This window comes from Candidatus Kaelpia aquatica (genome assembly GCA_030765335.1).
GTDB classification, from domain to species: Bacteria; Omnitrophota; Gorgyraeia; order Kaelpiales; family Kaelpiaceae; genus Kaelpia; species Kaelpia aquatica.
Map to the genome: position 1 here is coordinate 1 of JAVCCU010000030.1, position 57671 is coordinate 57671.

Consider the following 57671-nt stretch of genomic DNA (forward strand, 5'->3'; position numbering starts at 1 on the left):
TAAAAATAGTAAATGCCGAGACCCAGAATCGAACTGGGGACGCCAGGATTTTCAGTCCTGCGCTCTACCTACTGAGCTATCTCGGCATGAAACAAAATTATAACATAAATGTAAGATTGGTCAATTTGAAACTACTCTAGTGTCAAGTCAAAGTTAAAATATCACTTTTTACTAATAAACCAACAGTGATTATTTTCTTTTTACTATTTTTGTTAATAAACATGCTTTCGTGAATAATTAATATATTTTATTCTGACAATTTTGGACTGCACCCTTACAACTGGACAAAAAGTAAGTTATAATAGCTGACGATATACTCAAGTTGAAGAGCTATAAGCAATTACATCCGGATTTAGCTCTAAGATAGATTGAAAAGGATTCTGACTATTTAATTCGCAGAGATAAGTCTTATGGTTATATTTTTTTGCAATGGCTGAGAGAAAAGACAAACCTCTTGGAGCAATAAAATTCTCACTTTTAAATAAAAATAATATTTTCAATCGTAAATATCAATACTTACAATATTAACTCAATATCTCTTCTCTATCCAAGATATCAGGGCTAGGAGAACTCAAAATTCTTTTAGCCTCATCAGCTCCTTTTATCCCAGAATAAAGCATAGCTCCAAATGTAGGACCCATTCTGGGAACACCGTAGACTGTAGCTACAGCCATACCTGCAACAATCAAACCCGGATGAACCTCGCCAGTCTGTTCAACAATTAAATCCTCAGATTTCTCAACCCACATAGCTCCTTCACCTTTTATCTCTAATAATCCAAGTTTTGCTAATTTGCTTGCTACGCATGCATCATGACCGGTAGAATCTATTACCAACCTAGACTCTATTGCAATAGGATCTACACAACGCACCTGCTTAGGTAAACTTCCTACTGCGGCCCAGTTAATGACTATTCCACCAACTTTATTATTCTTTCTCAGTACAAGATCATCAAACTTGACAAGATTTAATATTTTTAATCCAGCGTCACAAGCGCTGGCAATTAAGCGTGAACAGACATGTGGACCATCTACTGTAAATAGGCCAGGCTCTGCCTCTTTATAAGGAACTCCTATCTCTTTTAAAATTCTCTGAGAAGGATCGCGAAAAGTGACAGTATTCATAAAAAACCCACCCATCCAAAATCCTCCACCAAGATAATTGTTAGCTTCTATTAGAAGAGTTTTAAAACCTTCTTCTGCTAACCTCTTGCCAGCCATTAAACCAGATGGACCACCGCCCACTATAATTACGTCTGACTCTATATAATTAGATAGAAATTCGTTGAATTCCTTGACTATAGCTCGACTTATTTTTGCCTCAGATATACTACTAAACTTAACCATTAATTTCATCTCCTAAACTACATGCTAGCAGTAGTAAGTCATACTTGCCATATAAGAAATGGCGGAGGCGAGAGGATTTGAACCCCTGGTCCCGTAAAGGACAACGGTTTTCAAGACCGCCGCATTAGTCCGCTCTGCCACGCCTCCATATTAACGAACTATTGTTAAATTGTAATAGAAATGAGGAAATATGCAACGGAAAAGATATTCATATTATAAGATGTAAAATAGTTTATGTCCAAATAGCGCCCAGAATAGAGGGTAGTATAAAGAATTGATGGTAATACAGGTAAGTCGCTAAATGGTTTGTTTTAAAGGGGAAAATATGGGAGGAATAAAACTTATCATTTAATCTGGATGAGGTAAACCAAATAATGATAGATTACCATGATTTGCTATAGAATAATCAAACAACATCTGATAATATTCTGAATCTATAACATCTTTTTCGTATCCTAACTGTGAAGGTCTCGCCCAATCAGGAACAAACCCCAGGCCTGCAATTACTTCAATATCCTTAACAGAAATATCTTCAGATTCACCAAAATGATTCATTATGTTATCTTCATGTTGGAGACTTGCCATTAAATAGGCTATTAACTCATTAAGTATACCTAAGTCATTTCCTTCTAAATGACTATAGAGTTTTCTTTTAACAATATTTTGAAAAAATTTACTATGTTGTGTCTTGAAATATTCTATAGCCCCTTCTAATTTATCTTTCGCCTTCTCATATAAAGCTGCAAATCTTGAGTGTGTAATTTCATGAAGTAAGATGCTTCGATTTTCATATTCCGACAATCTATAAGCACCATCAGCAACATGATTAGTATCAGGATGGTAACTAGCACCAGCTTCCCCGCTAGATAGGGAATATGTATCTAACCCACGCAACAGTGCTAAATTTAACTCCTGAAATACTAAAAATACAAGAAAAGGATTTTCGAAACTCACTATCTGGTCCATAACATTTTCAAAATCTTCAAAACTTAAATTACTAGCTAGTTTACGTTCTAATTCGGGATGTAATAGAAGTCTTAATTCAAATTCAAATTTCAAGGTTTCAAGAGAATCAGAATCAATATCACTATTAATCAATGACTGCACTTCCACTTCAAGGTCACCAGCTAAATCTGAATCATCTGAATCAAGAGAATTGACATCGACATAAGAACTATCGGCATACCCCATGTACTCTGGAGTAACTTCGGATACCAACACTCTATCAACCTGATATCCCCCATCAGAGTTTCTGTATTTAACTAACATTTGGAGGTTCCAAGATACGCCATGATCATATCTTATTCTTAGATAATCCTCACCATTTATCTTGATATACTCTACTGTTATTCTTTCAGAATCTTCCGTTATATTCCGCCTATTAAACTGGCCTATGTGCCTAGTTAACGTTCTAATAAAACTTGCTTCTCTACTTTCAGCTTCTGATTTTAATCTTGAAATTAATTCTTCAAACCAATCTACACGTTGGTCTTCCTTTTTTACAGCATTAGTTATATTTTCAATGTCAGCATTGAAGTTTCTGGTAAGCTCTTCCACAGATGAAGATTCTGAAATACTTTTTGGAAACAGATATCTAAAAGCTACATTTAAACCAGCAGTTACAACATCCTTGCTATGACTTAATTCGCTTTGAACAGTTCTTAATCTTGATTTTAAATCACAGTATTTGTCTTTAAGCGTCTCAAATGCTGCTTGAATATTTAAAGATGTACCTACTGCCATATTCAGAGAAGCATTTTCGACTAAAGCAGGAATAGTATATCTTAAAAATCCATATATACGGCCAAATCCAGGTATTAATAAAAGTCTATCTATATTTATATTGAATAATTCATAGCCTGGTTCATCTATTTCTAATTCAAGTTCAAAAGAAAACGGATTAAAATTATTATCTGCTGTAGTAACCCCAAAACCACCACCTGTTTCTTCTGCTACATCTTCAAAAATTTCGCATGCAAAAGCCATAACCTCATCTCTTATTTCTTCAGGAACTTCTTGTTCAACTAAATTAGTGATTGCTCTAGCTGCTTCTTCGCCGACTAGCTCTTCTAGGCGCTGAGAATTATTTTCAAAAGATTCATTTGTTCTCATTCTACGTAAAGATAAATTATAATTTATACTAGAGGTTGCACTGCTTGCCTCATTAGAAAACATAAGAATAAAACAGATAATTGCAACTAGACTATTGATTAAAGATATAACCCTTAATTTAATCTTCTTTACCTTCATTAGAATATTCTTTTTAAAAGTATACCATAAGTATACCACGCCCCTTACCGCTTGTCAAACACTGCTCTTTTTTGTGTCCATATTGTGACTAGAATACAGCGCAATACAGGGTAATACTCGGAATTGGTGGTAATACAGGTAAGTCAATAATTGTTGATTTTACAAGGGGATTTATGTAACTACCTATCTTTCAAGATGTTGGGAATTTTGACCTGTTCGGTTTTCAAGACCGCCGCATTAGTCCGCTCTGCCACGCCTCCGAATTAATTAATAAACAATAAGACTTAAGCAACGAAATATAGTTTATAAGTAATGATATGAGAATACAAGTAGAATTTAGTTAAGAGTTGCATACTAAAAACTAAAGAAAATTTTGAGCAAGGGAATTTTAATAATCAAGAAAATAGAGATGTATCAATATTCAAAATTGCTTTAAAAAACATATAGGGACAATTAAAAAGAAAAAAAATCACTTCCGTATAAACATTTTACCCGAAACTATATCTTCTAAAATTGAATTATAATTTTTTATCAAATCTCGATATTTATCTTCATCGACAATGCTTACCACCCTTTTAGCTATATCATTACAAAAATTACAATTTTTACAAGACATCAGGTCACATCTTTTATTAAAAAAATGCTCTAAAAAACCATCTAAAGACTGATTATTGATATAAACAGGAACCTTAGTAAGTATATTTTTAAATTTATAAAGTTTCGATATATTAACTTGCTGAGGACGAAAAAGATATTTAATAATCTTTATCCATTTAGAGAGAGATTTTTGATTTGAATTACTACCTCCTGTTGCAGAAGAAAAACTTCCCAAAATATCTAAAAGATTACCATTATACGATTTCTTAATATAAGCATCCGTAATTAAAGCTAATCTTTCTGTAGGCATTTCTCTGTCCACTAATTTAAACTCGTTATATCCAATATCTTCATAGTAATGTATATCTTCAGGTCGAATCCAATCGTTTTTTATAAAATATTCTGGCTCACAAAGTTGTTTTGCCCGGCAATATAAAGAACAATAATCTACAAAGAAACCTCGCAATGAATGTTTAGATTGCGAAGCATGGGAGAGTAAAACTGTATGATAAATATAAAACGGACAATTATATATGCATCCATTATTCACAATCAACTGTAAGCTACAGGCAACATTTTTTCTTATTGCTTTCAGCAATTCGAAATTACGGTTAACATCCTGATGAGCCAAAGTGATACGATTTGCCCCTAAATCTTCCCACAGCCTTGCTCTTTCTACAGAATTAACCTGCGCCATGGTGGAAACATATACTTTCAGTTTTGGATATTTTTTTTTAATCAACTGCAGAAGATAAGGAACAGTAACTGTCACAGAATCAACATTTATTTTTACAAGCCAATCTAAAATTTTTCGAATTTGTTTTTGCCCTTCTCTTGTAAACTCTTTATTATCTAAACATACGGCATTTAAAAGATAATTGAACTCTGATCCGCCTTTTCTTATTTCTTTAATATGTTCTTCAGCCTTTTTTACTGCAACTTCAGGGATAGCCAACAACGATCTCCCTCCTCCTACAAAATCTTTTGTTAATTTTCCATACACTTCTTTTACTTGAGGCCTAATAATTTCAGGTAATATTTTTTTTTGCCAATTGGTAGGAACAGATAAATTCATTTTAAGAGACTAGATTAGTTATTCACCCTATAGGTACCTGAAGGTTAATACTATTATATCGTATAAACAGCAAAAATATTACTTTGCCATGCAGCAAGTGTAATAGAGGTCATAGCTAGTGAATTTAAATCAACCGCAGGAAGTTTTACTTCATCAATCATTATATGTAGACCAGGTCTTCTATAAGAAATATCCTCAATAGATCCTGGATTAATTATTGCTTGCCACACAAACAACCATAGATTATAACGGAAAACATATTTTAGTAACCCAAAATATTGTTTTTTCTCAAAACAATAATTTATCTTTTTTAAATCTTCAACGGAAATAAGTTCCTTAAAACTCTTTTGTTCCACGTTTAAATACACAGAATTTCTGTACAATGGAAAATTATTACCAATTTTATTTAAAACTAAATTTAAATTATATCTTAATAAATTAAATTCATAAAAATATCTATGTTCAAGAACACCGTTGGTTAATTTGTTTAATATGCTTATTAAATCAGCAGAATTCAACTGAGCAGAAGTGGGAAGTTGATACCAACCGACAGACATACAGGGGGTAAATATAAACCCTTTTATAAAATTGTTATGCTCCAAAGCAAAATCTAATAAGCTTTTAACTTCTTCTTCATTGATATTACGAGCAACAGTGACTGAAAGCCACACTTTAATCTTGCCAGATCTTTTCAAATTATTTAAGGCTTCAAGTTTTGAATAATGACAAGTAGAATCCCCTCTTAAGCGTGTAGCAATATTCTCATTAAGGCTATCGATAGACAAAAATATTTTTTTAACACCAGCTTTAATAAGCTTATCTACATAATTTTCATCAGCAAGCTTAATTCCATTTGTATACAAAATAGGTACATTCCCAGACAACTTAATCACTTTAATTATATCAAATAGATCATCCCTTAAAGTCGGTTCTCCTCCTAAAAGAAGAATTTTTTTATTTTTCCCAATCCGAGATAAAATCTGTCGTATGGTTTCAAGGCTCATTTCATCAAAGCTAAAACCCCCTTCTTCATTCTGAGCATAACAAACTTTACAAAACATATTACACCGATTAGTTATGGCTAAAGCAACATTTGAACTTCGTTTTTTAATATTTCTCCAGTTATTTTCATTTATAGGAATCCTTAAATCTTCATAATCAAGTATGCTAGTATCTAGCTTCGCATAGTTATTACAAATTTTCATCTGCATTTCTCACCTCCTAATTGACTTTATCACTCAATTATAGTTTATCTCCATTTTCCATACAAATTCAATCAAATTCGTAAATAAATAAACCTGCTTGATTTTATATAAAATTTATCACTTTGCTTTAACAGGACATTGTTTACACATAAACACATCTCTTCCCTGAGGAGTAATTAAATATTTAATTATTCTACCGACATTACTCCAATTACTTTTCTTTAATTTACACCACATCTCTTCAATACTCTCGTTATTTATATTCCCCATAAAAGTATTTTCTTGTTTTAGGCAACAAAAATGAATATCGCCGCTTGGAAAAGCAGTTAGCATAAAACAATTATGCTTTAAAATAAACTTTTTAATTTTTTCCAAAATAATGCTTGGACTTAAAAATTGATTTTGGCTTAAAAACAAACTTTTTATTTCAATAATATCTTCAACAGAAATCATTTCACTTATCTCCAAATCTTCTGCATTCCCTACAGGCATAACTAACTTAAACGAAACCTTGGGATTAAATTCACGTATTATTGTAAGTAAATCTGGAAAATATTTTTTCAACCCTTTGCTGTACCGAATAGCCAAATGAAACTTCATGTCTAAATCTTTTAGAACCTTAAAACAGTTATAATAATTGCTAATTGGTATATGTTCCAAATGAAATGCATCAAAACTGATAAATATTTTTCTTATCCCATATTTGTTTTTTAATATATTCAATTTCTCATATGTCTCTTTATTATCCTGAGCCCAGAGACATGAAGTAATAATTGAAATTCTATTAGAGGAATAGTATTTTTTAAGTTCTCTAACCGCATATAATAATTTATTAAAAACAGTAAATGGCTCACCACCTGAAATTCTGACATTTCTTACACCAATATTTTTAAACGATTTTGACAAAACTGTTATATTTTCTTTAGACATATCGCATTTATCCAACTTCCCATAAACACAAAAAGAGCAATTTGCAGCACATCTTGTTGTAATAAGCAAGTCTCCAAATATAAAAGGAAATAATTTATAATAAAATATACTTGAATAATGCAATACTTTCTGTATTTTAGATGTGCTCATTCTAATATCAAAATTAATCACTCAATTCACTCCTTTTCTTATATGTAACAAGTACAATTAGTTAGATTTACTTGTAGTATCAAACAAGCTTACTATAACACCATCAAACTCTTGCTCTTGAATTTTTGGGTATCGCTGTTCAAACCAGCTTTTAACCGCTAACGATTCAGGATCTAGCTCTCCCTTTCTATCCCAGGAAGACGAAATAACCCAAACTCTGTCAGGGGATGGTGACAAAAATTCTTTTGATAAATTTATTATAGTCTTATTCCAGCTTTTCTGCGGCTCTATTAATTCTTTTAACACGTATACATCCTGAGAAGATGGTATATAAAAAAAGTAGAAAATATTTTCCTCACCCCAGTAATAAGGAATAGAGCAATTCACGCTCATGCTAGAAAAACCAACTGCATCGAACTTTTGCAAATTATTTTTGATATAATTTACAATCGGCTTAAAAGGCTCTTTTATATAGTTCCCATATCCAGCAGAAGTAACTGTAGGAGCTGGGGCATAATTCTTATAATAATTTAAAATAGAAGAACCACACAAAAAAAGATATAACAAAACAAGAATTTTTCCTACGTTCTTTTTTCTAAATAAAATAAATCCATAACTAAGCATAGATAAATAAAATGGTAAAAATATTATCATTTTTCTTATTAGGTATACCGATCTAATTTGAGAGACTAAAAATATTAAAAAAATTGGAATAAAAAATAGAATAAAAAAATTTAGCACTGCATTTATTTTTTTTCTATCATGGATAAAACAACTCAAAATTAGAAAGGGTGTAATGATTCGCGCAGCTAAGTAACTTATATTGTAACTATTATATCCTACATTAATAACATCCCAGGTGCAAATCAAAGTTTTTAATGAAGGTTTATTTATCCAGAAATTATCTTTTCTAAGCACATTTATTCCTTCTTGCATAATCATTAACAACCAAGGTAAAAAAAATAAAAGGCTCACCATCCAGCACATTATTACTTTAGGAACTAAACTCCATTTTTTCTCTAAAAAAAGAATGATTAATTCAGGAATAATAAGCAGAACTATAAAATAGCTGGAATACAACCCTAAAGTCGTACTAATGATAAATAAAATCCACAAATGAATTTTGTATTCCTTTTTTAGCAAAGAAATAAAAAAATAAATACTACAAATAGAAAAGAATGTTGCTAGCGCTCCTCCTCTGGCTTCCTGAGAATACCATATATGCATAGGAGAAAAACTTAAAAGAACAGCAGAAATTAAACCTATATGTTTGTCAAAAAGAAGAGTTGTGAGTTTATAGATCCCAAAAATGCTTAATAACCCAAAAAACATTGCTGTAAATCTGAAAATAAATTCCGACTTTTGGAAAGCAAAAAGCAATACTGATGTGACTAATGAATAAAGCGGCGTCGAATCATCGCCGCTTATAGATTCGCTACCGATAGCTATATGCGCAGTCAAAGCCTCATCATACCAGAGGTCATTAAATCCCAAATGATATAATCTTAGAGTTAAAGCTACAGTTAATATGAGTAATAACGGTAGGTACTTTTTTATGATTCGATACATATTATAAAAATATAGAAATAAACCATACTGTTCCAGAGAATAACCCAAACATGCGAAATCTAAACCTTGTTTTAAAAGTTATACCTTTAAAAAATATTTCTCCAAGCATGTACAATTGGAATATAGATAATGCCATAAAAGCAACCATATTAATTATTCTAAACGTACATAGATATACGCTAACCCCAATACCCAAAATACTAAAAATCATGCAAACATAATTAATTATTTTTTTACCATAAAAAACAGCACTGGTATTAATACCCGCAGAGACATCTTCATCTATGTCTCTTACCTCATGTACAAGCTGCATAATTCCAAGTAACAAAGTGAGTAACAAAAAAATTGAAAAAGATCTTAAATCAAAATTGTCAACTTCAAAATACCCTATTAAAAAGATCTGCGGAAAAGCCAACATACAACATAAGGTTCCGATTATAGGAATCTTTTTAAAACGAAAAGGTTTTACAGAATATATTATTTGTAGTGCCAAGAACAGAGCAAGAGGTACCCATTGCTTGGATGAGATAAGATGTCCACATATTATTAACAAAACTAATGGATATATAAACAATATAGATTTTTTTTCATGGTCAGTAAAATCATTCAAAGCATAAATAAAAGCTAGAGCAAAAGAACAAATTAATAAAGTAAAGACCCCAATACCAGCTGTTTTATCGGCTATTAAAGTACCTAGAATAATAAATCCTAAGTGATAAAGCCAATCATGAATACGATATACATCTATTTTGTCAATTTTCCTATTAATTGAAAATATTCTTTCCATTTTTGATAAATATTAACAAATTAAAGATAGAAAATCTACTGTCTTTTTAGAGCACTTATTTCTTGAATATTCTAAATTGCATCTATAAATAAGTATACCTTGATATGGAAGTCCCTTTAATCCGTTTTAATTCATATTTGCAGTAACTAATATGAATAAAAAATTTTAATTAATCTATAGCTAAAAGAAACTACCTGATATTTTTTTAAAAACAAAATAAATTTTATACAATCCGAAAAAATCTGCTTTTCCTATAATGATTGCTTTATACAACTCTTTTACCAAATTCTCTCGCTGTATTCTAACTGCCATTTTGCGCAATAATTTAACACCCAAATGCAATAGTTCATTTTTTTACTATTCCAAAACTCCATTAATTTAATTCCATCTTTCAATCCTATTCTATTCTGAATATCCTGCGCAAGTTTGGTCTCAGGAAAAGGTTGGAAATTAAAAAAATGTGTAACAGAAGGAGAAAGCTTTTTTATATACCAAACACTTTTTCTAACAGTATATTCTGTTTCCTCATAACAACCTATAATCATATAAATCAACGAGGCTATGCTATATCTTTTTAAATAATCTAGAGCTTTTTCAATATTTTTATTGGTTATTTTTTTGTTGTAAACCCGACTACGGATATCTTCATCGCCAGATTCCACTCCAATGCCTACCATTATGCATCCTGCTTCAGATGCAAGTTTAGCCCATTGATTAGTCATTTTATCTGCTCGAATATGGCAAAACCACTTTATTTTTTTATACAACCACGATTTCTTATAAAGTGAGCAGAATTCGTAAAACCAATCGATATCCAACCCAAAATTATCGTCCACAAAGTCAATGCACCGAAACCCTTTATTCCAAAATCTACCTGTTTCCGTCTCAATCTCTTCAATTATACATTGAGGACTGCGCAGTCTAAAATATTTTCCCGGAAAGTTTTTTCTGATTGCTGGAGAAGAAACAAAAGCTACAATCATACAAACAGCCTCTTGAAACTACAAATGGTAGGGATGAAAAAGCTGGTTTTGATGTATTTAGAAACACCAAAAATATCTCTTTTAGGAAATGGCAAACTATCTAAATCGCCTTTAAAAGGCCTTGACTCATTTTTTATGATCTCCTGATTATTTTTTTTATACCAAATTCCTTGAACAAAAGGCTCCTCGTCTTGCTCTAATCTATCTAAATACTCTAGAAATGCTTCCTCCCCTTCTCCAACACAAACTGCATCCACTCCTGAATACCTTAACATCACTTCGGGCAACAAAGTAGAATAAATACCTCCAAACATAATCAAGATAGAAGAATGTCTCTGCTTAAGAAATCTTGCAATCTCTACTGCGTAATCAATATTGGCACTGTTTACTGAAAAAGCAGCTACACCAGGTACATCATTTTGAACTTCACTTAAAATAAATTTTTTATAATTTTTGGCACAAAATGCCAAATCTATAAGCTGGACTTTATGTTTTATAGAAACAGAACTAACAGTATATGGCAGCCCTAAATATAAATACGGATAAGGGCTTTGTGGACAATTAATTAAACTTACTTTCATTGATTTCGAAACATTCCAACAAAAAAATCAATTTTATTTGCAAAATTATTATAAAATTGACGCGAAAAAATTCTTTTTATACTTCTTGCTGGCGAAAGATAAAACGCTTTATATGCTTTATTTAGCATAGTAAATAATTCTTTTTTTGACAATGATTCTTCCCATACAGGAGGAGAAAAATTTTCAAACGGATTTAAAACAAAATTTTTCCAAATATCATCGGAAAACAAGCCTCTTTCTACAGCTAAATCATACAACTTTGTATCAGGAAATAACGTCAATATGGAAAAAATTGCATAATCCGGTTTTAATTTTCTAGCAAAATTTATAGTTTTTGCAATATCATTGTGGGTTTTTTCATGCGGGCAGCCAATCATAAAATAGGCTAAAGATAAAATTCTAGTTTTTCTAGTTAAATAAAATGCTCTTTTTGCTTCTTCTATTGTAATGCCTTTATTTAAAATACATAGCCCTTCATTTGTAGATGTCTCAACACCGTAATTAATAGCTCTGCACCCTGCCCGTTTAGCTAAAAATAGCATTTTTTCTTCAATATTGTTGACTCTTGCTCTAAAACTCCAGCTAATATTTAAATTCCTATTCAAAATCTCTTCACTTATCTCAATTACTCGTGAAGGAGTAATATTAAATGTTTCATCATAAAAAATCAAATAATTAAAACCCTGATGTTTACATTCTTCCATCTCATCAACAATATTTTTTACTGAACGGAGACGGTATACTTTTGGAAAATTACTGCAAAATGCACAATTAAAAGGGCAGCCTCGACTGCTAATGATAAACGCGGAAGATTTTACGCTATTTTGAAATTTTAAATACGATTTATCTAACTTTATTACCGAGCTTCTATCCGGGAAAGGTAACGAATCTAGATTTTCAATTAATCGAGTTTCATCTGAAAGATCAATATCTATTTTATCTTTAGTTATCAGACCTTTAATTCCTGACAAATCAGCTTTTTCTTCTAAAGCATCGCAGAGCTCTAATAATGCTTCTTCACCCTCTCCTAAAATTACAGAATCAATGCAGGAAAAACTAAGAGATTCTCTGGGAAACATGCTAGCATGGACTCCTCCTAAAACAACGTGAATCTGGGGTAAAATATCCTTAATTAATTTTGCCAATGAAATCATATCTATCCAATTAACCGTATAGCCAGTAATTCCAATTAAATCGGGTTTATAAAATGATAAAAAATCTCTGATTTTCAAAACTGAAGCACTATCTTCTTTACTACAATCCAATACTTCAACTTTATGTTTAGAATTATACTGCAGATAAGCGGATAAATATAAAAGCCCCAATGGCATAGAATATTTCTCCCTTGCTATAATAAATTCGGGCAATTGAGAATAAATCATATTTTCTAGGGGAGGATTGATTAGCAATATTTTCACTATTTAGAAAGTAAGAATTGCTTATTCTAATAACAATTCGTTTTTTACTCTATAGAGAGTATCTTTTTCATAGGGATTCTGTATATATTTTTCAGCTCTTTCCAGAGACTCAAACGCTTTGTCTTCCTCCCCTAGCTTCAGATATATTTCAGCCAAAGTGATATAACACAATCCTTTTTCGGGGTTGATTTCAATAGCTTTATTAATCAATTTAAAAGCTTTATCATATTCCATTTTTACTTTATAACACTCAGCCAAATTGTTATAAACACTTGAGTCTGAGTAATCAGGTTTAATATCTAGCGCTTTTTGATACCATACAATAGCACTTTCATATTCACCTTGAATAATATATATATTACCCACTTTCTTACAAAAAGTATAATTACTAGGGTCTAATTCCAGCCACTTTTTAAATTCATGCTCAGCCAAAAGGAATTCCCCCTCTTCCACAAATATCCTTCCTAGCTCTAAATTCTTTTCAACTTCACTATTACCTAATTCAGGATTTTCTTCTCCAAAAACAGGTAGAGAGTAACACACAATGAACAACATAATAACTACTGTATATATAGATATAATTTTCCCCATCATTCACCTCCTATTACAATTATTTTAAAACAAAAACTTTAAAAAATAAACATATAGTTTCCATAAAAAACATTAAAAATCCCGCTTAAATAAAACCAATAAAGATAATCTCTTATTAATATTCCAAAATCTATCTTAGATAATCCATCTTTTGCCTTTCGCCTTCAAGATATTATTCTATGAAACAACCACTGTGAGCAAGTAATTTATCAATTTATAACTGCTGTACCACCCATATAAGGACTTAAAGCGCTAGGTATTGAAAAAGAACCATCTTTCTGCTGATAGGTTTCAAGTAAACATATAATGACTCTGGCAAACGCAAGGCCAGATCCATTAAGAGTATGAGGATACACCATACTACCGTCTCTTCTTTTCAACTTAATATTAGAGCGTCTAGCCTGAAAATCAGTGAAATTAGAGCAGCTCGACACCTCAAGCCAACGTTCTAACCCAGGAGCCCAGGCCTCTAAATCATAACATTTAGAAGCTGCGAAAGAAAGATCCCCGGTTGATAATACTACAACCCTGTACTTTAACCCTAAAAGCTGCAATACCTCCTCAGCATCTTTAGTTAGTTTCTCATGTTCATCCCAAGAAGATTCAGGAGTAGTAATCTTTACCATCTCAACCTTATCAAACTGATGTACTCTAATTAAACCTTTAGTATCTTTACCATAAGACCCTGCCTCTTTTCTAAAACAAGGAGTATAGGCCGTATAATATATAGGTAGAGCGTCTTCGCCTAAGGTCTCTCCTCTATGTATATTTGTTACAGGGACCTCAGCCGTAGGAATTAAGAAATAGTCTTCGCCTTCTAGCTTATACATATCATCTTCAAGCTTAGGTAACTGTCCTGTAGCAGTCATACTATCTCTATTAACAAGCAGAGGTGGCCAAACTTCACGATAAAGATGTTTTTCAGTATGCAAATCCAACATGAAGTTCATCAATACTCTAACTAATTTAGCACCCAAACCTTTAAATAGAATAAAATTAGAACCTGTTATCTTGGTAGCTCGAGAGAAATCTATAATATCAAGATTTTCTCCAATCTCAACATGGGTTAAGGGCTTAAAATCAAACTTTTTACTTTCTCCCCACTCTCTAACTACTTTATTAGATGAAGCATCCGGTCCAACTGGAACTGAATCATGAGGAATATTAGGGATATTCAATAGTAGTTCTTGCACCTCTTCTTCGATTTCTCTTAATTCCTGCTCTTTAAAACCTATCTTATCAGAGAGCTCTTTTAGCTCTTTTAATTTACCATCTATACTTTTGCCTTCTTTTTTTAATTTCGGAATCTGTTTATTCTCCTTATTATGTTTATGTCTTAAATCATCAACCTCTTTTATGATCGCTCTTCTTCTCTCATCTAATTCCAAAAGATTGTTTATATCTAATTCCATGTTGCGATTTTTCAAAGACTCTCTTATTAAATCGCTATTTTCACGAATGAATTTTAAATCTAGCATGCAACCTCCTTTTTTTCAAATCTATATCTACCCTTTAATAACACCTAAGGGTCTCATCTTGCAAACTTTCTTTGATATTCCAGCCGAGACAACAACATTAACAACTTGATCTATATCTTTATATGCATCAGGCATCTCTTCAAGTAAGGTCTTCTTACCTCGAGACAGAACAAATATTCCTCTATCTTTAAGCTCTTTACTAATAGACCTATTTCTACCTTTTTTAATCGCTTCTGTTCTAGACATAACCCTGCCTGCTCCATGGCAGGTTGAACCAAAACTCTCTTTCATTGCACGTTCAGTTCCAAGCAAGAGATAGGAGGCTGTACCCATATCTCCGGGTATGATTACAGGCTGACCTATATCTTTATAATCTTCCGGTATCTCAGCATGATTAGGTCCGAATGCACGTGTCGCACCTTTCCTGTGAACACATAATGTCTTCTCCTCTCCATCTACAATATGTTTTTCAAATTTTGCAATATTGTGAGCAACATCATATACTAAATTGAGCCCTAAAGAACTCCGACTTTGATTAAAATATTTTTCAAAAACAGCCCTTATTAAATGAGTAATATATTGCCGATTAGCCCAAGCATAGTTAGCAGCACACCTCATAGCCCCGATATAATCTTTAGCTTCGCTAGAATTAATTGGAGCAGAAGCAAGTTGTCTATCTGGAATATTTATATTATATTTGCTAACTGCCTTAACCATAGTTTTTAAATAATCATCGCAAACCTGGTAACCAAAACCACGAGAACCAGTATGAATCATTATTGTGATAGCACCTTTCTTTAGCCCCAGGCTATCAGCAGAAGGCTCGTCATATATTTCAGCTATCACCTGAATCTCTAAGAAATGATTTCCGGAACCAAGGGTTCCGCACTGGTCTCTACCTCTCTCGTATGCCCTATCGCTCACTTTATCAGGATCTGCTCCATCTATCTGACCGTTCTCTTCGCAATATGTTAGATCTTCCTTTACCCCGAATCCTCTCTCAACAGCCCATCTTGCACCCTTTATTAAAAGATTTCTCTCCTCCTTTTTGGACAATACAAGATCACCTTTTGAGCCAACTCCTGCAGGAACAGAAGAATAGATAGATGAAACCAGGTTAGTAATTTCTTTTTTAATATCTTCATACTCTAAATTTGAACGCAAAAGTCTTAAGCCGCAATTAATATCATACCCAACTCCGCCAGGTGAAATAACACCGCCATTATCAGGATCGGTTGCTGCAACTCCTCCTATTGGAAAACCATACCCCCAGTGAATATCGGGCATAGCCAGAGAGTATTTTACTATTCCTGGGAGATGTGCAACGTTGGCAACCTGCTTAAAAGCTTGACCGTCTATAGCTTTATTAAACATATCCTCAGTAGCATAGACTATTCCTGGAACCCTCATACCTTCCTGATAATCTCTAGGTATACGCCACCTATAATTATCTACTCTTTCTATCTGAGAAGTTATCATTGTAAAAACTTATTTAAAAACAGCTCCTGTAGACGCAGAGCTAACCAGTTTAGCATAGCGAGAGAGCCAACCTTCTTTCACTTTTAGTTCTGGGCTACGCCATTTCTTTTTTCTCTCTTTTAGCTCTTTATCCGAGATCAAAAGGTTTAACTTGCCTTTAGGAATATCGATCTCAATGACATCACCCTCCTGAATTAAAGCAATAGCGCCACCCTCCTGGGCCTCTGGAGAGACATGTCCGATGCAAGGTCCACGAGTACCTCCTGAGAACCTGCCATCAGTTATCAAGGCAACATCATTGGCTAAACCCATACCATATACAGCTGAAGTCGGAGCTAACATCTCACGCATGCCGGGACCACCCTTAGGCCCTTCATATCTTATAACAACCACCGAACCTTTCTTTATCTTGCCATCTAAAATAGCCTTATTTGCAGCCTCTTCAGAATTAAACACCCTGGCCTTACCTTTAAACTTAAGCATCTCCTTAGATACAGCCGCCTGTTTAACAACTGCACCGTCTTGTGCAATATTACCTTTTAATATCGCAATACCACCCTCTTTAGAGTAAGCCTTTGCTATTGGCCGTATAATATCATCATCGAATATCTCTGCATTATCTAAAATCTTATGCACCGTATAGCCTGAGGTAGTAATATTGTTTTGAATCGACTTTTTAAGCCTCTTAAGAACAGCCGGTATACCACCTGCTCTATGTAGATCCTCCATCATGTAATCTCCAGCTGGCCTAAGCTTACAAATATTAGGGGTCTTCTTACTTATTTGATCAAATCTATCCAATGACAATTCCACTCCTGCTTCATGGGCAATAGCTTTAAGATGCAGAACCGTATTCGTTGAGCCGCCTAAAGCCATATCAACTGCTATAGCATTATCAAACGACTTACTATTCATTATATCTCTTGGTCTTATATTTTTTCTTACAAGCTCTATAACTCTTTCGCCGCTATCTCTTGCAATTCTTACTGCTTCAGCAGATACAGCTGGAGAGGTAGCACAGAAAGAAAGGCTCATTCCTAAAGCCTCCGTTAAACAAGCCATCGTATTTGCTGTATACATTCCCTGACATGAGCCAGCTCCAGGACAAGCACGGCACTCTAGCTCGGTAAGTTCATCTTTAGGCATATTACCTGCTTTATATTGACCTATAGCTTCAAAAGTATCACGAACTAAAGAGAGTCTCTTACCTTTATAATTACCGGCAAGCATAGGCCCAGCCGTCACAACAATCGCAGGTATATTAATTCTGGCAATAGCCATTAGCATACCCGGAGTAATCTTGTCACAATTAGTGAGGCAGATCAGGCCGTCAAGCTGATGAGCATTAGTAGTGCTTTCAATCATATCTGCTATCAATTCACGTGATGGTAAAGAATATTTCATACCGCTATGCCCCATTGCAATTCCATCACAGATACCAGGCACGCTAAAATAAAAACCTACGCCGCCTCCAGAGAATACACCCTGCTCAATTGCACGCTCTAAGACACGCATATTAACATGCCCTGGCACAAGATCGGTAAAACTTGAAACCATTCCTATGAAAGGTTTCCTCCAGGCAGTTTTAGATATTCCTGTTGCATAGAGTAATGCTCTATGTGGAGCTCTTTCCACACCTTTTTTTATTTTATCACTACGCATTCTTGCCTCCTTTTATAAATTTATTATCTAAAAACAATAACAGCTCTAAAGTTATGGATAACAAAAACAGTTTAATAAATTACAAATAAATTAAAGGTATACTCTATCTTTAACCTTACCTAAACCACATAAAACTTCATAGGGAATCGTATTAGACAACTCCGCTAACTCTTCAATTCTTATCTCTTCAGTTCCCTGTTTTCCTGTAATTACAACCTCATCACCTATTTGAGCATCTTCAATATCCCTTAAATCAACCATTGTCTGATCCATGGAAACTCTACCTAAAATAGAGACTCTTTTAGACCTCAGAAGGACTGAACCTCTATTTGAAAAACTCCAAGGAATACCTTGACTATAACCTACAGGAATAATTCCTATTTTCATATCCGACGAAGCTTTATAGGTACAGCAATACCCTATAGAATTGCCTTTTTTTACAGTCTTTATCTCTATGAGACGAGTTTTAAAGCTCATAGCTTGGGCTATCTTAATTCTGCTTTTTACTCCTGAATCAGGATATACCCCATAAAGAATCAGACCTGGCCTTACAAGATCATACCAGAGAGAAGGCATGCGTAAAGTTGTAGAGCTATTGGCCAGATGAGACACAAAACTATAACCATGCTCCTTAAGAAGATCTCTTGAATGTTGAAATCTCTCTGCTTGTAACCTTGTAAAATCTATATCTTCAGCATGTGCAAAATGAGTAAAGCAGCCTTGGACATCAAGATGCTTAGACTTAAGAAGAGCCTTTAACAGGCTATCACTCTCCTCCCATCCTACGCCCAGCCTAGACATGCCCGTATCAATCTTGATATGCACTGGTATTTTAACACCCAGATGCCGAGCTTTTTCATCGAATAATTCCAAAAACTCAATACTATTAATGGCTGGCATGATACCTTCTTCAATTATAAAACTTATATCCTCATCCCCTAAAGGATTAGAGAGAAAGAGGATAGGCTTATCTATGCCGCACTCTTTAAGTTCAGATGCTTCGCTTAAACTGGATACCGCAAATATATCTATTAATTCCGATAAAGCCTCGGCAGTTTCTCTTATGCCATGCTCATAAGCATTACTCTTTACAACAGCAATAATTCCGACTTCTGACTTTAAAAATTTTCTTAAATTTGCAGCGTTAGACCTTATGGCATTTAAATCTATTTCCAACCAACATCTATTAGATATTCTATTTTTTAAATTTATCTGCATATCTTCTGCTATTTAATATATTATCTTCTTATCGTACACTCTTTAGGATAAATATAAAAAGGCTTTAAATCAAATATATTCTCCCTCTCCCCTTTATTCCAATCGTGAAAAGCCAAACTTACTATATGTTCAGGCTTTATGATCCAGCTCTCTTTTTCTAGAATATTTAAATTACTCCCTATATCAGGATAGACTTCCTTCAGCACATTAACTCCATCCCCCAAAATAATATCCACATCTTTTAATCTATCTCCAGCTTCTTCCGCAGATATTAGAACATGTTCGCTAACTCTTTTAAAACCATCCTCACCTCTTCTATATTTAGAAAAATAGATATTGCCCCTCCTACCGTCCATTAAAGAGGCAACTATATCACCTTCAACAGAAGACGCATTCAAGGCTAATAGATCCAAAGAGTTTAAAGCCACCGCATCCTTATCTAAAGCATAAGCAAGAGCCTTAACTGCTGTAACAGCTATCCTTATTCCAGTAAAGGAGCCTGGACCTACAACAGCAGCAAAACAGCTTAAATCTTTAACTGTCACCTCGCCTTCCTCTAACACCGCATTGATATGCCCGTATAATAAAGCTGTATGCTCACGAGGATTTTCCAATGATAGACTAGAGACTAACTTGCCATCTTTACCCAATCCGATATTCAATCGGTCTGAAGAAACATCTATCCCAAGAATAAACATTTTAACTAAAGAACTATCTCCTTTAAAAATTTTACGTTATCTGTATCAATCTCTATGAATCGCTGCTTATCTTCAGCTAGCAGCGCTATCTTTACCAGAACATCTAGGGTCAAGACATCTTTAACTTTTTCCGCCCACTCTATAAGAACAATGTTATCTTTAGAAAAGTATCCATCCCAATCAATTTCAAATATTTCATCTTTATTGGTTAATCTATAAAGATCCATATGAATGATAGGGAACTTGGCTTTATATTCCTGAACTAAAACAAAAGAAGCGCTGGCTACATTTTTTGGATCATATCCTAAGCCTGCTAGAATACCTTTTATAAGAACGGTCTTACCAGAGCCCAGCTCTCCCTCAAAACCAACTACTACCCCAGGAGAGATAGATCTTGCCATACTCTTACCTAAACTAAAAGTCTCTCGTTCAGAATTAGTATAAATCTTTTTACTTGAAATGGTCATAACCCTCCACTTTAACCTTTCTCATCCGCCCTGCCTCTTGAATAAGAATCCCTCCTCTCTTCTCTGTAATATTACCTATAGACCTAACTTTAAGACCGCAGCCTGGAATAGAGCCTGGAATATTACTCTTCCCTGAAGCAGTAAATAACAATTCAAAATCTTCCCCTTCTCTAACTGCACTGCTAAAACTAGCTGCTCTAGCTGACAAGGGGATCAATCTTTTATCTAAAATAGCACCTTTATCAGAAGCCTTACACAGTCTACTAAGATCTAAAATAAGACCGTCTGTTATATCTATCATAGAATTTATCTTAAAATTGCTACTCAACCATTGAGCCTCTTTTAATCTTGGATTAAATTTATAATGCTTAGAAGAAGAAGCAGCTCCTCCTATAGTGCCTGTAACATAGATAGCATCACCGACCTTAGCTCCAGACCTAGTAAGCAAGTAAATGCTCTTAACCTTACCCACCATAGCAATGGCCAAAAAAAGAGAGTTACTTTTAACTGTATCTCCACCCACTATCTTTATGTCATATTTTTCAGCTATATTTTTTATTCCCCTATAAAGTTTTGATACAAATACCTTGTCCAATTTTTTAATCCCAAGATTTACAACTGCATATAAAGGCTCTCCTCCCATAGCAGCTATATCTGATATGTTCACAGCCATAGCCTTACGGCCTATATAATAAGGGCTTAATCTATTCTTTATAAAATGCCTGCCTTCAATAATGGTATCGGTTGTAAAGAGGAGCTTCTCACCTTTTTTATATGGCAATACCGCAGCATCATCTCCAATACCTATAAAATCTCTGCCGCCTTTAAACAATGATGATAATAAAGCTGCTAATCTATCCTCATTCATTTAAAACCTTCTTGATTCTTTCTTCAAAAGGTCTCTCTATTATTCCTTTTTCAGTTATTATAGCAGTTACAAACTCAGACTCAGTTATATCGAAAGCCGGATTTTCAACTTTAGTACCAAGAGGTGCAATATTAACTCCGGATATCTTGAGAACCTCATCGGAGCCTCTTCTTTCGATAGGGATATCCTCTCCTTTATTTAGAGATAGATCGAAACTGGTCGAAGGAGCTACAACATAGAAGGGCAGTTTATGCACCCCCGCAAGTCTGGCTAAAGAATAAGTACCTATCTTATTGGCAAAATCACCGTTCTTAACTATTCTGTCGGCTCCGACAAATATCTTATCTATTTTCTTCTCTTTCATTAAAAACCCAGCCATACTATCAGTGATTAATTTATAATCTATACCTGCCTCTTTTAATTCCCAGCAGGTCAACCTGCTTCCTTGAAGCAAAGGCCTTGTCTCATCTACATAAACGGAAAATTTCTTTCCTCTCTCTTTAGCGCTAAAAAATACAGCCAGAGCCGTACCGTAGCCCCCTGTTGCAAGTCCGCCAGCATTACAATGCGTTAGAATGTTGTCCCCATTCTCTATTAGCTCAGAGCCTAAATCTCCTATTTTGTAAGATTGCTCTATATCCTCTCTCCATATAGATAACGCATCATTTTCTATAATATCTATCAATTCAATCAAATCTCTACCTCTATTCTTATTAAAAACTCTTTTGATTCTCTCTAGCGCCCAATATAAATTTACTGCTGTGGGCCGAGATTTAGATAACACCTCTATTGCAATCTTAATTTGCTTCTCTAATCCTAAAATATCTTTAGGCATACCATATTTTATGCTTAGAACTACTCCAAAAGCAGCCACAATTCCTACTAGAGGTGCACCTCTAACATACATCTTTTTAATTAGATTATAGACTTCCTCTAGGTTATTTGCGCTCACCCAGGATATCTTATCGGGAAGCAGTCTCTGGTCTAAAACCTCAAGACAACTTCCATCCCATCTTAAATGTTCTATATGAAAACTCCTGCCATAGAAATCTTTAAAATCCATCATACCCCTACGTATCTCCTCCAAAGAAATATCAACAACAGTATAAAGCCATTATGTAAGACATGTGCAAATATAGGACACCATAGAGAGCCTGTCTTCTCGTAAAGATATACAAATAGAAAAGCTAAGGCTAATATGGGAAAGAAACCTATGATATTCATATGAAGAAACGCAAACAATAAGGATGAGATTAAAAGCGCCTGCAATCCTCCTATTGACTTTTTAAGAACAGTGTATAGCAAGCCTCTAAAAAACAACTCTTCAACAAAAGGCCCGATGAAAACAACAAAGAGAGAAGTTAAGGTTAAGATAAGCGGGTTCTTTTCAAAGAGAAGAAAGAAGAATAGCAACTGCGGGGAACTTGCTTTCTCATATTTGCCTAAAAATGTCAAACTTAAAACCATAACTATAAAGAGCAGAGGGATAAATGAAAGATAACTTGATAGTGCTATCTTAAGAGGATAGAGCATATTTTTAAGCCCTACACCTATTGCAGCCAAACCTTGCTTAAAGTACTTCTTAAGCCAATATAAAACCAAAACAAATATTGTAACATCTAAAATAAATGAGTTAAAAAGATTAAAAACTATATACTCTCTTTCGGTCGATATTTTCATAAAAAACCCCAGCAGTTCATCTGAAACAGAGAAAACTTGAAGCCAGAATATAACCCAGACTAATATTTTAAGAAAATCTTTCAGACTCCAAAGAGGAGAAGGAGAGAAATTAACTCTCTTTATGAGAGGCTTTAAGGTTAATAATCTATAGACTTGGATTAAAAACATAGCTAAACAAATGGACGCAAAAATCAAAAATATTAAAAAAATCGGAGATCCGAAAACAGCTTTCAAATCTAAAAGCTTCTCTTCGCTTAAGGCCAACTTCTCTTCCCATGCTTGCCTTAGAACTAAAGCCTTAGAATATAGCTGACCAAGGTATATTCTCCTTGGTATAACTGCTTCAAAAAGAGATATTACAAATGTAGAGAAAAGTATAAAGATATAAAAACCAAACTCATCGACAAAATCCTTTAAACCTCTCTTAAAATCCATAATAAATTAAGCTTAAATTAAATTATAGGCCTTACCCTACATTTAACTTCCAGATCATCAGTTATTCTCCTGGCTTTTTCAATGGAGAACCCCTCTATATCTAAAAAACTTACTTCTACCCAAGGTATATATTTTTTTGACTCTTTGATAAAATCTACAACCCCATTAAAAGTATCATCTCCGAAACTAGGCTTACAGAAAGAATTATACCTGTCTTTATCCTCGACATTCAGACTGACAGATATACTATCAATATAGCCTTTGAGTTCGGGTAAGAGATTTCTTTTTGAGATTAAATTACCGCATCCATTAGTAACAATGCGGACTCTATAACCCTTGCTTTTTAAACCCTTGGCTATCTCTTTTAACTCTTTAAACCTAAAGAAAGGTTCTCCTATACCGCAAAAAGTAATTTCATCAAATCCTTTCTCTCTTTCTACAGCCTTTAAAACCTCACTCACTTTAGGCTCTTTCCTAAGCCTTAAATTATGCCCCGCAAAATAATCACTACTTAAACCACTGCAAAAATAACACTTATTGCTGCATCTATTTGTAAGGTTTATATAAAGACCGTCTTTATATCTATATAGATACTTGGAAGACATATTAATGCTGCCTATACCAAATATATTCTTAGAATTTAACGCTAAGGAACGCCTAAGGTCCTCTTCTGTAATCGAGTTTTCATTTAAAACAACTTCCAAAGAATCTTTTAAAAATGCAGGCTCATTTCTACTGCCTCTTCTTGTTGAGGGCGCAAGATAAGGAGAATCTGTCTCAAGCAACAGCCTATCCAACGGGGTATGCTTAACAAGTTTTTTTAAATCTCGGCTAAACGTCAAATTAGTAGCATACGATATATAAAAACCTCTCTTTAGACACTGCTTTAAAAAATCAATATCTCCGGAGAAACAATGCATAATAACCTTAGGAGAAAACCTCTTTATATTATCTAGAACCGACAATATGTCCTTGCCGGCTTCCCTATTGTGCACAACAAGCGGGAGATGGTTAAAATTCTGCCACAATCCAAGCAGTTTCTCTAACATTAATATCTGACTCTTAGAAGTTGAACTCTTTCTATAATAATCAAGCCCTATCTCCCCAAAAGCAACAACCTTCTTCTTCCTAAGCAGCTTCTTGAAAATCAACAAATCTCTATCGTGAAAAGATTTTGTATTATGTGGATGAGACCCTACGGCAGCATAAATATTCTTAAACTTTCTTGCAATAGAGAGGGATTTGAGAGAGGTCTCTAAATCAATTCCTAATACAACCATATACTCAACACTATCTGCTCTAGCTCTATCTATCACTCTTTTTAAATCGAATTTGAACTCTGGGTGCCAGAGATGGGAATGAGTATCGACAAGATACATCTTATTGATCTTCTACCTCTATCCTGGGAAATAAAGGTTCTCCTTTTTCAACAACCTGATTAAAAGGAACCTTGCCCCATGATGATATTTCAGAATAATCATGCTCTTTGACCTTATCCTTATACCCGAAATAAGACCATGCTTTCTGAGTAGATTCCGGAATAAAAGGAGTAAGTGCTATTAAAACAATCCTTATTACATCAGATAGAGTATATATAACATAAGCAAGCTCATCGGGATCTTCTTTCTTAAGCTTCCAGGGAGCCTTTACTTCAATATATTTATTTGCTGCACTTATTAATTCCCATATAACTTCTAGAACATTATGATAATTAACCACCTTCATGGACTCTTCAATCTTTTCATAGATTGATGCAATCTTAAAAGAGAAGAATTCATCACAACTATTAACAGCTTTCTTGCTTTCCGGAATAATACCGTCATAGTACTTTACTATCATATTCAAAGTTCTGAAAACAAGGTTTCCAAAGTCATTAGCCAAATCTGAGTTGACCCGTTTTATAAAACTGCTTTCTGAAAAGTTTCCATCCATCCCAAAAGGAACTTCTCTAAGTAAGAAATATCTCAAAGCATCGGTGCTATATCTATCAATCAACTCCCTAGGATCAACCACGTTACCTTTTGATTTAGACATCTTATCAATGCCCTCTTCTCTCTCTATTAACCACCAGCCGTGAGAGAATACCATAGCAGGAAGCTCCAGCCCTAACATATGCAACATTATCGGCCAATAAACGGCATGGTAACGCAAAATATCCTTTGCCATAAACTGTACATCAGCAGGCCAGATGCTCTTAAAACTATCATCTTCTCTTAAAAAACCTGGGGCTGTTATATAGTTAAGCAAAGCTTCAAACCAAACATAGGTAATATAATTATCGTCAAAAGGTAAGGTTATCCCCCAGGAAACCCTCTCTTTAGGGCGGGAGATACATAGGTCTGTTAATGGGTTTTCAAGAAAAGAGATAACTTCATTAAATCGCGATTGAGGTAAGATGAAATCTTTATTGTCTTCCAGGTAACCTCTAAGCCAATCTCTATACTCTGACACTTTTAAAAAATAGTTTTTCTCGGTTATAAACTCTAGTTCTCTTCCGCAATCAGGGCAAATCTTGTTCTCAACCTGAGACTCTATCCAAAAAGTCTCACAGGGCATACAATACCAACCCTCATAGTTTGATTCGTAGATATACCCTTCCTTATAAAGAAAACTGAGAATATTCTTAACCGTCTCTTCATGGCGAAACTCTGTTGTTCGAATAAAATCATCGTAAGATATATTTAAAATATCCCAGAGGCCGATAAACTTACTTACTATTGAGTCGCAGAAAACTTTAACATCATCCTCGCCTGACTCTCCAGCTGCTTTCTCAATCTTCTGACCATGCTCATCAGTGCCAGTTAAAAAATATACACTCTCTCCCCTCATCCTCATATAACGAGCTAAAACATCTGCTGCTACATTAGTATAGGCGTGGCCAATATGAGGCTCTCCATTTATATAATAAATCGGAGTAGTTATACAAAACTTCTTATTCTTCATTTTTAGAAACAGAATTGTTATCTCTAAAATTTATCTTCTTAATCCTTCCATCTTCACATTCAACTTTGACAAATCCTGTAAGATAGTTTAAATCTACTACTTTGGCCTTGCCATCTTCTAAATCTATCTTCTGCCCTATCTTAGGCATTGTCTTGAGCGCCTGATCGTAGAACTTTTTCTCAAAACTTAAACAACACATCAACCTGCCGCAGACACCGGATATCTTACTCGGATTCATAGGAAGGTTTTGCTCTTTAGCAAACTTAACAGTGACAGGAGAGAACGTCTTTAAAAATGAAGCACAGCATAGCTCTCTGCCGCAAACACCGTAACCGCCCAAGATCTTAGCTTCATCTCTAACACCTATCTGCCTAAGCTCTATGCGGGTCTTAAATATTTTGGCCAGATCACGCACAAGGGAACGAAAATCTATCCTCTCTTCAGCCGTAAAATAGAAGGTTACTTTTGTCCTGTCAAATGCATATTCTGCCCCAACAAGCTTCATCTCCAGCTTATGCTGACGTAATTTTCTTTCAAATACCCTGACAGCACTTCTGGATTTTCTCTCATTTCTTTTGATTTGTAGAAAATCTTCTTTAGTTGCCTTTCTTATAATCTTATAAGTTCCTTTTGTATCTTTATCGCTGCCCATCTCATGGGGCTCAGAGATAATCTCACCATAATCATAACCTCTCTCTACCTGAAGAATAACAGTATCTCCTGCTAGTAGAGATAGATCTTCATAAAAACAATTTATTGCATTGCCTGCCTCTCTTAAACGTACATTAACTGTGTATTTCACTTTTAAGTTCAACCTCCTTATATAAACTTCTAGCTACTTTATAGATAAAATCCGGATTTACGTTTGAATCTAACGCACTGTAAAGATACTCCAATTTATCGATTTTTTCAATTAAATCTTTGGACTCAATACCTATAGCCTTCTCCCTACTGTTTAAACTCAGAAAAACTGACAGAGAATCAACACCATTGACTATACATAGAATATCTCTAATATAAAGAATTAAAATTCTAATCTTATCTTTCAGCTTCTTCCTCTGCTGATGCAAGAGACTCTTATCTCCCCTCTCCTTAAACCGTAAAGGACGAAAAGACTCTTTTAAAGTTGCCTCAATGCAAGTTAAATCTATACCATTTAAGTCAAAATCTAATCCGCCTCCAGAAAGAACCGACATTCTTGCTGACTCCTCTATGGTCAAATTGAGCTTATCTCTCACAGTCTCTTTGCTAAGAGGCTTAAATTTCAACTCTTTACAGCGGGATTTTACAGTAGGAATTAGAGAATCCGGCCTTGAGCTAACTAAGATAATAACAGAATCTAAAGGAGGCTCTTCAAGGCTTTTAAGAAATGCATTGGCTGACTCAATATTCATCTTCTCAGCCTGATCTATTATAAAAAACTTTCTCCTGGCATTTGCTGGAGAGAGATTTAAGAATCTCTGCAGCTCTCTTATCATATCAATAGTTATTTCATCGGATTTCTCTGCTGGGCGAACAATATAAAGATCGGAGTGAGACTCTCTCTCTATTTGAACACAACTCTGACAAACAGAACAACTATCCCCAGAACCTTGTAAACAATTAACAGATTTGGAGAACTCCTTAGCAATAGAGAACTTGCCGACTCCTTTTAATCCTGAAAATATAAAACTACCCGACACTTGATCTAACTCTATATAAGACCTAAGTATAGAGATTATCCTATCTTGATCTAAAAATTTATCCCAAGCCATTTATTTATTATACTCTAAATAACCTCAGGATTGGAGCTTTAAATGGCTAAAACGCCATTGCTATACCCATTGAAGCCCATCTCCCGGGCAACTGAATACCTTCTACATCAAACTGCGAAGCATTGGTTAAATTCATAAACTTTAGATAGAGATCTACGAAATTACCTTTTAAAACAATCTCTTTAGATAAAACCAGATCTAAATTAAAAAATCCGCTATTTTTAACTCTCTCCTGATAGCTTAAATCTAAATTAATATCAAGATAGTCTGTTTTTATTTTTTGGGCAGCACTGAAGCTATATTGGAGATGATTAGCGATATATTTACTATAAGATGCATTGCTCTTATGTTCCGCATTAAACAGAGCATATGAGAATTCAAAATCACCATAAGAGAGCCAGCCTTCTACTCCATCCGTTCTAGCATAAGAGACGTTCTGAGCCCTCCATACATCAGAAGCAGAGCTCCTGGCCCAATCAATTAGATTGTAATCAAAACGCCGAAAAATCGAAGCCCCGTAAGATAAGATGCCTTTCTTTGCAAAACCTAGCTCTATACTAAAAGAGTCTTCAACTGATAAACTAGGATTGCCGAGGTTGGCCGGACTAGAGTAGTAAAGTTCTGTAAAACTCGGAACTCGATACGCTCTCTGAAAAGACGAAAAGATACTCTTCTCTTCTGTTAATCTATATTCAAGATAGAGCCCCGGACTTATCTCAATATCAAGATCGCTATAGCTATCCACTCTAAGGCTTATTAAAGAACTTAATCTATCCGATAATTCTTTAGATACCGCTGTAGACAAAGAGAGTAGAGATCTTGAATGTGTGCCCATATTTATGCTATCAATCTCCTCCTCCCTAGCTTCCAGAGAGAGATCTATCCCGGAATCAAGCATTGTAAACCTAAAGGGCAACTTAATCCCTCTAATATAATTAGTGCTAACGTTTTTAAACAAATCAGGGTCACTCCTATCAAGAATAAATTTATCCCAATGACGACGAAAATATAAAGTCGGCGAGAAAGCAAAATTATTCCAAATAAAATCAAAATTAACCATATAAAGGTTTGTATCTATATTCTCCTCTTCCCTGGGATAGCTAGATGAATAAAAAGAGCTGGCGCCAAACTCTTTACTGTTATGGGCAATAACAACTCTGGGTGATCCAGGCATTTCATTAAAAATTAACTTAGAGAATATGTTGAATAAACTAAAATCCGTCTCTTCTCTATAAGAGGCAGCGGAACTTTGCTGAATACCTAGATGGTAGTTCAAAGGTTCACTGACCCTATCTAAGGCAATATTAAAAATACGCATCTGTTTCTCTCCAAAAACACTGCTCACTCTTAGGTTATTCTCTTCTGGATTAACAGTCTCAATATCAAGTACCCCGCCTATAGCATGAGAGCCATAGAGAGAAGAATTTAACCCTTTTAGCACTTTTATGCTCTGCCAATCATAATTAGAGAACGGTAGATCCATGCTATAATGAGATGTCTGAGGATCGCTTAAGCTTATTCCGTCAACAACAACAAGATTCTGCTCAAAACTGCTAGCCCTGATATTTAACTCTGATTGCATAGCAAATAAACCGCGTTGTTGTATATCAATATTAGATTTACTCTCAATAAGATCATCGATGGAGCTATAAAGAAGCCCCTTCTCTTCTTCAGCAACCAATCTGCTGCTCGATAAAGAGAGTCCTGTAAAAGAAGAAGGATCGTCTCTAAGCGCTATAGGAGACAATTCAATTATCTCAGAAGCATCTATAGCTCTGATGGCAGCTAACAAAAGAAGAGCTAAATTTACTTTTTTAGATAAGAGAGAATACATATAACAAATATTGAGGTTAAATATGAACAAGCTACTCCAGCTTTAAAGCCCGAAAAAGCAGATACTGCCCCAATAGAGCCTGAGACCAGCATGCCTATAAAAACAGCTCTATTTTTTATTTTCAATCTATCTTTAAAGGGGATCAATAAGAAAGGAATAAAAACACCTGATATATAAATTGAATAGGAAGCCTTAAGAAGACTGATGATATTTTCAAAATAAAAGCTTAAAATAAATGCCAGCAATGCTACTAGGAATATAACAATCCTGGTATAAAGAACATTTTTATCCTCAGGTAGGCTCAAAATGTCATGTGTAAACATAGTAGCTGATGTCATAAGGCAGCTATCCGCTGAAGAAAGAATAGCAGAGACTAGGGCTATTAAAAAAACATAGAACAACGCGCTATGATTAAATAAAATATCAAAGAAAAGATTCAAGATACTAGGTGCATCAGAAACTCCAAAAACATTGCGAAGCATTAAAGCAGGAGATACTATCAATATAGATATAGGTAAAAGCGCCAATGCTGCCATCTTAAGAGATTTTTTTATAATATTTTTATCCTTAGAACAAAAAACTCTAGAATGTACATCAGGGCCTATAAAATAGACTGGGACCAATATAAGAGCAAGATAGATTAAATCCCTAACAGAGAAATTGCTATTTAGAGGAAATTTTAAATAACCACAACTCTTATTTAAACAACTAAAATCAAGTTGCTTAATAAAAATATAATTAACAGCCAAAAATCCTAAAATCAACAATAGAAACTGAACTCTATCAGTGATAATTACTGCTCTCTGCCCGCCAATTATTGTATATACAGCCAAGAATAGTGTTACCAAAAAAACTACCATCAGAGAGGAAAGCTCAGGAATAAATATCTCTATTATTTTTTTAAGCGCAAGTAACTGGGCAGCTATGATTCCAATCCATGCTAGGAATATAACCCAACTTGCAATCCTTCTTACGCCTAAACCATATTTTTTACCTAAAAATTCAGCTATAGTATAATTATCACTTTTTAAGAAAAAGCTAGAATAAACTAATGATAGTAAGAATAGACCTAGAGAACCAAATATAAGCCATAGAATAGCTGGCGCGCCAACGGAATAGGCGAATCCCATTAAACCTATAGTCGAAGAGGCACCTACGATAGTGGCCAAAAGTGAGAAGGTTAGCTGAGTTACGCTAATATTCCTTCCGGCTAAATAAAAATCTCTATTTTTCATAAAACACGAAAGATAAAACAATGGACAATAAAACTGATGTTAACTATTATAAAAATTAAGTAAACAAAGTCAACAAATAAATCTGTTTATTTAAATACTATGGTTTGAAAAATAAGAAAAATCAATCAGAGAAAATAGAGAGCAGCATCTTCAACTGCTTCTTCTTATCTGCATCTTCAATGTAGATCGCTAAAGCAGTACCTAGCTCAATTCTTATGCTCTGCTTAGCCTGACTTGTATTCATAAGAATATTTATAGTGTGCTGATAAATTATACTCAATATATCTTGATTAAAATATTTCATATTTACAGCAAGACAATTAGATGCCCCAAAAAGAATTTCTCCTCTATAATCAAGATTATCTTTCTGGTTTAATCCGTCGAACAAAAGATTAACTGATGTCAATTGCGCTGTTGGTGTTAAGAATCTAATCAGCTTACTTAATTGATCTATCTGAGTTAATAACATGGCTCCTGCGCACCTTAGTCCAACTAGATCTATAATCTCTGGATTTACAGTCCCCATCTCTTTTTCATTAAGACTTGTAACAAAAAAAGACAATATGTCTATACCCTCGTCTACTCTATTAGTAGAGAGATTCTGCGGAGTTACAAATTGTCCAATAAGTCCAGTGAACACGCCGGCTGCAATATACTTTTTATAAAAATAGACTACTATCTCAAGTCTGGTTTCAGTATCCAAATAGGGAAACAACTGAGACAAGCAATACAAGGCTGTCTTTCTTTTGTATACCTCCTTACTGCTTATAGCCAAAGACGTCAAAGACATAACCACCTCTTTTTTTATGCTTTTATCTTCTTCAGCCAACTCATTCATTAAAGATCTTAGCTTCGTTAAGCTGGCTAGTTGATTAGATGAATTTAAAACATCAAAAATAGCAGTTATCTCAATAAGATAGCTATTAGGTGATTTTGTTCTTCTGCAAATAACACCACCTTCATCATCGGCAACGAATATTACAGATAACAATATCACAACAAATAGAACCCTTCTCATTCCCCCTCCCTATGTTAGCCGAGTTTCTCAACTAACTATTATTTAAAAACCTTCAAAAAACTGCTATTCATTGCCCAATCTACTGAGTAATTGTTCCGTTGGAAACTCTCTGAATAACTGTTCCAAATATTCCTCGATTAAAATATAACAATAATCCATTTAAATTTGTGATACCATAAAAATCATTAATACTACTGATTTATCAATTTTTTTTATTTCACCTCTTCTCACACTTTATAAAGCGTATACAATAAATATACCACATATAAACACACTGTCAAATAACAGCATTGTTTTTTAAAAATAAATAAAAAACATCTGTAAACTATTATCATACAGAGATTTAGATATGAAAACTCCGCTTGCTATTATTATACAACATAACATTGCTACATTAATTATTGAAATAACATTGTGTTTTTATACAGCACCTTTCTCCTCTAAGTTTCTTTTTAAGTGGTTTGTTATACTTGTAAATCTGCAATTATCTACATGTTCATAGAACGCTAATATCTTGCTAAAATCTTTAAATTCTTACCTTCTGACCTACATCTATATAAATCATTCAATATAAATGAATAATAAGGGTAGATACTGATTTTTATACCATATAATAAAAACTTTCACTAAGATTGCTAAAAGTAGAAAATATGGTATAAATACAGTAGAGAGCTTAGGATAGATAAATATGAAGATCATTAAAAATTTAATTTTACTTTTAGTAATCGAAATATTTCTAGTAACACAGAACTACCCTGTATTTGCTTCTGTACCTACCTCTTTCGATAAAATCAACGAAATAATCAATGCAACTGAGCAAAAAACAGACTTAGCAATATCCTCCGCTAATATAATCGCAAGAAGAACACGTACGTCGCAAAACTCAGCACAAGAAATCATACGTAATTTCTTTGAAAGTCACGGTATAACGATTGTATCTGAACCTATAACAGGGGCCGTAAGCACCGAGAGCATACTATCCATGCTATCGCTTCTATTAGATTTAAAAGGACCAAATACAGAGAGTCTCCAAGATGAATTGGGTGGCATATTAGATACAATAACGGAACAATCTGGATGTACCCCAGAAGAAGCCTGCAAATCTTTATTAGATTATATTGCACCATTTCTTATACCTCTTACATCAGAAGCAGAAGAAACAGTAGAACAATCTTTGGTGTTTTTATTAGATTATACTACATACTTGTTTGAATTAGGGATGGAACAGAATGCAACCATAGCTGCATTTGAAAATCTTGCTCAGAATATTAATACAACCATGATAGAACTATATAGTTCTTTGATTGCAAAAGCAAGCAATGTGGCAACTGGATTAAATTCCAACCTAGAACTTTACAGATTAAATCCTACTCTAGAACCTTCAGAAATAATAAATCATATTAAACAAATAGCCTTTAGATGCATCGATCTTTATGCTGGCAACACTGTTGAACATGTAGAAGAAAGATTTAATGCAAACGGTGGCATAAAAGTAACAGAGTATAAACTCAGCAATTTCTTGGCAGAGAATAAGTTAACTCCTGAAGATTTTGATGAGAACGGCATTAAAATAGACGGTATAGATGTGAATATGAACATAGATATAGAGAAATTGTGTAAATCCATTGGCATACAGGGTTTAAAAGATTTAGAATTATTGCTTGGCTTTTTGGAATCTTTAACAAAAAATATTGTTAAAAATATAAACATTTATGAACATCACTATGATAATACAGACTCAACAACTAGAATAACAGTTACAGAAACAGAAAAAAGAGTAAATATATATCTAGCAGCTGAGGACTATAGTAACTTCTCCAACGTTAACATAAACATAGGAACCTTAGCTACTCAACTAGTACAATTTAACAGAACCATGAAAGGCATGTCGAAAAGAGCATCTATAAGATTCGATCTCACCGACTATGCTAATAAATACGATGATACCAGTGAGGAAGACATGGACATAGACCTTGAGATTGACTCTCCATGTATTGTAATAGCCTTGGCTTTTACAGGCAGTGGTAACATACACGATTATAGTCTAAGATTGTTTAATAGCGATTCTCGTGGACCTCCAGAGTTTACAGTTTTTGCACAGGCAGCTATGGAAGCTTTCGGTTTTGGTGTTTTACAAGAAGTTCCTTGATCCGCTAGAATAAATAACATTGCTTATACTGCCAGACTTAACGATTAAATGACCGTATCGATCTATTCCCTTAGATTTACCAGATATCTTTTTATTATCCTGAATAATACTAATACTCTTTCCGTAATCCAAAGAATGGCTCTTCCAGATAGACTTAATCTTGCTAAAATCTTTATTCTCAATCAATTCTATAAGACTATTTAACTCACTAATTATTGAAATTAAAATACTCAACCTATCTAACTTATCTTTCTTTAAGATAGAGGAGATTGAAGATAAATTTGATAACTTTGACTTAGAATTGATATCCACCCCTATTCCTAAAATTAGTTTATCAATTAAATCAATCTCTGCAACAAATTCGATCAATACCCCTGCTACTTTCTTATTACCTATTAAAACATCATTAGGCCATTTAACCTTTGCGCCAATCTTAAACAGTCTATTTAAAGCTCTAGCAACAGATAGCACCCCTATAATATTAAATATTGGAAGATAATAATACGGCAACTTAGGCGAGATTGTAAGAGAGAATAAAATATCTTTGTATTTCTGAGATTTCCATTCTTTTCCATTCCTACCCCTTCCTCTCTTCTGCTGCTCCGCAATAATCAAAGAACCTTCTTTAAGTATTCTCTTGGCAGCATTGTTAGTAGAATCAGTCTCATCAAAATAGATAACCTCTTTTACGAAACTATTCTTGGGAAGTCTTAATTGGACTACCTCTGGAAGCAATCTGTTTCCAAAATCAATAAAGCTATAGCCCTTATTAGAGCGGGTCTCTATCTTAACACCGTTGTTTTTCAGATAGTTGATATGCTTCCAGACCGCAATCCTACTTATATTGCAGCTATCTGCAATACTCTGACCTGATACAAAGTCAGATTGACTCAGAATCTTTAAAATTTTAACCCTCTGTTTTATGCCTTTTTTCTGCATACCTTAACACATATTCCACAGATATGTTGACCTACAAAGTTTTTCTTTCTAAACTGATCCAATTTATTATAACAAGATAAGTGATTAAAATCTCCTGGATCTTCAGCTATTGCACTAACAGGGCAAGCTGCAACGCATAGCTTGCAATCTCCGCAGCCAAATTTTAAAGGTTCTTTAAAAGGCAGTTTGATGCTGGTTAAAACAGTAGCAAATCTCAATTGAGAACCAAACTCAGGGTGAACCAAAAGGTTATTTCTGCCTACCCAGCCTAATCCTGCTAGATAGGCTATCTTTCTATGTGATAGATAAGAAGACTGCTTCTTCCAGTCAACAATCTGTGAAGCCGGTATAGCTAGAGCTCTAAAACCATCTTTTTCGATTATTCTAACAGCCTTTAAAGAGAGCTGGTCTAAAAACATATTAACCATCCTATAGTGATGAAAGTACAGTTTCGTAGGATGCTCAATGATTCCATCTAAAACTGAATCAGATAATTTAAAACCAAAACTGATAGCATAATCCAAACCCTCTAACTCTTTTTGGCTTAAATCAAATGCAGGCTTTATCTCTTTAATGGGAGCTGTTCCAAAGACAGCTGCTCCTTCTCCTAAGACAAACTCTTCTAATTTACTAGCTAACTCTTTTTCTTTCATAATTTATTTCTCTTTAAATAGATCATAATATGGGCGATTGCCGCTGGTGTAATACCCGAAATACGCGATGCCTGCCCTAAATTAAAGGGTTTAAGATTATTCAACTTCTCTCTAACCTCTAACGACAACTCAGACATATTATTATAATCTAAATCAAATGAAAGCTTTATATTTTCAATCTTCCTGAAATCCTCAACCTGTTTAAACTGCCTCTTAATATAGCCTTCATATTTTAGCTCTATCTCTATTTGATTTAAAACATTATCACAAAATTCAACAATCTTATCATCTAACAACTTAAGGTGACTAAATTTAACTTCAGACCTTTTAAGTAAACTTGTAAAGCTTAAGGATTGAATTGAATCAGGCTGATCTAATTCAGGCAACATCTCTTTTAATGTCTGAGGTTTTATTTTATGATTATTTAAATAGCTCCGCGCTTTTATTATCTTATCTCTAAAATCTAAGACATCTCCATACCTATCCTCAGTAATCAAGCCTAATTTATAACCAAATTCACTTAACCTTAAAACAGCATTATCTTCTCTTAATAATAACCTGAATTCAACCCGGGAAGTCATCATTCTAAAGGGTTCATTTGTACCCTTAGTAACAAGCTCATCGATTAAAACCCCGATATAGGCCTGAGATCTATCTAGAACAAAATCAGTCCCGCCTTTAACCTTTAAAGCCGCATTTACTCCTGCCATAAGCCCTTGAGCCGCCGCTTCTTCATAACCAGTAGTTCCATTAATCTGCCCAGCAAGGTAAAGATTTTTAATCAGCTTTGTCTCTAATGTTGGATACAGCTGAGTCGGATCTATGTAATCATGTTCTATCCCGTATGCCGGCTTCGCAAACTCAGCCCTTTCTAAGCCTGGAATAGTTCTTACCATTTTAATCTGCAGATCTAGCGGTAAAGAATTTGAGATTCCGTTAGGATAGTACTCATCCGTCTGAAGACCTTCAGGCTCCAAGAAGACCCGATGGCGCTCGTGATGCGGGAACTTGACTACCTTATCTTCAATAGATGGGCAATACCTCACCCCTGTTGCTTGAATGCGGCCTGAATAGAGGGGAGACCTATCTAGATTATCCCTAATTATCTTATGAGTTGCCTCATTTGTATAAGTCAAAAAACAGTCAGCCTGTTCTAATTCTTTATTTTTAGTCCAGAATGAAAAAAATGGCACCGGGTAATCACCATGCTGAGCTTGCATTTTAGAAAAATCTATTGAATCTTTGTAGATTCTTGCAGGTGTACCGGTCTTAAATCTTCCTATTTTAAAACCCAGTTCTTTGAGATTGTTAGAGAGCTCTGAGCTTGCCTCCTCACCCATCCTCCCCGAAAAATAATTATCCGATCCTATATGTATTAAACCATTTAAAAACGTTCCTGGAGTTAGAATCACAATTCTAGCCCTAAACTCAACAAGGCCTTCCGTTAGAACGCCTTTAACGCTCTTATCTTTTACTATAAGACTCACTGCTTTAGCTTCTCTTATATCTAAATTATCCTGATCTTCAAGCACTCTTCTCATGTAGAGGCTGTACTTCTCTTTATCTGCTTGAGCTCGAGAAGATTGAACTGCTGCACCTTTTGAAGAGTTTAAAATCCTAAACTGTATTCCAGCTTCATCTATGGCTCTTGCCATCTCACCGCCAAGGGCGTCAATCTCTTTGACAAGCTGCCCTTTGCCTACCCCTCCTATTGCAGGATTGCAAGACATCTGGGCAATATTTACTATACTCATAGTTAAAAGAAGTGTATTAGAACCCATGCGAGCAGATGCTAGCGCAGCCTCAATACCTGCATGGCCAGCGCCAACAACAATAGTATCATAGGACTTTTGATGAGTTAACATAGTGAATAATATAATAGATTGAGGTAATATTTTCTATTAAATAATGGAAAATAAACTAAAGTGCTACTATAGATATAGAATTTTCGTCTGCCTCTTTGATCGAATCAGAGACATCAAAAAACAAGGTCTTATCAGCCTCAACAGCAAGAATAGATGCTTTAAGCTCTTTTAACAACTTTATAGTATCAAGCCCAACAACAGGAAGCTCAAATCTCATATCTTGATTAGGCCGTGCCACTTTTACAACAACAAAGCCCTCTCCTCCTAGCTTAGCCCCTCTTTTAATGGCCTCATTGGTTCCTTCAACAGCCTCTATTGCCAAAGCTACTCTATCTTTAACAATAACGGTTAAACCGACATCAAAAGAAGATACTGTTTTTGCTAAATCCCATCCAAAACGAATATCTTCCCATTCTTTATCTGTCGGAGACTTCTGCGTCAAACAACCCTTTTTAACAACATAGTCATCTAAGAAAGTCCGGGCATCTAATAGATCGATGCCGACTTTCTTCAATTCCCCAGCTAAAATATCAAGTAGATTCATATCTGATTTATTAGCAAAACCTTTCATCATGGCAAAAACTCGAGGACCAAGTTTTAAGTGCTTTAATAGATCCTCCTTTTTGACATTGCCTGCCATAATAGCAGATGAGATTTCATGTTTTTTGAAAAAATCTACTAAGGGCTGGAACTGACCAAGCTCTATCCAGATTAATTCCTCTACCTCTCTCTCAAGCTCAGACAATGTTAAACCCTTAATAGCAACAGCATAAACTTGAACTCCCTTCAGCTTGGCCTGTTTAGCCGCTAAGAGAGGATATCCCGTGCCTCCTGCTATAAGACCAATTCTTTCTATCTGCATATACCTCTTTTTGATTTAGCCATAAAATTAAGCAGAGAATCTATCTCTTTGTTTTTATACTCTTTAGAAACAATCTCCATAGCATTCGACAGGGGGTGCTTAGATAGAAATAGAACTTTAAAAGCCTTTTTTAAAATCATCCGATCCTCAGCGCTGTACCCTGCCCTTTTAAGACCTTCAAGATTTAAACCTCTGACTTTAGCAGGATGACCGTCACACATAGAGAAAGGCGGTATATCTTGAGTAACCTTAGAACCTCCCCCTATGATTGCTAATCTTCCCACTTTGACAAACTGATGTATTGCAGCAAGACCACCCAATATTGCGCCGTCTTCTATCTCAACATGTCCCGCTAGAGTCCCGACATTAGCTATAATAACATTGTTTCCTACTATGCAATCATGTGCAATATGTGCATAAGCCATAATTAGATTATTATTGCCTATCTCAGTCCTGCCTCCTTCGCCAGTCCCAGGGTTCATAGTTGTAAACTCTCTTATTTTATTTCCATCTCCAATGATGAGGTAACTCTTCTCACCCTTGTATTTTAAATCCTGAGGAATGCTTCCTAAGACAGCATTAGAGAAGATGCTATTATTTTTCCCAATCTTTGTATAGCCTGAAATAGTGCAAAAAGATGCTATCTTTGTACCTGACGCTATCTCAACGTCACCACCGATAACGGTATAAGGACCTATCTCAACATCAGAAGCTATTTTTGATCCGCTATTGATAATTACGGTGGGATGAATCATTTTTACTATTTTTCAATTAAAGCAAAGAGTAGCGATGCTTCGGCTACGACCTTGCCGTCAACCAGCGCTCTTGTATGCATCTCACCAGTCTTTGTCCTTAATCGACCAACTTCGGCTTCGAGATACAATTGGTCTCCAGGAAGAACTGGCTTTCTAAATCTGACCTTATCAACACCCATAAAGAAAGCGAGTTTTCCTCTATGCTGCTTCTGGATTAACATTAATATGCCTGAAACCTGAGCCATTGCCTCAACTATTAATACCCCCGGCATAACCGGCCGCCCCGGGAAATGACCTTTAAAGAAATACTCGTCTAAAGCTAATTTTTTAATCCCTACAGCGCGCTTGCCATCTTCCATCTCTATAATGCTATCTACAAAAAGAAAAGGATCTCTATGAGGAAGTATCTGTTTGATCTCTTCCACTCCTAAGGGCAGCTCAAACTCTTCTAATCCACCTCTATGTATCCCGGCCTGCTGAAACCTTTTGGTCTGCTGCTCTATTCTTCTAACCATCCTTATATTCAAAGGATGACCGCTCTTTATCCCTACTATATTAGCCTCCAACTTACAACCTATAAGATAAAGATCCCCTATTAAATCTAAAACTTTATGCCTTGCAGGCTCATCGTCTATTCTATATTGATTTTCTATAACACCTGAATCAGTTATAACTAGCGTATTATTATAATTAGCACCCTTACCTAAACCCATCTTGGTTAATTTTTCAGCCTCTTCCTCTAAGCAGAATGTTCTACTAGGAGCAATTTCATCTTTAAATGTCGCCTCATCTAAAACATGTCTTATATATTGAGCCCTAAGCTGAGGATGATCATAATTCAAAAGATAAGAAATATTTAAATTATTACTAGGGAAAGCCATTAGAGAGGCTTCTCCATCTTCAACTAAGATAGGTTCTTTAAGCTGATAAGTCTTTCTTGCTGCATCTTGTTCAACTATGCCTGCATTTTTTATCTTTTCAATAAAAGGCAGAGCGCTTCCATCTAAACCTGGGACCTCAGCGCCGTCTATCTCAATCAAAACATTGTCTATCTTACAGGCCGCCAAAGAAGCCATGAGGTGTTCTATTGTATGGATCTCTATATTATCAATACCAATAGATGTACGTCTAAGACTTAAAGTCAACTCTAGAACATAGGAGATGTGAGCAGGTATCGGAGGAGAGCCTTCTATATCTACTCTTCTAAAAATTATTCCGCTATCAGCATCTCCGGGCTTGATTTTAAGATTAACTTTTTCATTTGTATGAAGACCTACCCCTGAGATCGCTACTTCCTTTGAAATAGTATGCTGATGCTCCACTTTAAGACGCCTTTGCCCGTAGTTTCTCTAGTTCAGCTTCTAAATCCTCGATCTTTTTCTGAAGACACTTGATATACTTATAGAACTCTGGCAACCTCTGCACACAAGCATTGATTCTCTTTGCTGTGCTATGAGGCCTAGCAGGATAACCCGACACTACTTCGCCTTCTGGAACTGATTTTGTAACTCCAGCCTGAGCTGCCACGCGCGCATTATCACCTATACTGATATGGCCAACAACTCCAGACTGCCCCGCCAATATAACACCTTTACCTATATTAGTACTGCCAGATATTCCAGACTGAGCCACGATGATAGAATTTTCGCCTATCTCAACATTGTGGGCAATCTGAACAAGGTTATCAATCTTTGTTCCCCTTTTTATATGAGTTTTTCCAAAACGAGCTCTATCAATAGTAACATTTGCTCCTATCTCAACATCATCCTCTATAAATACAGTGCCTATTTGCGGAATTTTATAATGGACATCTTTGACTGTAGCATAACCAAAGCCGTCACTGCCTATTACTGTACCAGAGTGTATTATAACATTATTGCCTATGGTCACTCGCTCTCTTATAGCAACATGAGAATGTATCACACAGCTTGACCCTATCTTACTGCGGATCCCTATATACACACCTGCTTGTAAAACAGTATTATCTCCGATAGAAGCACCGTCTGATACCACTACATAAGGCCAGATAGAGACGTCTTTACCCAGCTTTACATCTTTACCGATTATTGCAGTAGGATGAACTCCTGGCTCCATACTGCCTTCATCAGGAGCAAAACTAGAAACCAACTTGGCAAAAGCAAGGGAGGGATTTTCCGTCTTTATTATAGGCTTATCCGTATCTTCAACAGCTTGCAGCGAAGTAATAACGGCAGACGCTTTAGTTGTATTTATAAGCGAAATGTATTTAGGGTTGGCTACAAACGTAATGTCGCCTTCTTGAGCCTCCTTGATTCCAGATAGACCCTTAATAACAACGCTATCATCGCCTACAACTTCACCGCCTATAAGCTTAGCTATGCGTGCCAGTGTTAAATCCAGACGAGGACGAAAACCATTCTCATCATAACCTAAATCCATCTTGGCTTATCTCCCTTATATTAGACTTAGTAATTACTTATATTGTTTGTTTAAATATTCTATCAGTTCTTTAGTGACATCTAAATCATTATTTTTATAAAGAAGGGCTCTGGAGTTAAACATTATAGTATATTTTTTTGACTTACTGTAATCTTCAACAACCTCATTTATCTCCTGAAGTATTCCTTCTATTATCTCATTTCTCTGACGCATTAGATCTGTTCTTACCTGACGGTCAAACTGTCTCAACTCCTCCATCTTCTGATCTAATTCAACTTTGACCTTTTCCTTCTCTTTATCTGAAAGTAAATCCATCTTCTCTTTTAATCTATCTACCTCTTTTAACTTGGAGTCTATATCTTTCTGCTTCTCTTCACCTATCTTTGTAAGCTTTGCTTCTTCATCTTTTGTTTTTTGATACTCATTGAAAACCTGCTCTAAGTCTACACAAGCAAACTTATCAGCAGCTTCAGCAAAACCAGAGATAAGAACAGCTACTATTAGCAGTGCAAAAAACATTCTCTTCATATCGCTTTCTCCTTTTAAAATTTATGTCCCATGCTAAAATGGACTTTTCCGCCATCAGAATCATTTTCATCCGAATCCAAAGGAAAACCATAATCCAATTTTATAGGCCCAATGGGGGTGTTCAATCTTAGACCGCAACCAACTGAAGATTTATACCCACCCGAGGCAAAATCATCCTTCTTCTCCCAGACATTACCAATATCGTAAAAGAAAGCACCTTTTATATTTTCATAAATAGGAACAGTGAGCTCAACGTTGCCTATCAAAAGTGCTTCGCCTCCAACAGGATCACTTGTCTTCACCGTATCCTTAGGCCCTACGCTTCTCTCATCATACCCTCTGATGCTATAAGCCCCTCCTGCAAATAATCTCTCATAGAGAGGCACAGAAGACGTATCACCATAGGTATCTATTATACCAGAGTTAAGCCTGAAGTTTAAAACCCATTTTTCACGTATTAAATAAAAATAACTAAGCTGATTTGACTGACGCAAGAAATCTACATCTCCGCTCATAAAACCACCTGCATTCTCAAGGCTGCTGCTAAAGTAATACCCTTCTGCAGGGTCAAAAATATTGTCCCTTCTATCTCTAGCAAAAGTAAGCTTGATTGCATAGATACTCTTCTCTCCTGCTTCAGCCGTAAGAGCGCTTGAAACATCTGTAGCAACATTAGATATATCAACCTTATCAAATCGCATTCTTAAGAAGAGGCTATTATGCTCTGATATCTCTTTGCCTAATCTAAAAGATAGACCCTGCCGCTCTTCATCCCAATCATAACCGACATCGTTTTCCCGATCTCTTGAATGCTGGTAGATATCGAAACCAAAGAGATAGGGATAGCCAAGCATCCAAGGCTCTGTAAAGCTTAACTCATAGTCATTTCTGGTTGTACCCATTTCAGTGCGTAATGAAATCCTCTGGCCTCCCCCAATAAATGTTGGAAAATTAGATATGTCAAAATTTCTCTGACTCAATTCGACAAAACCTATAAACTCATCAACGGAGCTATATCCAGCACCAAAGCTAAACTCGCCAGTCTTAGACTCTTTTACGCGCACCAATAAATCTTCTTTATTCTCTTCATCGGCTGGTAAAATGTCAAAATCTATCTCTTCAAAATAACCCAAATTTTCAAGCCTCTGCCTAGATCTTTTTATCTTGCTGCCATCAAATTTTTCACCCGGATACATCCTTAACTCTCTCCGTATCACAACATCTTTAGTCTTAACATTACCCTTTATATCTATTCTATCTAAATAATGTATCTCGTTCTCTACTACAGAATATTTTATATCTACAAGCCCGGTCTCTGAGTTAATAACTGGAACTGTTTCAATCTGAGCCCTTATATAGCCTTTATCAAAATAAAAATCCTGCAATCCCTGAGTGTCAAACTTCAAAGAATCATAACTAAACACGCTATCTCTATCGAGCTTTAGAGCACTTTTAATCTCGCTTAAAGGAAAGACCTTATTGCCCTCTAAGGATACATCTCCAACTTGATACTGTTTTCCTTCATCAACATTTATGGTCAAAATCATCCTTCTTTTTTTGTCAAAACTCGAATCATCGCTTATCTCTACATCAAGATATCCGTCTCTTTTATAAAAATCCTCTATTCTAGATAAATCTTCCTTGAAAACCTCTTCCTTATAAGCACCTGATCTAAACCAGGTTTTTGTTCTTGTCTTTAGGAGCTTAAGAACTCTCTTCTTTTTGAAAGCCTTCACTCCAGCCAATTCAATCTTTCTTATTTTTACTCTTTCCCCTTCATCGATATTAATTACCACTGTAGTCTTATCATTGCTCGGATCAATCTCTAAATCATAATCTATAGCTACTTTTGCAAAACCTCTCTCTTGATACTTTAGTTTAATCTCCTCCATATCTGTCTTCAATTGCCATTTGTCAAAAAACTGCCCCTTTGCAGTTTTAACCAATTTCTCCAGCTTATCATCCCTTAAAACACGATTACCCTTAAAAATAACCCCGTCAACATACGGTGATTCTTTCACATAAAATATAATAACAATACCATCGGTCTCCTCTTTAGCATCGACAGCAACATCGGTAAAAAACCCTGTGGCATAAAGCCGTTTTATATCTTCATCTATCATCTGCTGAGAGAAAATCTGATCAGGTCTAACTTTGATTTTAGCCACTATAGCAGATTCACTAACGTTTTTGTTTCCAGCAATCTGAAGATCTAAGATCTTGGGCATATCCTGAGCCCAAGATGTAGAAATTAAAAATAAAAACGATAAAAAAGATGGAATAAGTTTTGTCACTTTCAACTTAAATTGACCTCCATTTTATAAAGGTTTTCAAACCTGGTATATTCTTTAATAAACGCAAGTTTGATAGTATCCACAGGCCCGTTTCTCTGTTTAGCAATAATGACATCCGCAACGCCTTTATTCTCTCCCTCAGAAGGATTGTAATACTCTTCCCTAAAAAGCAGAACAACTAAATCAGCATCCTGCTCTATTGCCCCAGACTCTCTTAAATCAGAAAGCTGCGGCCTCTTATCCTGTCTCATTTCAGCTGCACGCGAAAGCTGACTCACAGCAATAAGAGGGACTCCTAGCTCCCTTGCTAAATCTTTAAGACTGCGCGAAATCTCAGATATCTCCTGCTGTCTACTCTCAGAGCGATAACTGCTGCGCATAAGCTGCATATAGTCTACTATTATTAGTTTTATATCATGGCGAGCCTTTAACCTTCTTGCTTTCGCCCTTAGCTCTAAAACGCTAGAACCTGCAGTATCATCTATAAAAAGAGGAGCCTCTGCAAGCTTACCTGCAGCAGCTGTAAGTTTAGGCCAATCTTCAGGAGTTAAGAATCCGCGTCTGACTTGATGTGCGTTAACGCGGGCATGAGAACAGAGTATCCTATGCACTAGCTGCTCTTTTGACATCTCCAAACTAAATATTGCAACAGGGATTTTCTCTTCAAGCACTGCATGCTCTGCAATACAACATGCAAGTGCAGACTTACCCATAGAAGGCCTCCCGGCTATAATAATCAAATCCGAATTCTGGAGACCAGCTGTCAAAGAATCGAAATCGTGATAACCTGTCGGCACCCCTGTTATGCTGCTCTGACGCTGATAGAGAGTATCTATTGTAGTAATGCTGGACTTTATAAGATCCTTCATGGAGCAGATCTTACCTTCCATCTTATTAGAGACTATTTCAAAAATAGCATGCTCTGACTCATCTAGCAGTCTATCTACATCATCAACCGGATCATAGCATTTCTTTATTATTTTGGTTGAACTATTAATTAAAGAGCGTAAGACATACTTCTCTCTGACTATTTTTGTATAATGCTGTATATTGGCAGCTGAAGGAACAGAGTTAGAGATTGCAGCCAAATATGCTGGGCCTCCAATATCATCTAACATATCCCTGTTTTTAAGCTCATCGGAAAGGGTTAAGAGGTCTACGGCTGATGAAGTATCGTATAACTCAACTATGGTTTGGAATATCTTTTGATGAGAATCTTTATAAAAAAAAGACCTGTCCAATGACTCGATAGACTGAGCTATAGCATCTTGAGATAACAACATTGAGCCTAGGACAGCTATCTCAGCTTCAATGTTTTGAGGCGGCAACTGCTCAGGCAAAGCTGATTTTTCTCGAGGACTCATTATTAAATTATTCTTTAACGACCCAAACTTTGACCTTGGCTATAATATCGGAGCGTAAACTTATAGATACATGATAAACGCCTAGCTCTTTTATTGGCTCATCTAAATCTATCGTATGTCTGTCTATCTCAAACCCTTCACCTTTTAATGCTTTAGCAATATCGATATTTGTAATGGCTCCATACATTTTCTCTTCTTCGCCAGCCTTAACGCCTATTGTAAGTGATACCTCAGACAACTTACCTCTTAGCTCTTCCAGTCTCTTCGTCTCTCTGCCTTTCTTCTTCCCTGCAGCAGTTAACTTAAGTTCCAGCTCTTTTAAAACTCCAGCAGTTGCTTGACGGACAATGCCTTGAGGAATTAGAAAATTACGGGCATAACCATTCTTAACATTGACCAAATCAAATTTTAAACCTAAATCTTCATAATCTTCTAGTAGAATTACTTTCATTATTCAGAAACAAACGGTAGTAGAGCCATAATTCTGGCATTTTTAATAGCACTTGATACTTTCCTTTGATGTTTTGCACAATTACCGCTAGAATTTCTAGTCCTCATCCTACTTCTATCGGCAAGAAAATTTTGCAGAAGATCAACATCCTTATAATTTATATCTTCGATATTTTTCGCACAAAACCTACAATACTTCTTCTTTCTCTTTAAATCCTTAAGCGGAAACTTTTTTTTTGTCTTACTCTTCATATTTCTCAAAACGGCACCTCGCCCTGATCGACAGCTCCTGCTTCTTCTGAAGAAATATCTCCTGGGACAGAACCTTCCTCAAAATCAGATAAAGCAGCTCCATCTTCTTTAGCCCTGGTCAAAAACTGAACTCTATCAGCTATAACATCTAAAGCGTTATATTTTTTACCTTCATGTTCCCAGTTTTTATACTGTAATCTGCCTTCTATAAATACGAGCTTACCTTTAGAAATATATTGATTACAAGATTCAGCCTGTTTTCCGAAAGTCACTACTCTAACAAAGCAGGTCTCCTCCTTCTTCTCGCCTGTCTGAGACTTAAAGACCCTATTTACAGCTAAGCCAAAACTGACAACAGAAGTACCCGAAGGTGTATAGCGAATCTCTGGATCACGAGTCAAATTACCAATTAAAAATACTCTATTTAGACTGGGCATCTACAATCTCCTTCTCTTTCTCTTTCTTTAAAATCATGGATCTTAATATGTTTGGATTTAACTTCCAATCTCCGGATAGAACCTTCACTATCTCCTCGGGCATCTCAAAATTTCCCAGCAGATAGATTCCCTCTTGAAACTTTTCTATGGAATAGGCAAGCCGCCGCCTCTGCCAGATATCCAGCTGAACAACTTTGCCCTTTAATTTAGCCACAGAATCCTTAATCTTGCTTATCTGAGAATCTACATCCGTCTCACTCATATCCGGATTTAAGATAAGCATTATCTCATATTTTTTCATTAAATATTTTCTCCTTTTGGCTGACAATATTAACACATAATAAAATTCTTAGCAAGATCAAATTACGTTTCTAAAATTATAGATTGACATTGTTTTTTCAATGCCCTCCTTTAGATAAAACTCTATGGCATCGACAACATTAGCTACTATATCAGCATACTCTGACTTCTCTTCTTTGGCTATTGGACTTAAGAGGTATTCCTCTGCTCTCTCTCCATTAGAGGCCTCTCCAATGCCTACCCTAAAGCGTATAAAGCTCTCAGTTCCAATCTCATCAATTATAGACTCTAACCCCTTATGTCCCCCAGAACCACCTTTTGCTCTAATCCTTATCTGACCCCGCTCTAAGTTCAGATCGTCAGATATGATAACTATATTATTACTTTTAATGCCATATTTATCTTTGAGGCAGGCTATTGACTTGCCGCTTAGATTCATATACATATAAGGCTTAGCTAAGACTACTCTTGTCTGAGATCCTGTCTTTTTAAATCTTAAAACATTATTAAAAATGCTGGGTTTGGGCTTCTCTTCTTCACAATAAGGTTGAGCCATGATAACTATCTTGGCTCCGCACTTGTTCTTTCTGAATTTTAAACCATGCCTGGCTGCTAACTCATCTAGAACCATGAAACCAAGATTGTGCAAGGTATCTTTGTACTCTAACCCAGGATTGCCAAGCCCAGAGATTAAAAGCATGGCTTTATACTACCCTGTTCTCTCTTCTTTTTTAGAATCTTCAGAACCTGCCTCTTCTGATTTTTCCTTCTTCTCACTTATTACCTCAGGCTCTCTCATAACATCACCCTCAACCTCTTCTTCAATAACCACTTCTTTAGGTGTAACAATATGCGCTACAATCTGCTCTAAATCTCCTAGAGCCTTAACTCCTTGAGGTAATTCTAAATCAGAGACATGGATTGCATCGCCTATATTTAAGTCATCAACTTTGACCTCTATCTTAGAAGGAACATTAGCCGCCTTACACTCTATCTCTATCTCCCAAATAAGATGATCTAATACTCCTCCATCCTTTTTGACTCCTACAGGCTCACCTTTGATCTCAATAGGGACTTTTATTTTGATAATCTCATCAAGGGATATCTCCTGAAAATCAACATGTATAATACTGCCTTTTATAACATCATGCTCTACCTCTTTAAGTATAGCGGTCTTAACTTCTTTATCTTTACCGGATAGAACGTGAAGCTCAGCTACTAGATTTTCAGAATGCGCCTCACGAAAGAGGTGTATCAAGTCAATCTCTTTTAGTTCTAACGGCATAGCCTGCCCCTTTTTATACAATACCGCAGGTATAAGTCCGGCTTTCCTGATACCTTTGACATACTTTTTACCTACCCCATCTCTTTTTTTTACTTCAATTTTTAATTTTTCCATTATCAGCCTCCTTTATGAGATAAAAAGAAAATCAGCGTTCTCTTGTATATCATAGATAACATGATTTTTGCAAGGGTTTAATTAGCCAAACAGTACACTTATTGAAACTTCCTTATGTATTCTCTTGATTGCTTCCCCTAAAAGAGGCGCGACCGAGAGAACCTCTATTTTATCAATAAGCTTATCTTGGCTTAAAGGGATGGCGTCTGCCACAAAGAGCTTGCTTATTGAAGACTTCTGAAGCCTATCTATGGCAGGTCCAGAAAGCACTGGATGACTTATTGCAGCATAGACATCTTTCGCCCCTTTATTCTTAAGAGCTTCTATGGCCTCGACAAGAGAACCTGCTGTTGCAATTATGTCGTCAACTATACACACATCCTTGCCTTTTACCTCGCCCAATATATTCATCGCCTCTGTTTTTTCAGTGCTTATCCTACGCTTATCTACTATAGCAAGAGGTACTCCAAGCTTCTTAGCATAAGCCCTGGCCATCTTAATTCCTCCAACATCGGGAGATACAACAACAAGATTAGAACAGTCTATCCTCTTTTTAATATGCTCAACGAATATCTTAACTGCAAGAAGATGGTCTAAAGGGATATCAAAAAACCCTTGAATCTGACCAGCATGTAAATCCATTGTAAGAACTCTATCAGCACCAGATACAGTTATAAGATTAGCAACAAGTTTTGCCGTTATAGGCACACGGGGCTGATCCTTCCTATCCTGCCTGGCATAACCGAAATAAGGTATTACCGCAGTAATTCTACCTGCCGACGCCCTTTTTAAAGCATCGATAAGAATGAGTAGCTCCATTAAATTATCATTTGACGGAAAACATATTGGTTGAATTACGAATATATCGTTGCCTCTAACATTATGTTCAATCTTAACACTAATCTCACCATCGCTAAACTTAGAGACTATAGAATCTCCTAATTCAACACCCAGATAACCGGATATATTCTTTGCTAGCTCAGGATTAGCATTACCGCTAAAAACCGTTAACCTATCCATCTCTCCTCCTCCTTAAAATTTTAGCAGGAACACCTACAATAACACTATTATCGGCTATCTTACTATTCTTCGTTACAACTGAACCTGCTCCCGTTATAACATTCTTACCTATTTCAACTGGAGCAACCAATGTCGTATTGCTGCCTATAAAAGCATTATCTTTAATGATGGTCTTATTTTTTTTCTTACCATTATAGTTTGCAACTACAGTACCTGCTCCGATATTAACATTCTTACCAACAACAGTATCTCCTATATAAGAAAAATGTTTTACCTTAGAACCATTACCTATCTTAGAACTTGATATCTCAGCAAAATTCTCTACCTTAACATTATCACCTATATTACTATCGCCCCTTATCCTGCAAGATGGTCCTATCATACAGCTCTTTCCTATCCGAACTCCAAAACCTATATAAGCAAAAGGATACAGGGTAGTATCGCGCCCTATAGTCACATTTTTCTCTATAAAGGTATTCTCTGGAGACAATATGCTCACCCCTTTTGATATATGTTTATCAGTATTTCTTCTGTAAATAATCTTATTAGCCTCTATTAGATCTTTCCTGCTGTTAATACCTAGCCCTTCATTTATATCTTTTAGCTTTAATGTTAGAACCTTTAGATCTTTTTTGCTATATTTTGGAAAAATCTCAGTCAGATATTTCTCCCCTTTATTTCCTTTAGGCTTAATACTGCAAAGATCTCTCTCTAAGCTGGTCTTTCTTTTAAAAATGTAGACACCTACATTAACCTCTCTTATCTTCTTCTCGGATTCATTGAGCAGATCCTCTTCTTTTACGGCAACTACATTACCGCTCTTATCACTAAGCACTCTTCCATAGCCTTTGGGTGCATCCAAATCCATAGTCAAGAGCGTTATATCGGAGCTATGTCTATCATGCTTGTTTAGCAGGCTCTTGATTGTACTGGTTCTCAATAATGCAACATCTACATAGATAAGAACTATGGTCTTATATCTCCTAGGAATGCTCTTTAAGGCTACGAGCAATGCATCTGCTGTCCCAGCTCTTCTTTTCTGCTCTATCGTATTAACAGAAAAATTTTTATCTATAAACTTACTCTCTCCAGGTCCAGCTAAAGCATAGATATCATCTATGCCTACCTCTCTTAAATTCTCTATGGAATGCCTAAGCATAGACCATCCTGCTATCTTATGGCGATACTTAGGTAAGGACGATTTAAGCCTCGTCCCTTTACCTGCCGCTAATATTAACCCGCAAATGTTTTTCATAAAAACCAGTATTCAGCTAAATACTGGGGAAGGAGGGCTCGAACCTCCACAGACGGCTCCAAAAGCCGTTGTGCTACCATTACACTATTCCCCAAATACCTAAATTCTAAAGAGCTGTATCTGTAGAATCTTCTTCTAAGCCATGCTCTTCTTCTCTTTGATAACTAGGATCTTGTACCTCTTTTTCATATGCTTCCAAAACTTTTCCTTCGATGTAGGCGCGGAATTCTTGATTGATCGGGTGCGCAATATCCTTAGTCTCTTGCTGTCTATCATGAGAATCAGGACATCTAGATGACTCAAAATCAACACCGCAATAATTGCAGAATCTCGCCGCTATACTATTGCTTCTCCTGCACTTGGAACATGGCTGTTGAACCTTCCTAGAAGGCATAGCAACAAAAAGGCCTTTATTACCATCGATAACTTTGATGTTGCGAACAACAAAAGAGTCATCGAAGGTGACAGTTACATAAGCCTTCAGCTTAATGTTTCCTTTCACCTTGGGAAATACTTTTACCTCTGTAATCTCCAAAGCAAGCACCTCCTTAGTTTAATGACCTAACTAAAAAAGTATCATATCCCAAAGAGCCACAATAGCTCTTTAGAGAATTTAATTTATCCATATCAGCTGATACCGCATAGATTGCAGAACCGGTTCCAGTCATCCTAATTAAATCAACATCAAATCTTTTAATATCTTCCATAAGGGAGGGTATTATGGTGCTGCTCTCTAATTTCTCAAAAACATTGTAAGAATACTTATTTAAAAAATTCATTTCAACATCATCTGCGCTGCAAAATTTAATTTTATCCCAGCGGCTAGGTTCTGTCAAGGAAGGTTTCCATCTTTGATATAAATCCTCTGTCTTATTGCCGAATTTAGGAAGAATTAAAACAGCAGAGAAGACAAATGGCGTATCAATTGAACGCACTAGTTCACCCTTACCTTCAACTACCGCCCAAGTAGAATCATTTACAAAAAAAGGCACATCGGAACCGATAGCTGCTCCCAGCTTTATTAACTCTTCCTCACTGATATCTATATTGAATATCTCTCTAGCAGCTTTTAATACATAGGCAGCATTTGAGCTTGCACCGCCCAAACCTGATTCTGCAGGTATTCTTTTCTCTAGCCTTATCTCTAATCCTTCTTTAATACGGTATCTATCTTTTATAATCTTAGCAGCCTTATAACAGCTATTTTCAGATCCTTCCGGAGCATTGCCTTTAACAGAGAGAGATACTCTATCTTCCTTTAAAAGGCCAACACTTAAAACATCGCAGAGATCTATTTTAACCATCAGACTGATGATATCATGGTAATTGTCTCCCCTCTTAGAGAGTATATCAAGAAAAATATTTAGTTTGGCAGGTGTATTGAAGACTATCAACTCTGCTTCTTTTTGATAAGCTCTTTTGCTTCTTTGACTATAGACTCAGATGTTAGGCCAAAGGCTTCGAGCAAAATATCTGATTCACCGCTTCTTCCAAAACGATCTCTTATACCCAAAAACTTAATAAGAACAGGTTCATTTTCGGAGATAAGCTCAGCAATTGCAGAACCCATTCCTCCAAAAACTTGATGTTCTTCAACTGTAAGTATAGCCCCTGTTTCCCGGGCAGCTTTTAAAATAGCATCTCTATCTAACGGCTTTATAGTATGTAGATTTATAACACCGGCAGATATTCCTTCCTCTTTTAAAATATCAGCAGCCTTAAGTGAAATATGCACCATCTGACCCGACGCTACTATGGTGAGGTCCTTTCCTTCCCTGAATACTCGAGCTTTACCTATCTGAAAATCATCATCTAAAGAGGTTAGAAAAGGTACTTTATTCCTAGTAAGCCTCAGATATACTGGCCCAGGATAGGAAGCAGCAGCCTCTGTTGCTTTTTTAGCTTCATAAAAATCGCAAGGAACAACTACGCTCATATTGGGCAAGACTCTCATAAGTGCATAATCTTCTAACGCCTGGTGAGTTGCACCATCTGGGCCTACTGTAATCCCTCCATGAGAACCAATAATATTCACATTAAGATTCATGTAAGCAATGGAAGTTCTTATTTGATCCCAAGCTCTTCCTGATGCAAAGACTCCAAATGTAGTTGCAAAAGGAATCTTTCCTTCTAAAGCAAACCCGGCTGCAGCAGACATCATATCCTGTTCGGATATACCAAAATTGAAAAACCTTTTTGGGAACTTTGCTTTAAAAGCACCTGCTCTAACTGACTCTGTCAAGTCAGCTGAAAGCACAACCACTCTCTCATCTTTTTCACCTAGCTCTAGCAATGCTTCGCCGAATCCATCTCTAGTAGGCTTCATTTACCTTTTAACTCCTCAAGAGCTTTGCCTAATTCTTCTTTAGTAGGAGTAACTCCATGCCAACGATTATCATTCTCCATAAATGAGACGCCTTTGCCTTTAACAGTATCTGCAATAATAATAGCCGGATGCCCCTTAATGCTATCTGCCCAATCTAGTGCATCGAGTAATTCCTGGAAGTCATGGCCATTACACCTTTTTACCTTCCAGCCAAAAGAGCGCCACTTCTCTTCAAAAGGCTCTAGATTTTTAACTTCATTCACCGGACCATCTATCTGCAGCTTATTGTGATCCAGCATCACTATTATATTATCTAGCTTGTAATGAGCAGCTGTCATAGCAGACTCCCAAACCTGCCCTTCGTTCGTCTCGCCATCGCCAAGTATACAGTAAACCCTATTCTCCCTGCCATCAAGCCTTGCAGAGAGAGCCATACCTATAGATATTGATAGACCCTGCCCCAAAGAACCAGTTGAAGCCTCTATGCCTCTAATACCCTTTTCAGGATGACCTTGAAGACAAGAGCCGTATTTCCTTAATGTCATAAGCTCATTCTTAGGAAAATAACCGAAATCAGCCAAAATAGCATATAGAGTAGGGCAGCCATGCCCTTTGGAAAGAATAAATCTATCCCTCTCTCCCCAGGAGGGATTCTCAGGATCATGATTTAACTTACAGTAATAAAGCGAAACTAAAATCTCAACCAAAGATAGAGAGCCTCCTGTATGACCTGAACCGGCCTCTTCTAACATAGCAAGAACATCGCAGCGTATATCCAATGATTTCTGTTTTAAAAATTCTAGATCTGTTTTTTTATTGATCAATCTTATCCCTCACTTTTTCTATCTTATCAGCCAACCCTTCTTGTTTAGGGCTAAGCTTGAGTGCCTGCTGCCATTCCGATAAAGCCCTCCCAAGCATACCTTTTTTAAGATAGATATCCCCAAGATGCTCCATGACTACAGAGTCATCTTTTTTTACTTCCTTAGCTTTCTCAAGAAATTCCAAGGCTCTATCATAATTGCCTAGCTTATAATGGACCCAGCCCATACTATCAAGGTAGGCACCATTATTAGGATCTATTTCAAGCGCTTTTTTTATCAATAGATTAGCCTCTTCTAGGTTCTTACCTTCTTCAGTGTACATATAACCTAGATAATTTAAAGCATCTGCATGCTTTGAATCTACCTCTATTGCCTTCTTGAGGCTAGATACCGCTAGATCCCACCTATCCATCTCTTCATAAGCAGCGCCGAGGAAGAAATAAGTTTCTGCATTCTTTGGTTTTACCTCAAGAGATTTCTTGAAAAAATCTACTGCTTTACTATTTTCTTTAAGCTTAAAAAAAAGAAAACCCTTTAAAAAATATACCTCAGACATATTAAAATTATCTTGCTCGGCTTTTTCCAATGCTTCCTCTGCTGATCCATAATCTGCATTTTTTATATAAAAGTATGCAATATCAAGATAGATACCCTTCTCTTGAGGAGATTCCTGAATTAAATCTTTATATGCAGCATCTGCTCTCTCTATGTCTCCAGCCTTATAATAAGCCTGAGCAATAACCTTCAGAAGCTTAGTGTCTTTTGGTTTTATATTTAAACCTTTCTGATACCACTCTATAGCTTTGTTGAAATTATTATCCATCTCATAGAAAACCCCCAAAGTGACATAGGACTGCAAAAAATCGGGATCAAGCTCAACAACTTTCTCCATCTGTTCTATAGCCTTGCTGAGGTCTCCATTTTTAGAATAGAGTATTCCAAGATTAAAGCGCAGGGCTGGAAGATCAACCTCTTCTTCTAGTAATCTCTCATAAGCAACTATGGCATCATCTACTCTCTTCTGGAGTAAATACATATCTGCAAGAGATGCTAAAGCCATAATATCATGCGGATCTATTGTAACTATCTTCTCATACTCCCCTGCTGCTTCATCGTATTTTCCCATTGAGCTATAGATCAAAGCTAAGACAAAATGGATTTTTATATCACCAGAGGCATGCTCTTGCGCCTTACTTAGATTAGCAGCCGACTTTTCTATTCTATTGTTTTTTAGATCTATCAAAGCAAGTTTAATATAGATTGTCGGGTTCTCGTGATCATACTCTAGAGCCCGGAGGTATTCAACGTAAGCATCCTCAAAATTACCTCTATCTTCATAGATAACAGCCATAATAAAGTGAGCATAGGCCAAGGAGGGGGCTTCGGACTTATAGCCCTCGCTTGAAACAGCGCTCAGAATAATTAGGATAAGCGGAAGAAGAAAAAATTTTCTCATTATAGTTACAGACTAGTTCTTCTTTTTCTTATGTCTATCTCTTTTTAATCTCTTTTTTCTTTTATGCGTTTTTATACTTCTTGTTTTTCTCTTTCTGCCACAAGGCATATCGTACCTCCGTAGATAAATTTCAAATCAAAAACATATTAAAATATTACTTTATTTAAAGGATATTCTATAATAGCCTCAGCTCCGGAAAGCTTTAATTTCGGTATTAGCTCCCTCACTACCTTCTCCTCTACTATAGTCTCAATCGCAAACCAGCCATCTTCTGCAAGCGATGATATGGTAGGTCTGCGCATAGCAGGTAATATGTTAAAGACCTTCTTAAGATCGTCTTTCTTTATATTCATCTTAAGGCCAACCTTAGATTCCGCTCCCAGTGCTCCGCTTAAAAGAAGCACAAGGCTATCTATCTTATTCTTTTTCCAGGAATTCTTCCAGCTTTTTTTATTGGCGATAAATTTTGTAGTCGAATCACATATTGTATCAACTATCTTAAGGTTGTTCCTTCTTAGGCTTTGACCAGTTTCGGTAAGCTCGACTATTGCATCTACTAACCCGGTTGCAACCTTCACCTCTGTTGCGCCCCAGCTAAACTCAACATCGGCCTTGACTCTATTATCCTTAAGATACTGCCTAGTAACATTGACAAGCTCTGTAGCAATACGCTTGCCTTGCAGATCTTTAATACTCTTTACTCTAGAATCCTTCTTTACAGCTAAAACCCACCTCACCGGCACCATCTGTTGTTTTGCATATATAAGTTCAGCTACCCGCACAACCTTGGAATTATTCTCGCGTATCCAATCTTCACCAGTCAGGCCAGCATCAAGTGCACCGGCTTCAACATAATAAGACATCTCCTGGGCTCTTAACATCACGAGTTCAAGTTCTGGATCATCTACTGAAGGAAAATACGATCTTGAAGTTAAAGCTATATTAAAACCGGCCTTTTTAAAAAGCTGAACCGTTTTTTCTTGTAAACTGCCCTTTGGAATACCTAATTTTAATTTCATAGCTCTCTCCTAAATAAAGGAATATTGTACATGAGAGAAAAGAAAAGTCAAACTATTCTCCTAAAACAGCTTTAACTTTACCGATGAGCTCTTCTGTCTCAAATGGCTTCTCAATGTAATAAGCAGCTTTATCATCCATAAAGAGTCCTTCCATTTTTATCTTCTCTTTTATTGAGAAAATAATTACAGGAATATCTGCACTCTCAGGCTGCTCCTTTAATTTATTCAATGCAGTATAACCATCCATAACAGGCATCGTCATATCCAATAATATTAGATCCGGCTTACGCTCCGCTACTATACCAAGGCACTCTTTGCCGTTAGATGCTGTATTAACATTGTAGCCCTCTATTTCAAGCCTCATCTTAACAACCGTCCTTAAATCTATATCGTCATCTACAATCAAGATACTTTTCACTGCTGCTGCCTCCTTTTTTAAAAACAGCCTTTAAAAATAGCTAGCTTTATATGCTTTCATTATAGTAAAGACTAACCAATAAAGCAACTTGAAGATACCTAAAAATGCTTAAAGATAAAATAAATTATTGACTATATTCAAAACTGTTTCTATTATATATCATTATTATAATTGAACATTTAAGGGAAAAATATGGAAAAACAAACAATTAAAGAGTCAGGATCCGTATATTGCAAAGAAGACTCTATGAGCTATGCAGGAAAGCACCTGATTATAGAGCTGTGGGGTGCAAAAAATATAGCTTCAGAAGAGGGCACAAAAGAAGTATTAAGAAAAGCCGTAAAAGCATGCGGAGCAACTCTCTTAGAGGTTCATGCTCACACCTTCTCTCCTTACAGCGGCATCTCTGCTGTTGCCATACTTAAAGAGTCGCATAT

54 protein-coding genes and 3 tRNA genes (1 of these 57 running past the window's edge) are annotated in these 57671 nt (G+C 35.7%); 2 read left to right on the plus strand and 55 right to left on the minus strand.

Annotated features, from left to right (window positions below; translation table 11 throughout):
- Nucleotides 1-13: 13 nt before the first annotated feature.
- From P9X27_05075 to P9X27_05215, 29 genes are all read right to left on the minus strand, one after another.
- A tRNA-Phe gene (locus P9X27_05075) sits at nt 14-86 on the minus strand.
- A 438-nt stretch (nt 87-524) separates the two neighbouring features.
- On the minus strand, nt 525-1346 hold the full coding sequence (locus P9X27_05080; protein ID MDP8253751.1) for a sulfide-dependent adenosine diphosphate thiazole synthase: 822 nt from the start codon (nt 1344-1346) through the stop codon (nt 525-527).
- Between the two features lie 59 nt (nt 1347-1405).
- Nucleotides 1406-1493 (minus strand) — tRNA-Ser (locus P9X27_05085).
- Between the two features lie 201 nt (nt 1494-1694).
- Complete coding sequence (locus P9X27_05090) at nt 1695-3596, minus strand: hypothetical protein (protein ID MDP8253752.1); 1902 nt, start codon at nt 3594-3596, stop codon at nt 1695-1697.
- 469 nt (nt 3597-4065) lie between these two features.
- Nucleotides 4066-5268, minus strand: a complete 1203-nt coding sequence (locus tag P9X27_05095) for a U32 family peptidase (protein ID MDP8253753.1) — start codon at nt 5266-5268, stop codon at nt 4066-4068.
- Nucleotides 5269-5321: 53 nt separating this feature from the next.
- Nucleotides 5322-6479: a radical SAM protein gene (locus tag P9X27_05100; GenBank protein ID MDP8253754.1), complete on the minus strand. Its 1158-nt coding sequence runs from the start codon at nt 6477-6479 to the stop codon at nt 5322-5324.
- A 111-nt stretch (nt 6480-6590) separates the two neighbouring features.
- Nucleotides 6591-7553: a radical SAM protein gene (locus P9X27_05105; protein ID MDP8253755.1), complete on the minus strand. Its 963-nt coding sequence runs from the start codon at nt 7551-7553 to the stop codon at nt 6591-6593.
- 57 nt (nt 7554-7610) lie between these two features.
- Nucleotides 7611-9014, minus strand: coding sequence for a glycosyltransferase family 39 protein (locus P9X27_05110; protein ID MDP8253756.1), 1404 nt, complete (start codon nt 9012-9014; stop codon nt 7611-7613).
- 109 nt (nt 9015-9123) lie between these two features.
- Nucleotides 9124-9909, minus strand: a complete 786-nt coding sequence (locus P9X27_05115; protein MDP8253757.1) for a UbiA family prenyltransferase — start codon at nt 9907-9909, stop codon at nt 9124-9126.
- A 278-nt stretch (nt 9910-10187) separates the two neighbouring features.
- Nucleotides 10188-10892 carry a radical SAM protein gene (locus P9X27_05120; GenBank protein MDP8253758.1) on the minus strand — a complete coding sequence of 235 codons (705 nt, stop codon included), beginning with the start codon at nt 10890-10892 and terminating at the stop codon, nt 10188-10190.
- Entirely contained in the window at nt 10889-11473 is a 585-nt protein-coding gene (locus P9X27_05125; protein ID MDP8253759.1) for a cobalamin-dependent protein, read from the minus strand. The genes P9X27_05120 and P9X27_05125 overlap by 4 nt, the downstream gene beginning before the upstream one ends.
- Nucleotides 11470-12855 (minus strand): radical SAM protein, encoded by a 1386-nt coding sequence (locus P9X27_05130; protein ID MDP8253760.1) that lies wholly within the window; start codon nt 12853-12855, stop codon nt 11470-11472. The genes P9X27_05125 and P9X27_05130 overlap by 4 nt, the downstream gene beginning before the upstream one ends.
- Before the next feature lie 57 nt (nt 12856-12912).
- Nucleotides 12913-13482 (minus strand): tetratricopeptide repeat protein, encoded by a 570-nt coding sequence (locus P9X27_05135; protein MDP8253761.1) that lies wholly within the window; start codon nt 13480-13482, stop codon nt 12913-12915.
- Between the two features lie 209 nt (nt 13483-13691).
- Complete coding sequence (gene serS / locus P9X27_05140) at nt 13692-14960, minus strand: serine--tRNA ligase (protein MDP8253762.1); 1269 nt, start codon at nt 14958-14960, stop codon at nt 13692-13694.
- A 27-nt stretch (nt 14961-14987) separates the two neighbouring features.
- Complete coding sequence (locus tag P9X27_05145) at nt 14988-16439, minus strand: RtcB family protein (protein MDP8253763.1); 1452 nt, start codon at nt 16437-16439, stop codon at nt 14988-14990.
- Nucleotides 16440-16448: 9 nt separating this feature from the next.
- Nucleotides 16449-18101 carry a dihydroxy-acid dehydratase gene (gene ilvD, locus P9X27_05150; protein MDP8253764.1) on the minus strand — a complete coding sequence of 551 codons (1653 nt, stop codon included), beginning with the start codon at nt 18099-18101 and terminating at the stop codon, nt 16449-16451.
- A gap of 90 nt (nt 18102-18191) precedes the next feature.
- Nucleotides 18192-19319, minus strand: coding sequence for an alanine racemase (alr, locus tag P9X27_05155; GenBank protein MDP8253765.1), 1128 nt, complete (start codon nt 19317-19319; stop codon nt 18192-18194).
- Between the two features lie 20 nt (nt 19320-19339).
- Complete coding sequence (tsaB, locus tag P9X27_05160; protein ID MDP8253766.1) at nt 19340-20017, minus strand: tRNA (adenosine(37)-N6)-threonylcarbamoyltransferase complex dimerization subunit type 1 TsaB; 678 nt, start codon at nt 20015-20017, stop codon at nt 19340-19342.
- A 5-nt stretch (nt 20018-20022) separates the two neighbouring features.
- The gene (tsaE, locus tag P9X27_05165) at nt 20023-20484 is read right to left on the minus strand and encodes a tRNA (adenosine(37)-N6)-threonylcarbamoyltransferase complex ATPase subunit type 1 TsaE (GenBank protein ID MDP8253767.1); all 462 of its coding nucleotides are present in this window, start codon (nt 20482-20484) and stop codon (nt 20023-20025) included.
- Entirely contained in the window at nt 20468-21352 is an 885-nt protein-coding gene (thiL, locus tag P9X27_05170; protein MDP8253768.1) for a thiamine-phosphate kinase, read from the minus strand. The genes tsaE and thiL overlap by 17 nt, the downstream gene beginning before the upstream one ends.
- Nucleotides 21345-22418, minus strand: a complete 1074-nt coding sequence (gene mtnA / locus P9X27_05175) for an S-methyl-5-thioribose-1-phosphate isomerase (GenBank protein MDP8253769.1) — start codon at nt 22416-22418, stop codon at nt 21345-21347. Before mtnA ends, thiL begins: the two co-directional genes overlap by 8 nt.
- Complete coding sequence (locus P9X27_05180) at nt 22415-23467, minus strand: type II CAAX endopeptidase family protein (GenBank protein ID MDP8253770.1); 1053 nt, start codon at nt 23465-23467, stop codon at nt 22415-22417. Before P9X27_05180 ends, mtnA begins: the two co-directional genes overlap by 4 nt.
- A gap of 17 nt (nt 23468-23484) precedes the next feature.
- Entirely contained in the window at nt 23485-24846 is a 1362-nt protein-coding gene (locus tag P9X27_05185; GenBank protein MDP8253771.1) for a YchF/TatD family DNA exonuclease, read from the minus strand.
- Nucleotide 24847: 1 nt separating this feature from the next.
- Nucleotides 24848-26410, minus strand: a complete 1563-nt coding sequence (gene metG, locus P9X27_05190) for a methionine--tRNA ligase (GenBank protein MDP8253772.1) — start codon at nt 26408-26410, stop codon at nt 24848-24850.
- On the minus strand, nt 26400-27212 hold the full coding sequence (locus P9X27_05195) for a stage 0 sporulation family protein (protein ID MDP8253773.1): 813 nt from the start codon (nt 27210-27212) through the stop codon (nt 26400-26402). The genes metG and P9X27_05195 overlap by 11 nt, the downstream gene beginning before the upstream one ends.
- Nucleotides 27196-28164, minus strand: coding sequence for a hypothetical protein (locus P9X27_05200; protein ID MDP8253774.1), 969 nt, complete (start codon nt 28162-28164; stop codon nt 27196-27198). Before P9X27_05200 ends, P9X27_05195 begins: the two co-directional genes overlap by 17 nt.
- Before the next feature lie 46 nt (nt 28165-28210).
- Nucleotides 28211-29998, minus strand: a complete 1788-nt coding sequence (locus P9X27_05205; protein MDP8253775.1) for a TonB-dependent receptor — start codon at nt 29996-29998, stop codon at nt 28211-28213.
- Nucleotides 29971-31233 carry a hypothetical protein gene (locus P9X27_05210; protein MDP8253776.1) on the minus strand — a complete coding sequence of 421 codons (1263 nt, stop codon included), beginning with the start codon at nt 31231-31233 and terminating at the stop codon, nt 29971-29973. Before P9X27_05210 ends, P9X27_05205 begins: the two co-directional genes overlap by 28 nt.
- A gap of 121 nt (nt 31234-31354) precedes the next feature.
- Nucleotides 31355-32251 (minus strand): hypothetical protein, encoded by an 897-nt coding sequence (locus P9X27_05215; GenBank protein MDP8253777.1) that lies wholly within the window; start codon nt 32249-32251, stop codon nt 31355-31357.
- Nucleotides 32252-32939: 688 nt separating this feature from the next.
- Here P9X27_05215 and P9X27_05220 point away from each other — a divergent pair.
- Nucleotides 32940-34400, plus strand: coding sequence for a hypothetical protein (locus P9X27_05220; protein MDP8253778.1), 1461 nt, complete (start codon nt 32940-32942; stop codon nt 34398-34400).
- Here P9X27_05220 and P9X27_05225 read toward each other — a convergent pair.
- The 26 genes from P9X27_05225 to P9X27_05350 form a co-directional block, all read right to left on the minus strand.
- Nucleotides 34383-35339 (minus strand): biotin--[acetyl-CoA-carboxylase] ligase, encoded by a 957-nt coding sequence (locus P9X27_05225; GenBank protein ID MDP8253779.1) that lies wholly within the window; start codon nt 35337-35339, stop codon nt 34383-34385. The genes P9X27_05220 and P9X27_05225 overlap by 18 nt on opposite strands.
- On the minus strand, nt 35321-35992 hold the full coding sequence (locus P9X27_05230; GenBank protein ID MDP8253780.1) for a hypothetical protein: 672 nt from the start codon (nt 35990-35992) through the stop codon (nt 35321-35323). The genes P9X27_05225 and P9X27_05230 overlap by 19 nt, the downstream gene beginning before the upstream one ends.
- Nucleotides 35989-37857: a tRNA uridine-5-carboxymethylaminomethyl(34) synthesis enzyme MnmG gene (gene mnmG / locus P9X27_05235; protein MDP8253781.1), complete on the minus strand. Its 1869-nt coding sequence runs from the start codon at nt 37855-37857 to the stop codon at nt 35989-35991. Before mnmG ends, P9X27_05230 begins: the two co-directional genes overlap by 4 nt.
- Nucleotides 37858-37912: 55 nt before the next feature.
- Nucleotides 37913-38719 (minus strand): UDP-2,3-diacylglucosamine diphosphatase LpxI, encoded by an 807-nt coding sequence (lpxI, locus tag P9X27_05240; GenBank protein MDP8253782.1) that lies wholly within the window; start codon nt 38717-38719, stop codon nt 37913-37915.
- A complete protein-coding gene (gene lpxA, locus P9X27_05245) occupies nt 38710-39474 on the minus strand; it encodes an acyl-ACP--UDP-N-acetylglucosamine O-acyltransferase (GenBank protein ID MDP8253783.1) in 765 nt (254 codons plus the stop codon). Before lpxA ends, lpxI begins: the two co-directional genes overlap by 10 nt.
- A 5-nt stretch (nt 39475-39479) precedes the next feature.
- A complete protein-coding gene (lpxC, locus tag P9X27_05250; protein MDP8253784.1) occupies nt 39480-40796 on the minus strand; it encodes a UDP-3-O-acyl-N-acetylglucosamine deacetylase in 1317 nt (438 codons plus the stop codon).
- Nucleotide 40797: 1 nt separating this feature from the next.
- Nucleotides 40798-41892, minus strand: a complete 1095-nt coding sequence (gene lpxD / locus P9X27_05255; protein ID MDP8253785.1) for a UDP-3-O-(3-hydroxymyristoyl)glucosamine N-acyltransferase — start codon at nt 41890-41892, stop codon at nt 40798-40800.
- Nucleotides 41893-41925: 33 nt separating this feature from the next.
- On the minus strand, nt 41926-42420 hold the full coding sequence (locus tag P9X27_05260) for an OmpH family outer membrane protein (protein ID MDP8253786.1): 495 nt from the start codon (nt 42418-42420) through the stop codon (nt 41926-41928).
- Between the two features lie 14 nt (nt 42421-42434).
- Entirely contained in the window at nt 42435-44714 is a 2280-nt protein-coding gene (gene bamA, locus P9X27_05265; GenBank protein ID MDP8253787.1) for an outer membrane protein assembly factor BamA, read from the minus strand.
- 2 nt (nt 44715-44716) lie between these two features.
- On the minus strand, nt 44717-46078 hold the full coding sequence (gene dnaB / locus P9X27_05270; protein MDP8253788.1) for a replicative DNA helicase: 1362 nt from the start codon (nt 46076-46078) through the stop codon (nt 44717-44719).
- Nucleotides 46079-46085: 7 nt separating this feature from the next.
- Entirely contained in the window at nt 46086-46529 is a 444-nt protein-coding gene (gene rplI, locus P9X27_05275; protein MDP8253789.1) for a 50S ribosomal protein L9, read from the minus strand.
- Nucleotides 46529-46780 carry a 30S ribosomal protein S18 gene (gene rpsR, locus P9X27_05280; GenBank protein MDP8253790.1) on the minus strand — a complete coding sequence of 84 codons (252 nt, stop codon included), beginning with the start codon at nt 46778-46780 and terminating at the stop codon, nt 46529-46531. The genes rplI and rpsR overlap by 1 nt, the downstream gene beginning before the upstream one ends.
- Nucleotides 46781-46785: 5 nt before the next feature.
- Nucleotides 46786-47217 (minus strand): single-stranded DNA-binding protein, encoded by a 432-nt coding sequence (ssb, locus tag P9X27_05285; GenBank protein MDP8253791.1) that lies wholly within the window; start codon nt 47215-47217, stop codon nt 46786-46788.
- Nucleotides 47201-47518: a 30S ribosomal protein S6 gene (gene rpsF / locus P9X27_05290; protein MDP8253792.1), complete on the minus strand. Its 318-nt coding sequence runs from the start codon at nt 47516-47518 to the stop codon at nt 47201-47203. Before rpsF ends, ssb begins: the two co-directional genes overlap by 17 nt.
- 57 nt (nt 47519-47575) lie before the next feature.
- Entirely contained in the window at nt 47576-48217 is a 642-nt protein-coding gene (gene pth / locus P9X27_05295; protein ID MDP8253793.1) for an aminoacyl-tRNA hydrolase, read from the minus strand.
- Between the two features lie 9 nt (nt 48218-48226).
- Nucleotides 48227-48916, minus strand: coding sequence for a 50S ribosomal protein L25 (locus P9X27_05300; protein MDP8253794.1), 690 nt, complete (start codon nt 48914-48916; stop codon nt 48227-48229).
- A gap of 81 nt (nt 48917-48997) precedes the next feature.
- Nucleotides 48998-49936 (minus strand): ribose-phosphate pyrophosphokinase, encoded by a 939-nt coding sequence (locus P9X27_05305; protein ID MDP8253795.1) that lies wholly within the window; start codon nt 49934-49936, stop codon nt 48998-49000.
- Nucleotides 49929-51191 (minus strand): NTP transferase domain-containing protein, encoded by a 1263-nt coding sequence (locus tag P9X27_05310; GenBank protein MDP8253796.1) that lies wholly within the window; start codon nt 51189-51191, stop codon nt 49929-49931. Before P9X27_05310 ends, P9X27_05305 begins: the two co-directional genes overlap by 8 nt.
- Nucleotides 51192-51214: 23 nt before the next feature.
- Nucleotides 51215-51285: transfer RNA gene (locus P9X27_05315), tRNA-Gln, on the minus strand.
- 12 nt (nt 51286-51297) lie between these two features.
- A complete protein-coding gene (locus P9X27_05320) occupies nt 51298-51726 on the minus strand; it encodes a septation protein SpoVG family protein (GenBank protein MDP8253797.1) in 429 nt (142 codons plus the stop codon).
- A gap of 13 nt (nt 51727-51739) precedes the next feature.
- Entirely contained in the window at nt 51740-52585 is an 846-nt protein-coding gene (gene ispE / locus P9X27_05325; protein MDP8253798.1) for a 4-(cytidine 5'-diphospho)-2-C-methyl-D-erythritol kinase, read from the minus strand.
- A complete protein-coding gene (locus P9X27_05330; GenBank protein MDP8253799.1) occupies nt 52582-53517 on the minus strand; it encodes a transketolase family protein in 936 nt (311 codons plus the stop codon). The genes ispE and P9X27_05330 overlap by 4 nt, the downstream gene beginning before the upstream one ends.
- Nucleotides 53514-54338, minus strand: coding sequence for a transketolase (locus P9X27_05335; protein ID MDP8253800.1), 825 nt, complete (start codon nt 54336-54338; stop codon nt 53514-53516). Before P9X27_05335 ends, P9X27_05330 begins: the two co-directional genes overlap by 4 nt.
- Nucleotides 54331-55797 carry a tetratricopeptide repeat protein gene (locus tag P9X27_05340; protein ID MDP8253801.1) on the minus strand — a complete coding sequence of 489 codons (1467 nt, stop codon included), beginning with the start codon at nt 55795-55797 and terminating at the stop codon, nt 54331-54333. The genes P9X27_05335 and P9X27_05340 overlap by 8 nt, the downstream gene beginning before the upstream one ends.
- A 146-nt stretch (nt 55798-55943) precedes the next feature.
- Nucleotides 55944-56816: an ATP phosphoribosyltransferase gene (gene hisG / locus P9X27_05345; GenBank protein ID MDP8253802.1), complete on the minus strand. Its 873-nt coding sequence runs from the start codon at nt 56814-56816 to the stop codon at nt 55944-55946.
- Between the two features lie 52 nt (nt 56817-56868).
- A complete protein-coding gene (locus P9X27_05350; GenBank protein ID MDP8253803.1) occupies nt 56869-57234 on the minus strand; it encodes a response regulator in 366 nt (121 codons plus the stop codon).
- 192 nt (nt 57235-57426) lie between these two features.
- Here P9X27_05350 and speD point away from each other — a divergent pair, with 192 nt between their 5' ends.
- A protein-coding gene (gene speD / locus P9X27_05355) for an adenosylmethionine decarboxylase (GenBank protein ID MDP8253804.1) crosses the window boundary here: on the plus strand, nt 57427-57671 show its 5' portion. The gene runs 172 nt beyond the window's last position; the window shows 245 of its 417 coding nt (coding positions 1-245); it begins with the start codon at nt 57427-57429; its stop codon lies beyond the right edge, outside the window.

Bases quoted from the DNA above. Each gene is read 5' to 3' on its own strand.
- P9X27_05125 (MDP8253759.1), bottom strand. From the start codon at position 11,473: ATGAAAGTAAGTTTAATTAATTGTCCACAAAGCCCTTATCCGTATTTA.
- rpsF (MDP8253792.1), bottom strand. From the start codon at position 47,518: ATGAAAAAATATGAGATAATGCTTATCTTAAATCCGGATATGAGTGAG.
- lpxI (MDP8253782.1), bottom strand. From the start codon at position 38,719: ATGCAGATAGAAAGAATTGGTCTTATAGCAGGAGGCACGGGATATCCT.
- P9X27_05340 (MDP8253801.1), bottom strand. From the start codon at position 55,797: ATGAGAAAATTTTTTCTTCTTCCGCTTATCCTAATTATTCTGAGCGCT.
- P9X27_05135 (MDP8253761.1), bottom strand. From the start codon at position 13,482: ATGGGGAAAATTATATCTATATATACAGTAGTTATTATGTTGTTCATT.
- P9X27_05260 (MDP8253786.1), bottom strand. From the start codon at position 42,420: ATGAAGAGAATGTTTTTTGCACTGCTAATAGTAGCTGTTCTTATCTCT.
- lpxD (MDP8253785.1), bottom strand. From the start codon at position 41,892: ATGGATTTAGGTTATGATGAGAATGGTTTTCGTCCTCGTCTGGATTTA.
- rplI (MDP8253789.1), bottom strand. From the start codon at position 46,529: ATGAAAGTAATTCTACTAGAAGATTATGAAGATTTAGGTTTAAAATTT.
- P9X27_05130 (MDP8253760.1), bottom strand. From the start codon at position 12,855: ATGATTTATTCTCAATTGCCCGAATTTATTATAGCAAGGGAGAAATAT.
- P9X27_05200 (MDP8253774.1), bottom strand. From the start codon at position 28,164: ATGGCTTGGGATAAATTTTTAGATCAAGATAGGATAATCTCTATACTT.
- serS (MDP8253762.1), bottom strand. From the start codon at position 14,960: ATGCTAGATTTAAAATTCATTCGTGAAAATAGCGATTTAATAAGAGAG.
- P9X27_05230 (MDP8253780.1), bottom strand. From the start codon at position 35,992: ATGAAAGAAAAAGAGTTAGCTAGTAAATTAGAAGAGTTTGTCTTAGGA.
- P9X27_05145 (MDP8253763.1), bottom strand. From the start codon at position 16,439: ATGATAACTTCTCAGATAGAAAGAGTAGATAATTATAGGTGGCGTATA.
- tsaB (MDP8253766.1), bottom strand. From the start codon at position 20,017: ATGTTTATTCTTGGGATAGATGTTTCTTCAGACCGATTGAATATCGGA.
- P9X27_05100 (MDP8253754.1), bottom strand. From the start codon at position 6,479: ATGCAGATGAAAATTTGTAATAACTATGCGAAGCTAGATACTAGCATA.
- P9X27_05105 (MDP8253755.1), bottom strand. From the start codon at position 7,553: ATGAGCACATCTAAAATACAGAAAGTATTGCATTATTCAAGTATATTT.
- P9X27_05185 (MDP8253771.1), bottom strand. From the start codon at position 24,846: ATGTATCTTGTCGATACTCATTCCCATCTCTGGCACCCAGAGTTCAAA.
- alr (MDP8253765.1), bottom strand. From the start codon at position 19,319: ATGCAGATAAATTTAAAAAATAGAATATCTAATAGATGTTGGTTGGAA.
- dnaB (MDP8253788.1), bottom strand. From the start codon at position 46,078: ATGAGTCCTCGAGAAAAATCAGCTTTGCCTGAGCAGTTGCCGCCTCAA.
- P9X27_05080 (MDP8253751.1), bottom strand. From the start codon at position 1,346: ATGGTTAAGTTTAGTAGTATATCTGAGGCAAAAATAAGTCGAGCTATA.
- P9X27_05300 (MDP8253794.1), bottom strand. From the start codon at position 48,916: ATGGAAAAATTAAAAATTGAAGTAAAAAAAAGAGATGGGGTAGGTAAA.
- P9X27_05225 (MDP8253779.1), bottom strand. From the start codon at position 35,339: ATGCAGAAAAAAGGCATAAAACAGAGGGTTAAAATTTTAAAGATTCTG.
- P9X27_05095 (MDP8253753.1), bottom strand. From the start codon at position 5,268: ATGAATTTATCTGTTCCTACCAATTGGCAAAAAAAAATATTACCTGAA.
- ilvD (MDP8253764.1), bottom strand. From the start codon at position 18,101: ATGCGTAGTGATAAAATAAAAAAAGGTGTGGAAAGAGCTCCACATAGA.
- mtnA (MDP8253769.1), bottom strand. From the start codon at position 22,418: ATGATGGATTTTAAAGATTTCTATGGCAGGAGTTTTCATATAGAACAT.
- hisG (MDP8253802.1), bottom strand. From the start codon at position 56,816: ATGAAATTAAAATTAGGTATTCCAAAGGGCAGTTTACAAGAAAAAACG.
- P9X27_05330 (MDP8253799.1), bottom strand. From the start codon at position 53,517: ATGAAGCCTACTAGAGATGGATTCGGCGAAGCATTGCTAGAGCTAGGT.
- tsaE (MDP8253767.1), bottom strand. From the start codon at position 20,484: ATGACCATTTCAAGTAAAAAGATTTATACTAATTCTGAACGAGAGACT.
- metG (MDP8253772.1), bottom strand. From the start codon at position 26,410: ATGAAGAATAAGAAGTTTTGTATAACTACTCCGATTTATTATATAAAT.
- P9X27_05215 (MDP8253777.1), bottom strand. From the start codon at position 32,251: ATGAGAAGGGTTCTATTTGTTGTGATATTGTTATCTGTAATATTCGTT.
- thiL (MDP8253768.1), bottom strand. From the start codon at position 21,352: ATGAATGAGGATAGATTAGCAGCTTTATTATCATCATTGTTTAAAGGC.
- rpsR (MDP8253790.1), bottom strand. From the start codon at position 46,780: ATGAAGAGTAAGACAAAAAAAAAGTTTCCGCTTAAGGATTTAAAGAGA.
- mnmG (MDP8253781.1), bottom strand. From the start codon at position 37,857: ATGTTAACTCATCAAAAGTCCTATGATACTATTGTTGTTGGCGCTGGC.
- ssb (MDP8253791.1), bottom strand. From the start codon at position 47,217: ATGCCCAGTCTAAATAGAGTATTTTTAATTGGTAATTTGACTCGTGAT.
- P9X27_05120 (MDP8253758.1), bottom strand. From the start codon at position 10,892: ATGATTGTAGCTTTTGTTTCTTCTCCAGCAATCAGAAAAAACTTTCCG.
- lpxA (MDP8253783.1), bottom strand. From the start codon at position 39,474: ATGATTCATCCCACCGTAATTATCAATAGCGGATCAAAAATAGCTTCT.
- P9X27_05115 (MDP8253757.1), bottom strand. From the start codon at position 9,909: ATGGAAAGAATATTTTCAATTAATAGGAAAATTGACAAAATAGATGTA.
- P9X27_05220 (MDP8253778.1), top strand. From the start codon at position 32,940: ATGAAGATCATTAAAAATTTAATTTTACTTTTAGTAATCGAAATATTT.
- P9X27_05180 (MDP8253770.1), bottom strand. From the start codon at position 23,467: ATGGATTTTAAGAGAGGTTTAAAGGATTTTGTCGATGAGTTTGGTTTT.
- pth (MDP8253793.1), bottom strand. From the start codon at position 48,217: ATGCTTTTAATCTCTGGGCTTGGCAATCCTGGGTTAGAGTACAAAGAT.
- P9X27_05205 (MDP8253775.1), bottom strand. From the start codon at position 29,998: ATGTATTCTCTCTTATCTAAAAAAGTAAATTTAGCTCTTCTTTTGTTA.
- P9X27_05210 (MDP8253776.1), bottom strand. From the start codon at position 31,233: ATGAAAAATAGAGATTTTTATTTAGCCGGAAGGAATATTAGCGTAACT.
- P9X27_05305 (MDP8253795.1), bottom strand. From the start codon at position 49,936: ATGGATAGGTTAACGGTTTTTAGCGGTAATGCTAATCCTGAGCTAGCA.
- P9X27_05310 (MDP8253796.1), bottom strand. From the start codon at position 51,191: ATGAAAAACATTTGCGGGTTAATATTAGCGGCAGGTAAAGGGACGAGG.
- P9X27_05090 (MDP8253752.1), bottom strand. From the start codon at position 3,596: ATGAAGGTAAAGAAGATTAAATTAAGGGTTATATCTTTAATCAATAGT.